Source organism: Parvularcula dongshanensis (genome assembly GCF_014199615.1).
Lineage (GTDB): Bacteria > Pseudomonadota > Alphaproteobacteria > Caulobacterales > Parvularculaceae > Parvularcula > Parvularcula dongshanensis.
Window position 1 is genome coordinate 1 of the sequence record NZ_JACHOB010000005.1, and the last position, 57,671, is coordinate 57,671.

The 57,671-nt window shown below is 65.4% G+C and carries 44 protein-coding genes (1 of these 44 running past the window's edge); 23 read left to right on the forward strand and 21 right to left on the reverse strand.

Annotated elements, in window-relative coordinates; translation table 11 throughout:
• The first annotated feature begins 385 nt into the window (after positions 1-385).
• The 10 genes from GGQ59_RS11045 to GGQ59_RS11090 all read left to right on the forward strand — a co-directional run bounded on the left by GGQ59_RS11045 (position 386) and on the right by GGQ59_RS11090 (position 16,622).
• On the forward strand, positions 386-1,378 hold the full coding sequence (locus tag GGQ59_RS11045; protein ID WP_183818554.1) for a LacI family DNA-binding transcriptional regulator: 993 nt from the start codon (positions 386-388) through the stop codon (positions 1,376-1,378).
• Positions 1,379-1,451: 73 nt separating this feature from the next.
• Entirely contained in the window at positions 1,452-3,782 is a 2,331-nt protein-coding gene (locus GGQ59_RS11050) for a glycoside hydrolase family 127 protein (RefSeq protein ID WP_183818556.1), read from the forward strand.
• Positions 3,783-3,810: 28 nt separating this feature from the next.
• Positions 3,811-5,346, forward strand: a complete 1,536-nt coding sequence (locus tag GGQ59_RS11055) for an alpha-N-arabinofuranosidase (protein WP_183818558.1) — start codon at positions 3,811-3,813, stop codon at positions 5,344-5,346.
• On the forward strand, positions 5,343-7,415 hold the full coding sequence (locus GGQ59_RS11060) for a glycoside hydrolase family 43 protein (protein ID WP_183818560.1): 2,073 nt from the start codon (positions 5,343-5,345) through the stop codon (positions 7,413-7,415). The genes GGQ59_RS11055 and GGQ59_RS11060 overlap by 4 nt, the downstream gene beginning before the upstream one ends.
• Positions 7,416-7,540: 125 nt before the next feature.
• A complete protein-coding gene (locus GGQ59_RS11065) occupies positions 7,541-8,539 on the forward strand; it encodes an alpha/beta hydrolase (RefSeq protein ID WP_183818562.1) in 999 nt (332 codons plus the stop codon).
• Between the two features lie 58 nt (positions 8,540-8,597).
• Positions 8,598-10,883 (forward strand): glycosyl hydrolase family 95 catalytic domain-containing protein, encoded by a 2,286-nt coding sequence (locus tag GGQ59_RS11070; protein WP_183818564.1) that lies wholly within the window; start codon positions 8,598-8,600, stop codon positions 10,881-10,883.
• A 147-nt stretch (positions 10,884-11,030) separates the two neighbouring features.
• On the forward strand, positions 11,031-12,725 hold the full coding sequence (locus GGQ59_RS11075) for a glycoside hydrolase family 43 protein (RefSeq protein ID WP_183818567.1): 1,695 nt from the start codon (positions 11,031-11,033) through the stop codon (positions 12,723-12,725).
• An 858-nt stretch (positions 12,726-13,583) separates the two neighbouring features.
• A complete protein-coding gene (locus GGQ59_RS11080; protein WP_221401010.1) occupies positions 13,584-14,474 on the forward strand; it encodes an alpha/beta hydrolase in 891 nt (296 codons plus the stop codon).
• A 3-nt stretch (positions 14,475-14,477) separates the two neighbouring features.
• Positions 14,478-16,430, forward strand: a complete 1,953-nt coding sequence (locus GGQ59_RS11085; protein WP_183818571.1) for an NPCBM/NEW2 domain-containing protein — start codon at positions 14,478-14,480, stop codon at positions 16,428-16,430.
• Between the two features lie 54 nt (positions 16,431-16,484).
• Positions 16,485-16,622 carry a hypothetical protein gene (locus GGQ59_RS11090; RefSeq protein ID WP_183818573.1) on the forward strand — a complete coding sequence of 46 codons (138 nt, stop codon included), beginning with the start codon at positions 16,485-16,487 and terminating at the stop codon, positions 16,620-16,622.
• 563 nt (positions 16,623-17,185) lie between these two features.
• Here GGQ59_RS11090 and GGQ59_RS11095 read toward each other — a convergent pair.
• Genes GGQ59_RS11095 through GGQ59_RS11105 form a run of 3 tightly spaced genes read right to left on the reverse strand, consistent with a single transcriptional unit; the run spans position 17,186 to position 21,727 of the window.
• On the reverse strand, positions 17,186-18,700 hold the full coding sequence (locus GGQ59_RS11095; protein ID WP_183818575.1) for a tryptophan halogenase family protein: 1,515 nt from the start codon (positions 18,698-18,700) through the stop codon (positions 17,186-17,188).
• Positions 18,684-20,171, reverse strand: coding sequence for a tryptophan 7-halogenase (locus tag GGQ59_RS11100; RefSeq protein WP_183818577.1), 1,488 nt, complete (start codon positions 20,169-20,171; stop codon positions 18,684-18,686). Before GGQ59_RS11100 ends, GGQ59_RS11095 begins: the two co-directional genes overlap by 17 nt.
• Positions 20,168-21,727 carry a tryptophan halogenase family protein gene (locus tag GGQ59_RS11105; protein ID WP_343074326.1) on the reverse strand — a complete coding sequence of 520 codons (1,560 nt, stop codon included), beginning with the start codon at positions 21,725-21,727 and terminating at the stop codon, positions 20,168-20,170. The genes GGQ59_RS11100 and GGQ59_RS11105 overlap by 4 nt, the downstream gene beginning before the upstream one ends.
• A gap of 204 nt (positions 21,728-21,931) precedes the next feature.
• Here GGQ59_RS11105 and GGQ59_RS11110 point away from each other — a divergent pair, with 204 nt between their 5' ends.
• The 3 genes from GGQ59_RS11110 (at position 21,932) to GGQ59_RS11120 (ending at position 27,819) form a co-directional block, all read left to right on the forward strand.
• A complete protein-coding gene (locus GGQ59_RS11110; RefSeq protein WP_183818581.1) occupies positions 21,932-25,249 on the forward strand; it encodes a TonB-dependent receptor in 3,318 nt (1,105 codons plus the stop codon).
• A 102-nt stretch (positions 25,250-25,351) separates the two neighbouring features.
• Positions 25,352-25,954 (forward strand): CC0125/CC1285 family lipoprotein, encoded by a 603-nt coding sequence (locus tag GGQ59_RS11115; RefSeq protein ID WP_183818583.1) that lies wholly within the window; start codon positions 25,352-25,354, stop codon positions 25,952-25,954.
• A 1,223-nt stretch (positions 25,955-27,177) separates the two neighbouring features.
• Positions 27,178-27,819: a gluconokinase gene (locus tag GGQ59_RS11120; protein ID WP_183818585.1), complete on the forward strand. Its 642-nt coding sequence runs from the start codon at positions 27,178-27,180 to the stop codon at positions 27,817-27,819.
• A gap of 3 nt (positions 27,820-27,822) precedes the next feature.
• Here the strand turns inward: GGQ59_RS11120 and GGQ59_RS11125 are convergent, their stop codons facing one another.
• The 4 genes from GGQ59_RS11125 to GGQ59_RS11140 form a co-directional block, all read right to left on the reverse strand.
• Positions 27,823-29,274 carry a pyruvate dehydrogenase complex dihydrolipoamide acetyltransferase gene (locus GGQ59_RS11125; protein WP_183818587.1) on the reverse strand — a complete coding sequence of 484 codons (1,452 nt, stop codon included), beginning with the start codon at positions 29,272-29,274 and terminating at the stop codon, positions 27,823-27,825.
• Positions 29,275-29,339: 65 nt separating this feature from the next.
• Entirely contained in the window at positions 29,340-29,807 is a 468-nt protein-coding gene (locus GGQ59_RS11130) for a DUF805 domain-containing protein (RefSeq protein ID WP_183818589.1), read from the reverse strand.
• Complete coding sequence (locus GGQ59_RS11135) at positions 29,808-30,329, reverse strand: DUF805 domain-containing protein (protein WP_183818591.1); 522 nt, start codon at positions 30,327-30,329, stop codon at positions 29,808-29,810.
• Between the two features lie 19 nt (positions 30,330-30,348).
• Entirely contained in the window at positions 30,349-31,770 is a 1,422-nt protein-coding gene (locus tag GGQ59_RS11140) for a pyruvate dehydrogenase complex E1 component subunit beta (protein ID WP_183818593.1), read from the reverse strand.
• A 477-nt stretch (positions 31,771-32,247) separates the two neighbouring features.
• Between GGQ59_RS11140 and GGQ59_RS11145 the strand changes: the two genes are divergently transcribed.
• The 3 genes from GGQ59_RS11145 (at position 32,248) to GGQ59_RS11155 (ending at position 34,848) form a co-directional block, all read left to right on the forward strand.
• The gene (locus GGQ59_RS11145; RefSeq protein ID WP_183818595.1) at positions 32,248-32,607 is read left to right on the forward strand and encodes a DUF4870 family protein; all 360 of its coding nucleotides are present in this window, start codon (positions 32,248-32,250) and stop codon (positions 32,605-32,607) included.
• A 23-nt stretch (positions 32,608-32,630) separates the two neighbouring features.
• Positions 32,631-34,526, forward strand: coding sequence for an ABC-F family ATP-binding cassette domain-containing protein (locus GGQ59_RS11150; protein WP_183818597.1), 1,896 nt, complete (start codon positions 32,631-32,633; stop codon positions 34,524-34,526).
• 97 nt (positions 34,527-34,623) lie between these two features.
• The gene (locus GGQ59_RS11155) at positions 34,624-34,848 is read left to right on the forward strand and encodes a hypothetical protein (RefSeq protein ID WP_183818599.1); all 225 of its coding nucleotides are present in this window, start codon (positions 34,624-34,626) and stop codon (positions 34,846-34,848) included.
• Positions 34,849-34,899: 51 nt separating this feature from the next.
• On the opposite strand, the gene GGQ59_RS11160 is transcribed toward GGQ59_RS11155, so the two are convergent.
• The 4 genes from GGQ59_RS11160 to GGQ59_RS11175 all read right to left on the reverse strand — a co-directional run bounded on the left by GGQ59_RS11160 (position 34,900) and on the right by GGQ59_RS11175 (position 39,800).
• Positions 34,900-35,568, reverse strand: coding sequence for an ABC transporter ATP-binding protein (locus tag GGQ59_RS11160; RefSeq protein WP_183818600.1), 669 nt, complete (start codon positions 35,566-35,568; stop codon positions 34,900-34,902).
• Entirely contained in the window at positions 35,561-36,886 is a 1,326-nt protein-coding gene (locus GGQ59_RS11165) for a lipoprotein-releasing ABC transporter permease subunit (RefSeq protein WP_183818603.1), read from the reverse strand. The genes GGQ59_RS11160 and GGQ59_RS11165 overlap by 8 nt, the downstream gene beginning before the upstream one ends.
• Before the next feature lie 24 nt (positions 36,887-36,910).
• Complete coding sequence (locus tag GGQ59_RS11170) at positions 36,911-37,903, reverse strand: metallophosphoesterase (protein WP_183818605.1); 993 nt, start codon at positions 37,901-37,903, stop codon at positions 36,911-36,913.
• Positions 37,904-38,006: 103 nt separating this feature from the next.
• The gene (locus GGQ59_RS11175) at positions 38,007-39,800 is read right to left on the reverse strand and encodes an acyl-CoA dehydrogenase (RefSeq protein WP_183818607.1); all 1,794 of its coding nucleotides are present in this window, start codon (positions 39,798-39,800) and stop codon (positions 38,007-38,009) included.
• 94 nt (positions 39,801-39,894) lie between these two features.
• Between GGQ59_RS11175 and GGQ59_RS11180 the strand changes: the two genes are divergently transcribed.
• The gene (locus GGQ59_RS11180) at positions 39,895-40,824 is read left to right on the forward strand and encodes an L-threonylcarbamoyladenylate synthase (RefSeq protein WP_183818609.1); all 930 of its coding nucleotides are present in this window, start codon (positions 39,895-39,897) and stop codon (positions 40,822-40,824) included.
• Here the strand turns inward: GGQ59_RS11180 and GGQ59_RS11185 are convergent.
• The 3 genes from GGQ59_RS11185 to glyS form a co-directional block, all read right to left on the reverse strand.
• Complete coding sequence (locus GGQ59_RS11185; protein WP_183818611.1) at positions 40,821-41,546, reverse strand: cell wall hydrolase; 726 nt, start codon at positions 41,544-41,546, stop codon at positions 40,821-40,823. The genes GGQ59_RS11180 and GGQ59_RS11185 overlap by 4 nt on opposite strands.
• A gap of 228 nt (positions 41,547-41,774) precedes the next feature.
• Positions 41,775-44,462, reverse strand: a complete 2,688-nt coding sequence (ppdK, locus tag GGQ59_RS11190; RefSeq protein ID WP_183818613.1) for a pyruvate, phosphate dikinase — start codon at positions 44,460-44,462, stop codon at positions 41,775-41,777.
• A 202-nt stretch (positions 44,463-44,664) separates the two neighbouring features.
• Positions 44,665-46,710 (reverse strand): glycine--tRNA ligase subunit beta, encoded by a 2,046-nt coding sequence (glyS, locus tag GGQ59_RS11195; RefSeq protein WP_183818615.1) that lies wholly within the window; start codon positions 46,708-46,710, stop codon positions 44,665-44,667.
• 83 nt (positions 46,711-46,793) lie between these two features.
• Between glyS and GGQ59_RS11200 the strand changes: the two genes are divergently transcribed.
• Positions 46,794-47,066, forward strand: coding sequence for a restriction endonuclease (locus GGQ59_RS11200; protein WP_183818617.1), 273 nt, complete (start codon positions 46,794-46,796; stop codon positions 47,064-47,066).
• Between the two features lie 3 nt (positions 47,067-47,069).
• Here the strand turns inward: GGQ59_RS11200 and GGQ59_RS11205 are convergent, their stop codons facing one another.
• The 3 genes from GGQ59_RS11205 to pdhA are packed head-to-tail and all read right to left on the reverse strand — an operon-like array spanning position 47,070 to position 49,394.
• Positions 47,070-47,435 (reverse strand): hypothetical protein, encoded by a 366-nt coding sequence (locus GGQ59_RS11205; protein WP_183818619.1) that lies wholly within the window; start codon positions 47,433-47,435, stop codon positions 47,070-47,072.
• Entirely contained in the window at positions 47,432-48,367 is a 936-nt protein-coding gene (locus GGQ59_RS11210; protein WP_183818621.1) for an oxygenase MpaB family protein, read from the reverse strand. Before GGQ59_RS11210 ends, GGQ59_RS11205 begins: the two co-directional genes overlap by 4 nt.
• A 19-nt stretch (positions 48,368-48,386) precedes the next feature.
• Entirely contained in the window at positions 48,387-49,394 is a 1,008-nt protein-coding gene (gene pdhA, locus GGQ59_RS11215) for a pyruvate dehydrogenase (acetyl-transferring) E1 component subunit alpha (RefSeq protein ID WP_183818623.1), read from the reverse strand.
• 125 nt (positions 49,395-49,519) lie between these two features.
• Between pdhA and GGQ59_RS11220 the strand changes: the two genes are divergently transcribed.
• Positions 49,520-50,020, forward strand: coding sequence for a cell wall hydrolase (locus GGQ59_RS11220; protein ID WP_183818625.1), 501 nt, complete (start codon positions 49,520-49,522; stop codon positions 50,018-50,020).
• A gap of 623 nt (positions 50,021-50,643) precedes the next feature.
• On the opposite strand, the gene GGQ59_RS11225 is transcribed toward GGQ59_RS11220, so the two are convergent.
• Entirely contained in the window at positions 50,644-51,192 is a 549-nt protein-coding gene (locus GGQ59_RS11225; protein WP_183818627.1) for a cupin domain-containing protein, read from the reverse strand.
• Between the two features lie 300 nt (positions 51,193-51,492).
• Here GGQ59_RS11225 and GGQ59_RS11230 point away from each other — a divergent pair, with 300 nt between their 5' ends.
• Together GGQ59_RS11230 and GGQ59_RS11235 are read left to right on the forward strand one after the other, a co-directional pair.
• Positions 51,493-52,044: an HNH endonuclease gene (locus GGQ59_RS11230; RefSeq protein WP_183819052.1), complete on the forward strand. Its 552-nt coding sequence runs from the start codon at positions 51,493-51,495 to the stop codon at positions 52,042-52,044.
• A gap of 77 nt (positions 52,045-52,121) precedes the next feature.
• Positions 52,122-52,574, forward strand: coding sequence for a hypothetical protein (locus GGQ59_RS11235; RefSeq protein ID WP_183818629.1), 453 nt, complete (start codon positions 52,122-52,124; stop codon positions 52,572-52,574).
• Here GGQ59_RS11235 and GGQ59_RS11240 read toward each other — a convergent pair.
• Positions 52,496-54,016 carry an ABC transporter permease gene (locus tag GGQ59_RS11240; protein WP_183818631.1) on the reverse strand — a complete coding sequence of 507 codons (1,521 nt, stop codon included), beginning with the start codon at positions 54,014-54,016 and terminating at the stop codon, positions 52,496-52,498. The two genes, GGQ59_RS11235 and GGQ59_RS11240, sit on opposite strands and share 79 nt — an antisense overlap.
• Positions 54,016-54,951: an ABC transporter ATP-binding protein gene (locus tag GGQ59_RS11245; protein ID WP_221401012.1), complete on the reverse strand. Its 936-nt coding sequence runs from the start codon at positions 54,949-54,951 to the stop codon at positions 54,016-54,018. The genes GGQ59_RS11240 and GGQ59_RS11245 overlap by 1 nt, the downstream gene beginning before the upstream one ends.
• A gap of 181 nt (positions 54,952-55,132) precedes the next feature.
• On the opposite strand from GGQ59_RS11245, the gene GGQ59_RS11250 reads away from it, so the two are divergent.
• Both GGQ59_RS11250 and GGQ59_RS11255 read left to right on the forward strand, forming a co-directional pair.
• The gene (locus GGQ59_RS11250; RefSeq protein WP_183818633.1) at positions 55,133-56,470 is read left to right on the forward strand and encodes an amidohydrolase; all 1,338 of its coding nucleotides are present in this window, start codon (positions 55,133-55,135) and stop codon (positions 56,468-56,470) included.
• A 93-nt stretch (positions 56,471-56,563) separates the two neighbouring features.
• Positions 56,564-57,079, forward strand: a complete 516-nt coding sequence (locus GGQ59_RS11255; RefSeq protein ID WP_183818635.1) for a calcium-binding protein — start codon at positions 56,564-56,566, stop codon at positions 57,077-57,079.
• A gap of 97 nt (positions 57,080-57,176) precedes the next feature.
• Here the strand turns inward: GGQ59_RS11255 and GGQ59_RS11260 are convergent, their stop codons facing one another.
• Positions 57,177-57,671 carry the 3' portion of a PEP-CTERM sorting domain-containing protein gene (locus GGQ59_RS11260; RefSeq protein ID WP_183818637.1) on the reverse strand. It continues 90 nt past the right edge of the window, so 495 of the gene's 585 nt are visible here — the last part of the coding sequence; its start codon lies beyond the right edge, outside the window; the stop codon is at positions 57,177-57,179.

Consider the following 57,671-nt stretch of genomic DNA (forward strand, 5'->3'; position numbering starts at 1 on the left):
TACCCGCTCTCGGTCGTAAGCAGGACCGAGCCGACCTCCTGGCCGCCCTCCAGCGTGCCGAAACCTTCTCGCGTGGCCTCGGCCGCCTGCGCAGAGCCGACCATGAAGACGACCGACAGAGCGACGCCGGAACCGAAGCGAAACATAACACCCTCCCAAAGCCGTGAGTCCGGCCCACACTGTTTATCTTGGTCGTGTCAGCACGACTCTTTGACGAGGCTTAGTCTAAGACAGCGGGCGCCGCCCAGATCACTCAGTGCATTCTGAGGTTGGCGTCCGGCTGCAAACCTTTTCACCCACCTCCCGCGTTGCAAAATCTTGCAACCACGCGTTTCATCGCACGATGGAACAGCAACGCCGACGCCGCCCTCGGGCAGAAATGACGATGTTCGACATCGCGCAGCTTGCGGGCGTGTCCGAAGCGACCGTCTCCCGCGCGTTGTCGGGTTCTCCTCTCATCGCTGAGTCGACCCGAATGCGTGTGCTGCAAGTTGCCCGCAGCGCGAACTACCAGGTGAACATCAACGCCCGCAGCCTGCGTCAGAAGCGGAGCCGGTCGATCGAGGTTCTGATCCCGCTCGCGACGCGCGGTCGCCAGCACATGTCCGACCCCTTCTACCTCGACATGCTCGGCGCCCTTGCCGACGCACTCGCAGCGCGAAGCTACGACCTCCTTCTGACGAAGAGGGCGCCTTGGCTCGATGGTGTCGAGAAGAACTCGATCCAATGCGGTCGCGCCGACGGCATCATCATCATGGGGCAGGGGCAGGACCTCGAAGAACTCGACCGGTTCGCGTCGATGTATCCGCAGATCATCGTGTGGGGCGGCCACTTGCCTGACCATAACTACGTCGTGGTCGGCACCGACAACGTTGTCGGCGGCAAGATGGCGACGGAACATCTGATGCAGGTCGGGCGGAAGAGGATTGCCTTCCTCGGCGACCCTGCAGAGCCAGAGATCGCATTGCGGCTCGAGGGCTACAAGAGAGCGCATGCCGAGAACGGCATGACCCTCGACGAAAGTCTCATCTACAAAGCACCGTTCGACGCGCGCGAAGCCCGCATCGCCGCCGAAGCGACGATCGAGGGGGGCGTCCGCTTCGATGCGCTCTTCTGCGCGAGCGACGTGATCGCGATGAGCACCGTGACCGCTCTACGCCGCGCCGAGATCCGGGTGCCGCATGACGTCGCGGTTGTCGGCTACGATGACATTCGAATGTCGGCGAACTTCGACCCGGCACTGACGACCATCAGCCAGCAGATCCAGCAGGGCGGGGAGACGATGGTCGACCTTCTACTGACGATCATAGACGGCGGGTCGGCGTCAACGACGCTGCTGCCTCCTGAGCTAATCGTGCGGGAAAGTACCGTCGCCTGACGGAAGATACCGTTTCCCCATCGAACAAGAAACGTCCGCATCGGCGGCGAAGGATCCGGAGGAGGGGCACAACATGCAAGTCGATCGCCGCGCCTTCCTGATCTCGACTAGCGCCGTTGCGCTCGCCGGATCGACCCTCGCCGCGGCGAAGGGCGTGGAGAGTCTGCAAGCGGTACCGCTTGAAGACGTCGCTCTTACCCCGTCCATTTTCTCGCGCTCGGTCGAAACGAATACGCGTGTCCTCCTCGAGCTTGAACCCGATCGTCTCTTGCACAACTTCCGCAAGTTTGCCGGCCTGGAGCCGAAGGGAGAACTCTACGGCGGGTGGGAGGCCCGCGGCATCGCCGGCCATTCGCTCGGCCACTACCTGACCGCACTCGCGATTACCGCGCAGCGCGGCCACGCCGAAGCGCGTGATCGGGTGCGCTACATCGTGGCGGAGATGGCGGCGTGCCAGATTGCGCATGGCGATGGTTACGTCGGCGGGACGACCGCCGAGCGGGACGATGAGATCGTCGACGGCAAGGTGATCTTCGAGGAGATCAGGCGAGGGGACATCCGCACCTCCGGCTTCGACATCAATGGCGGGTGGGTGCCGCTCTACACGTGGGACAAGGTGCAGACTGGTCTCATAGACGCCTATCGGCTGGCGGGGGAGGAGGCGGCGATGCCGGTCCTGATCGGCATGGCCGGCTACCTCGCCGACGTCCTGGATCAACTCGACGACGAGCAGATGCAGACGCTGCTCGCCGCGGAACACGGGGGTCTAAACGGCGCCTACGCGGAGCTATACGCGCTGACAGGCGAGAAGCGCTGGTTGGCACTGGCGGAGCGGCTCCGGCACAGAGCGGTGCTCGACCCCCTTTCTCGCGGGCAGGACATTCTTCCGGGCCTGCATGCGAACACCCAGATCCCGAAGCTACTGGGATTGGCGCGGCTCCATGAACTGACCGGCGAAGACGCCGCCGGCGATACCGCGCGCTTCTTCTACCGTACCGTGACAGATCAGCATTCCTACGTCATCGGCGGCAACTCCGAGCGGGAACACTTCCGTGCACCCGGGGTCATCGCTGAGGCGATCACCGACCGGACGTGTGAAGCGTGCAATAGCTACAACATGCTGAAGATGGCGCGCCACCTCTGGCAATGGGAGCCCGACGCGAAGCTCTTCGACGAGTACGAACGCACCTACATCAACCACATACTCGCCCACCAGCATCCCGTGTCGGGCATGTACGTCTACTTCATGCCGCTGCGATCGGGATCGCGGCGGACCTACTCCACTTTAGAGAACAGCTTCTGGTGTTGCATGGGCACCGGCATGGAGAGCCACGCGAAGCATGGCGACAGCGCGTTCTGGCAGCAGGGCGGCGAGGCGTTCTACATCAACCTGTTCGTCCCGGCAGAGGTGAGGTGGCGGGAAGGGGACATGCGGCTACGCATGGAAACGGACTTCCCGCGGGATGAGACGGTATCGCTCGTGGTCGAAGATGCGCCGCGCCGTGCACGGACCCTCGCCGTTAGGCTGCCGGGTTGGTGCGAGGCGCCGCACGTTACGTTGAACGGAGAACGGGTGCCGGTGGAGCCCGGGCCTGGTTACGCCCGGTTGGCGCGTCGCTGGAAGCCAGGTGACCGGATCGAGGCACGCTTCCCGATGCGAACCACCGTCGAAAGGACCCCGGACGACGAGAGCATGATCGCGTTTCTTCATGGACCGTTGGTTCTCGCTGCGGACCTCGGACCGGACGACCGCTCCGTCGTTCTGCCTCCGGCACTCGTTACGGCCGATGCCGAGCGCTCGCTTGAACCCATCGATAGCGAGCCTTTCAGCTACCGCCTGACCGGAGCAGTCCCCGAACCCATCGTCCTGCGGCCGTTCTTCGATCAGTACGACAACCGTACGGCTGTCTACTTCCCCCGGTTCACGGCGGAAGCGTGGAAGCAGAAGGAAGTTGCCTTCCGCGCCGAGCAGAAAGCTCAGCGCGCGCTAGAAGCACGAACCTTCGATGTCATCTATCTCGGCGAGATGCAGCCAGAGCGCGACCATGACTTCGAAGCGAGCCACGCCGACGTCATCGCCTTCGGCGGCCGTAACGGACGGACGGCTTGGTGGGGTGTCGGCAACTACATCCAGTTCGACCTCGCGGTAGGCGAAGGCCCCGTCGTGCTGCGCGCCCTCTATTGGGGCGAGGAGACCGGTAAGGACTTCGACATCTCGGTCGACGGTACCACCATCGCGCGCGAGCGGCGCGACACGCCGAGCGCCAGCGAGTTCGTCGCTGTCGACTATGAGGTGCCGGATGAGCTTACCCGCGGGAAGTCGAAGGTCACCATCCGCTTCCAGACAAGGGGAAGCGACGCACCGGTCTATGAAGTCCGTACGCTGCTCGCCGACGCCCAATGACATACGCGCAACCTAGCCTGAGGCCTCTATGAAACTCGCTGCCCAACTTCGCGCCCTCGCCGTAAGCGTAACCGCCATATCGGCGGCGCATGCGCAAACCGAACTGACCATCGATCAGAGTGCGCCGATCGGCACGATCCAACCGGAGGTTTATGGACAGTTCGTAGAGCACCTCGGCGCGGGTATCTACGACGGAATATGGGTGGGTGAAGACTCTGACATCCCCAACACGGACGGTATCCGCGATGACGTCTTCGCCGCGCTCGACCGTCTTGAAATTCCGGTGATGCGCTGGCCGGGCGGGTGCTACGCGGACCTATATCACTGGCGCGACGGCATCGGGCCTCGGAACGAGCGGGCCGGCACCGTCAATATGGCTTGGGGCGGCACGCCGGAGAGCAATCAGTTCGGGACACACGAGTTCTTCAACCTCGCCGAACGCCTGGGCGCGAAGACCTACCTCAACGTCAATCTCGGGACGGGCACGCCTGGTGAGGCCCAAGCTTGGCTCGAGTACATCACACTACCCGAAGGTTCGGACCTAGCGAACGAGCGCAAGGCGAACGGACGGGAGAAGCCCTGGAAGATCGACTACCTATCGATCGGAAACGAGACGTGGGGCTGCGGCGGAAACATGCGGCCGGCGTTCTACGCGGATCTGTACGCGCAGTGGGCCACGTTGTTGCAGACGGCGGGCGAAGCACCGAAGCGGATCCTTTCCGGCTCGCACGAAGGCAATATCGACTACTCCGACGAAGTACTCGACCACCCTGGCATGGGTAACCTCGCCGACGGGATCTCCCTCCATTACTACACGCTTCCGAACGGCGACTGGGCGGACAAAGGCGAAGCGACGGACTTCTCGAAGGCGCAGTGGGCCGAGACCATCACGCGGACCTTGCGAATGGAAGACGCGATCGAGCGTTCCCTCGCCATGATCGACTCTCACAACTTCGAAGACGACTTCGACCTTTACGTCGACGAGTGGGGCATGTGGGTGAATACGGAAGAGGGCGCCCCCGCACTCTACCAGCAGAACACGATCCGCGACGCCGTCGTCGCCGCTCTCAACTTCAACCTATTCCATCAGCATGCCGACCGCGTGCCGATGACGAACATCGCACAGATGGTCAACGTGCTGCAGGCTATGATCCTGACCGACGGCGGCAAGATGGTTCTCACGCCTACCTACCACGTCTTCGACATGTACCGGCCGTTCCAAGGCGCTACCGCTCTGCCCGTGTCGTTCGAAGCCCCGACTTATGGTTCCGGGGATGATGCGTTCCCAGCGCTAAGTGCATCGGCCGCCCGGACAGAAGACGGCACGCTGGTGCTGGCGTTCGTCAACGCCGACCCCGAGGCCGCGCACGGCGTGACGCTCCAGGCAGGGGACGCACGACGGGCGGAGGGCAGAGTTCTTAGTGCCGAGGAGATCGACGCTCACAACACCTTCGCGTCTCCGAACGAAGTGCAGCCCGAAGAGATGAGCGTCCGTGCAAAGAACGGTACATTCGAACTCGGCCTGCCGGCGAGGTCGGTCACAGTCTTGAAGCTCGTCCAATGACGTTCGCAAGGTCGTACACCGAGCGGTTGGCATTGGTGGCCCTAGCGGCGACCGTCGGGGTCGCGGTGAGCGGTCCGTCCGGGGCGGCCGTTCAGGAGGCGGGTCATCAGGTCCGCCAGACCTGGACCGCGGACAACGGCGACGGCACGTATACTAACCCGCTGTTCTACGACGAGTTCTCGGACCCAGATCTCATTCGAGTGGGATCCGACTACTACCTTACCGGCACGACCATGCACTCCATGCCGGGCCTGCCGGTCCTTCGCTCGACGGACCTCGTCAACTGGGAGTTCCTATCCTACGCCGCCGAGCGACTGGACCTGGGCCCCTCGTTCAGGCTCGAGGACGGAGAGGAGTACGGTCAGGGTCTATGGGCGCCGACCTTCCGGCACCGCGACGGCACTTTCTACATCTTCAGCAACGTCAACCGGCACAAAACCCAGAAGTTCTCCGCTACCGATCCGACCGGTCCTTGGATGCACGAGGAGATGGCCGGAAGTTTCCACGACCTGTCGGTGCTCTTCGACGATGACGGTAAGGCCTACATCGTTTGGGGGTACCAGGAGATAAGGGTTGCTGAGCTGAATGATGCACTGACGGACATCGTGCCCGGAACCGAGCGGGTGATCCTGGAGGAGGGGTCCGGCCTCGGCGAAGGTATCCATTTCTACAAGTTCGGAGATACGTACTTTCTGATCAGCGCGGAGTACCGCGACAGCATGCGCATGCCAGCCGCTCGCGCGTCGAGTCCGTATGGGCCCTGGGAGGTCACTCGCGCGATCTCGGAACACGAGGACTTCGGCTTGATGAAGGGACGTAGCATCGATGCCGACCCCTTCCTCGAAGGCGTAGAACCACCATTCGACCTGGTGCCGCCGGACCCATCCTCTCGCGACCGACTGTCGCTTCACCAGGGGGGCGTGGTGCAAACGCCGGAGGGGGAGTGGTGGGGCTTCTCGATGTATGACGCCAACTCGATCGGTAGGCTGACTGCGCTGTCGCCGGTCACATGGTCGGAAGGCTGGCCGTACTTCGGACTGCCTGGCAATCTGGGACGTACGCCGCGAACGTATGAAAAGCCGAAAACCGGGTCCGTACAGGAGCCGAGGGCTCCATACGCTCGCTCTGACGACTTCTCTGAACCGGTCCTGCAACCGGTATGGCAGTGGAATCACGTACCGGTCGCGGAGGACTGGTCGCTGACGGACCGCCGCGGCTATCTGCGGATCCACGCCGACAATGCTTCTGACCTCCTGCAATCAAGAACCACCCTTACACAACGTGCCATCGGCCCGCGCTCAAATCCGACCGTCGTGCTCGACGCTAGCGGGATGAAGCGCGGTGACCGGGCTGGACTCGCGCTGTTCGGGCGCCCCTACGCCTGGCTCGCGACCGAACGAACGGCCGATGGCCTCTTCGTCGCCCGGTATGACGAGCAAAGCGGCGCCATCGATCGGGAACCGGTGCCATCCGACCGGATCTGGCTACGCGCCGAAGCGGACTTCATGCATGAGGAGGCGCAGTTCAGCTACTCGCTCGACGGTAGGCGGTTCGAGAAGATCGGAAAGCCCGTACCCCTTGTCTACCAGCTCTACACCTTCCAGGGCGTGCGCTACGGACTCTTCGCGTTCAATCCGGACAGCGGCGAGACCGGTGTCGCAGACTTCGACGGCATCGACGTGTTCGAGCCCGACCCGTACGGTCGTGCGCCGATACCGTACGGACGAACCGTCCTGCTATCTGAAGCGGCGGTCGACGACGGTACCGACGGAGGCCCCCTAGCCGTTCCGTTCGACGTCAGGGCCCGAGGTGTCGGACAGGTCAGCTTCGAACGCGGCGGCAAGTCACTGACAGTTCGAGAAGACGGCACCGTTCGTATGGCAAGGACCGGTGGATCGGCCGCGCAACGGTTTCAGTGGAGCGAGACCCCCACCGGCGAGGTCGTGCTGATGTCGCGGCTTACCAACAGATACCTTCGCATGTCCGATGGGCGTCTAACCGCGGACAGTCCCGGTCCGGACCCGGACGGTCGAGACGGAGTGCGCTTCGAGTGGGAGATTGCTGAATGAGGGAAGTCAAAAACCGTTCCGGCGAACGGCGCGCTAGATCCCACGGGAGCCAGAGTTACCGCGCTGCGTCCAAAGCGCCTACCGGTCCTCTCCTGGCAGCCACTCTGCTCGCGAGCGTCGTGTCGATGACCGGCGTTTGCACAGCGCAGGACGACGCGGCGGGCAAGGTACGGACCGAGCGTCTCGTCGTGGACAGCCACGCCATAGCCGGAAACCTCGAAGGTAACGCGGCGGAGCGGGACGTCATCGTCTACCTTCCGCCCAGTTATGACGCCGAGCCCGAGCGTCGTTTTCCGGTCGTATACGCACTGCATGGCTACTCGATCGACAACGACATCTGGACGAACGAGATCGATACGCCGGCAGGGATCGAGGATGCCTTCGCGAACGGCACAGCGCAGATGATCGTCGTGCTGCCCGACTCCCGCACGCGCCATAACGGTTCAATGTACTCGAGTTCGGTCACCGTGGGCGATTGGGAGAGCTTCATCGCGGACGAGCTCGTCGAGAAGATCGACGCCACCTACCGTACGCTCGCAGCTCGCGAGAGTCGGGGGTTGGCCGGTCATTCTATGGGCGGATACGGGACGATCAGAATTGGGATGAAGCGCCCCGATGTATTCGGTGCACTCTACTCGATGAGCCCGTGCTGCCTGTCGGCGCGTGCCCAACCCCCTGCGGATCTTCTCGAACGGCTGGAGGGCGTGCGAACCGAGAAGGACGCTGCGGCGCTTGGCTTCTTCGAGCGGGCGACCCTGGCCTCGGCAGCGGCGTGGTCTCCGGATCCGAACGCGCCGCCCTTCTACCTCCGTTTGCCAGTGGGCGAGAACCGGACAGAAGTTCTCGCCCGTTGGGCCGCGAACGCGCCTATCGCCATGGTCGATCAGTACGTTCCCGAACTGCGCAGCTACTCGGCGATCGCTATCGATGTCGGAGACAAGGACGGGCTACGCGCGGACGCCGAGATCCTTGCCCGCGACCTGCAGCATCGGAACATCCCGGCGACGTACGAAGTTTACGAGGGCGACCATGTCAGCGGCGTTGCGGACCGCTTCGAACGCCACGTCCTCCCGTTCTTCGCACGGCACCTCGTAGCGGACGCGGAGACCGCGGCCGTTGACTGAAGGGGGAGATCCGGCACGGCCGTTCCGATCGGCCGGCATCAGCCGACGCGAGACGATCGTGACGGCCGTTGCTGCAGGGCTATTCTTCGGCGGAAAGGTTTCTGCTCGGACCAGCGAGCGGCCGGCGGGCCTGTCCCGCTACGGCCTTTGGTACACCGCCCCGGCGGGATACTGGGTAGAAGCGCTGCCTGTCGGGACGGGACGCCTCGGCGCCATGGTTTACGGCGGTACCCACCGCGAGCAGCTTCAGATCAACGAAGATACCTTCTGGGCCGGTGGGCCGTACAATCCGGCTGTACCCGGGGCTCTCGACGCCATCGCCGAGGTGCGGGACCTGATCTGGCAGGAGCGCTATCGCGAGGCGCAAGCCCTGGCGGACCGGGAACTCATCGGCGTCCCGCGAACGCAGATGCCCTACCTCACTCTTGGCTCCCTGGTATTGGAATGCGACGGTGGGAACGAGCGCGAGGACTATGTACGCTTCCTCGACCTCGCGCGGGCAGCCACCGTCACTCGCTGGACGGCTGGCGGAAGGCGCCACGAGCGCACCGTGCTGGCAAGCGTGCCGGACGAGGTGATCCTAGTACGCCACCGCGTCGACCAAGGCGATCTGGCGTTGACCGTGTCGCACGAACGGTTAGCGTTCGACCTCGACGATCAGTGTGCGCTTGCTACGGGCAAGAACGAGGGCGTAGCCGGTGTGGACGGCAGGCTGCGTTTCGCGTTGGGCATAGCTCCTTGCCCCGGCACGACGGTACAATCCGAAGGCGGGCGCCTCGTCATGCGCGGGCGCGAAGAGGTTGCCTTCGTCATCGCAGCGGGAACGAGCCACAGGAGCTGGCAGGACGTCTCAGGCCATCCAACCGAAGACGTACGGTACCGGCTCAGCGCGGCTTCCAGGAACGAGCCTGCCTCGATCGAGAGAGCGGCGACGAACGCGCATAGAGAAGCGTTCGAGACGTTCGATCTCGATCTTGGCGAAGACCTCTTCGCGAACACCCCAACAAACGAACGTATCAGGTACAGTCACGAGATGAACCGTCATGACGGCCACCTCGCCGCGCTCTACGTTCAGTACGGACGATACCTCCTTCTGTCGTCGTCCCGGCCGGGCTCGCAGCCAGCGAACCTTCAGGGCGTCTGGAACGACAGCAGCAACCCGGCGTGGGGCTCGAAGTATACTATCAACATCAATACTCAGATGAACTATTGGCCGGCGGAGGCACTGGCTCTTCCTAATTGCGTCGAACCGCTGATCGCTATGGTCGAGGACTTGGCCGAGAGCGGTCGTCGAACGGCCCAGGTGCATTACGGCGCGCGTGGGTGGGTGGCGCACCACAATACCGACATTTGGCGGGCGACGGCTCCGATCGATGGCGCCTTCTGGGGCATGTGGCCCTTGGGGGGTGCCTGGTTATGCCAGCACCTGTGGGACCACTACGACTACGGTCGAGACCTGACGGTGTTGAAGCGCATTTATCCGACGTTGCGAGACGCGGGGCTGTTCTTTCTCGATACGCTCGTCGAGCATCCCGGCGGGGAAGGGCTCGTCACCTGTCCATCGATTTCACCGGAGAATGCCCACCACCCGGGAACGACGATCTGTGCCGGTCCGGCTTGCGACCGCCAGATACTAAGAAAGCTGTTCGGAAACATCATCGAAGCGAGCGAGTTATTGGGCCTCGATTCGGACCTTCGCGCCGAGTTCTCGTCCGCCCGGAGCCGGCTTCCGGCGGACCGGATCGGCAAGGCCGGGCAGTTGCAAGAGTGGCTCCAGGACTGGGATCTCGACGCCCCTGAGATTCAGCATAGGCACGTTTCGCACCTCTACGCCGTCTATCCAGGTCACGAGATCGGTCCCGATACGCCTGCATTGTACGAGGCCGCCCGTCGCTCACTCGCTATTCGCGGAGACGATGCGACGGGTTGGGGGATCGGCTGGCGCATAAACCTCTGGGCTCGCCTCGGAGACGCGGACCGCGCCTACACCGTTCTGCGGAAGCTTCTCGGGCCGGACAGAACCTATCCGAACATGTTCGACGCTCATCCGCCGTTTCAAATAGATGGCAACTTCGGCGGCGCCGCCGGTGTCGTCGAGATGCTGGTGAGGGACAGGCCGCAGGAGATCGAATTGCTTCCGGCGTTGCCCATGGACGCATGGCCCGATGGGTGGGTGCGCGGCGTTCGCCTACGTGGCGGTCTGACCCTCGACCTGAACTGGATGAGGGGCGACGTCACCGAAGCCCGCTTCGCAGCTTCCAGTCGTGTACGGCGCAAGGTCCATGTGAACGGGCGCGCGCATACGCTCGACATGAACGAGGGCGATCGAGTTGTGGTGACATGACGATCCATCGCCGAACCATCCCTCGAACGGCGTCAACCGTTCGGGCCCTGCCAAGTCTACGCCGTCCGCGGCCTGCCGACGATAATCGAACATACCAGAGGTAAGCGAATGAAACACAGTACGCGTTGTAGCTCTTACTACGGCTTGATGGGGTCGACTGCGCTTCTCCTCGCCGCATGTGCAGGCACCGTTTCGCAAGGGGAGGCGCCTGCCCCCGCGGCGGACGGCCCACTGACGGCGCGCTTCGAGCGCTTCACCTATGAGGGGCGCGACCCGGCCTTCGAGCGAGAGGTCGGGCCCGACGAGTACCTCAACCCGATCCTCGCCGGGTTCTACCCCGACCCCGGCATCACCCAGGTCGGCGGCGACTACTACCTCGTGAACTCGACCTTCGCCTACTATCCGGGCCTGCCGGTCTTCCACTCGACCGACCTCGTCAACTGGACGCAAGTGGGCAACGTCATCGACCGGCCGGACATGCTCGACTTCGACGGGCTCGAGCTGTCGCGCGCGGTCTTCGCGCCAACGATCGAAGAGCACGAGGGCACGTTCTACGTCGCCAACACCTGCGTCGACTGCGGCGGGAACTTCATCGTCACCGCGACCGACCCCGCAGGGCCGTGGTCCGACCCGATCTTCATGCCCGAGGTCGGCGGGATCGATCCGAGCGTCTTCTTCGACGACGACGGCAAGGTCTACGTCATCAACAATGACGGGCCGGAAGGCGAGCCGCGCTACCAAGGCCACCGCGCGATCTGGATCCGCGAGGTCGACCCCGAGACCTTCGAGTCCCTCACCGAGCAGCAGGTCCTCCTTGACGGCGGCGTGAGGCCCGAAGAGAACCCGATCTGGATCGAGGGTCCGCACGTCTACAAGATCGACGGCACCTACTACCTCTCGGCGGCTGAGGGCGGCACAGCCGTCAACCACAGCCAGGTGGTCCTGCGCTCGGACAGCGTGACAGGCCCCTACGAGCCCTATGAGGGCAACCCGATCCTGACCGCCCGTCACCTCGACCCCGACCGCGAGATGCCGATCGCCTATGTCGGCCACGCGGCCTACGTGCAGGACGACGAGGGCGAGTGGTGGGCGACATTCCTCGGCGTGCGTCCGTATGAGGACGAGTTCTTCAACACGGGCCGCGAGACCTTCCTGATGCCGGTGCGGTGGGAAGACGGCTGGCCCATCATGACCGAGGGCGACGAGGAGGTGCCATACGTCGCGAAGCGACCGGCGCTGCCGGACGCTGGCACGCCCGACCTCCCCATGCACGGCAACTTCACCGTCACCGAGGAGTTCGACGAGCCTCTCGGCTTCGAGTGGATGACCGTCCGCATTCCCAAGACCGAGTGGTGGTCGGCGGGCGACGGCGCGCTGACGATCGAAGCGCGGCCCGAGGCCCTCGGCGAGACGCTTCAGCCCTCCTTGTGGGTCCGCCGCCAGCAGCACATCGCGGGCGACGCCTCGACGAGCGTGACCTTCACGCCGCAGGAGGCGGGCGACGAGGCGGGCCTCGTCGCGATGCAGTCCGACGCCTACTGGTACAAGCTCGGCCTAGCCGGGTCAGAAGACGGCCCCGTCCTCCGCCTGCGCCGCCGTGCCGGTGCCGACTCGCCCGAAGCGGGCGAGGTCGTCGCAGAAGCCGACGGCGAAGGCCTCGCGGGCCAGCCGCTCGAACTCCGCGTCACCTTCGACGGTGCAGACTACGACTTCGCCTACCGTCCCGAGGGCGGCCGATGGACGACGCTCGCCGAGGGCGTGGACGGCAAGATCCTTTCGACCAGCGTCGCAGGTGGGTTCGTCGGCGCGACGCTCGGCATGTATGCAGAGAAGGGGGAGTAACCGCTATCCTCAACCGTAGGGCGGCCGCGGCACGTGGCCACCCAACCCTTCCTCGGGCCTACCACGAAGGCCCGGAGGGCAGGGGGGGCGCTAAAGGCCGACAGGTCGCGGAGCGAGTATGTTCCAGCACTGTACGAACGGACTGCGAGCAGATCGCGGGTTCTGAAGCGGCTGCGAAGCGATCAGTCGGCTTCGGTCGCCCTGTTCGATCGAGCGTCGCCGTCAAGCCGATGGCTTGTGGAAGAAGGGTGGCGCAACCATCCGCCGCGGCACCATGGGGACACTCGTTCCACCAGTCGTACTCGCCAGTGGCGTGGCGGGGTGTGGCAGCGTCGTTGACGAGTTGGGTAGCCTTCTCCTTCAGCGTCATTCGGTCGACGAGCTCGTGCACCAGCCCCTCGCAGGGGTGATTGCTCTAACTATGGACCGGCGTTTCGACGCTAGGAAGCTATGGGTTCGTGTCGCCGACACCCGCCGTCGCGGACATGACGGAGAAGGCCAACGAAACGAAGGGTGTACGCATCATCATATCACCATACCCAACACGCTACCCGCGCAGCGCCGAAGACGTTGCGCTGATCGACCCATACCAGTGTAATCAGAGTGCCTCGTGCTGAGGTGACGCGGCCCGGTTACGCAAGCACATCGAAGAGGTCCGGCCCACCCGCCGAGTTGCAAACGTTTACAACCGTTGTCCGAACAGGCGCGCGAAGGTTCGGGTACCACGCACCTGCGAGTCCGGATTGACCGGAATGATAGCGCTAATCAAGCTCGCGGAAAATTACCGATGGAGGAGGGGTTATGCTGCGAGCAGGATCAGTTGGGTTTGCCGGTATGGCTGTGGCCGTGATTCTGACGATGGTGAACGGTTTAGCGAATGCGCAGGACGGGACGATGTACCCGATGGAGGCGCCGAACGAACCGAACGCGATCCCGCTCGGCACGGGCGGCGTCGACGATCAGCCTGCCGAAGAGTCCTGGTTCCGCCAGTGGGGCGATCCCATGGCGCGGAACATCACCGAGGCGACGCTGACCCCCTTCTTGCCCGACCCGGACAAGGCGACCGGCGCGGCGGTCATCGTAGCGCCCGGCGGCGGGTTCATGTGGCTCTCGATGGGCAACGAAGGATGGGAGGTCGCCGAGGCGCTGAACGAACGCGGGGTGGCCGCGTTCGTCCTCAAGTACCGCCTGCAGCCGACGGCCGACAAGCTCGCAGACTTCGAGGGGCAGATGAACCGGCGCTTCGAAGAGGCTGAAGACGGTAGCGGGGCGGGGGGCGACGCCGAGCCTCCGCAGCGGCCGCGCTGGGACCTTTCGAACCAGCTTGCGGACGCAGAGGCCGCCTACCGCATGATCGTGGACCGAGCCGATGAGTGGCATGTCGACACGGACAGGATCGGGATGATGGGGTTCTCGGCGGGGGCGGGCCTGACCATGGAGACGACGCTGAAGTCCGACGTCGCCGACCTTGCCTTCATCGCGCCGATCTACGGCGGCATGGGGGAGGTGGAGGTGCCGGAAGGCGCGCCGCCCATGTTCGCGGCGATCGCGTCCGATGACTTCCTGTTCGGCGGCGAGTTCGGGGTCATCAAGTCCTGGTACGATGCCGGCGTGCCCGTCGAGTTCCACCTCTACCAGAACGGCGGCCACGGCTTCGGTCTCGGCAACCCCGACCGCACCAGTAACGAGTGGTTCGAGGCGTTCATGCATTGGGTCGAGGTCAACGGCTGGCTCACCGACGCGTCGTAAGAGATGCAGAGATCTCACGCCCGCCACGTCGCATCCACGGCCGCCCTTCGCAGCCTGGTCATCAGCGTCACCGCGGCAGGGACGGTCACGTTGGCCGCGCCAGCCGCAGCCAAGGACAAGAGCGCTACCGACCCGCTCGTCGCAACCGGACGTTGGACAGCGAACGAGGCCGGGAACGCCCCCGTTCCGCCTATGGGCTGGAACAGTTGGAACGCCTTCTTCTACGACATCGACGAGGAGAAGGTCATGGCGTCTGCTCGGATCCTTCTCGATACGGGTTTGGCCGATGCGGGCTATCGCTACGTCAACCTCGACGACGGATGGTGGCATCATCGTCGCCAGCCGGACGGGCGAATGGTCGTTCACACGGAGCGGTTCCCGTCGGCGAGGACCGACGATCCCGAGCAGACCGATTTTCGCCCCTTTACTGACGGCTTGCATGCGCTCGGCCTGAAGGCGGGCATCTACTCCGACATCGGTCGCAACACCTGCGGCCAGGCGTACGGCTCGGACGATGCGAACCTTCCCCAAGGCACCTTGGAGGAACGCGAGGTCGGCCTCTTCGGCCACATCGACCAGGACATCGAACTCTACTTCGCTGAGTGGGGCTTCGACTACGTGAAGGTGGACGGCTGTGGCATCCGCGCGTTCGGTGCCGACGCGCCGAGGGTCGCGGCGGGAACCTACCGTCCGCTCGAGCCGCTCATAGACATGAACTCCGTCGCCCGTACGGACATCCCGGCGGTCAGGTCCCTGTTCACTGATGTGTCGGAGGCGCTGCACCGCCATAGCCCCGATCAGGACTACGTCTTCTCCGTATGCCTTTGGGGTTCGTCCGATGTCCGCTTCTGGGGGAAGCAGGTCGGAAACGTCTCGCGTACCAGCAACGACATCACGCCCGACTGGACGCGTATGTTGACGAACTTCGATACGACCGTCACCCGCGCGCTCTACGCACAACCAGGAAGTTGGAACGATCCTGACATGCTCTTCGTCGGGCAGGGGGATTTCGACGCTGACCACATGAAGGAGGCGCGGTCCCACTTCGCACTCTGGGCGATCACGAACGCGCCTCTCCTCATCGGCTACGATCTGCGCGAAGCGAACGCGGACCAGGTGACCCTCCTGTCGAACGAGGGTCTGATCGCCCTCAATCAGGACGAAGGCGGTCATCAGGCCGTACCGGTTTTCCTGTCCGAAGACGTGCAGATTTTGGTGAAGACGCTCTCCGACGGCGACAAGGCGGTCGCATTGTTCAACCGCGGCTTCGCGCCAGTCGACGTTGTCCTGACGGCGGATCATCTGAAGATGCGCGACGACGCGCCGATCAGGCTTACCGACCTTTGGACGGGTGAGACGAGCGAGTTCCGTGACGAGATCGAACACAAGGTCGATGCGCGGGAAACGCTCGTGTTTCGTGCCGAGGGAAGTCGCGCATTGCCGGACGGCATCTACCTCTCCGAAGTCCCAGGCGATGTGAACGTCGCCGAGGACGGCGTACCCTTCCCGACCAACGATCCCACGATCCATCACGGCATCATTCCGTGGACGGGAACGCGGGGCGCCTACGAGCTGCCGACCTATGCGGGGTGGGGGGGCGCGCAGGCCGACCGGACCCCGTTCAGTCAGCCCTTGCGGATCGGCGGAATCGTCTTCGACAGCGGCCTTGGCGTCCTGGCGAACTCACGGCTTGAGGTACGAAACGAGGGCTTCGAGCGGTTTGCAGCGAATGTCGGCATCGACGACAGCGCGGCTTCTGCGGGTCCTGTCCGTTTCGAAGTCTATGGCGACGGATCGCTCTTGGCCTCGACAGAAGCAATCGCCTTCGGTGACAGCGTCACTCCGATCGAGGCCGACGTAGACGGCGTCCGTGTAATCGAACTGGTCGTGCGGGCCGAAGGGACGCCGGGCCTCAGCCTGCCTGTCGTTTGGGGGAACGCGCGGCTCTTGCGCTGAAGCGAAGCCGCCGCTACCCGGCCGCGCCGCTCAGAACGTCGTGCGAACGACGACATGACCGAAGGAAACCATCCGGCAAACCACCCACCGCGGCGTCTCGTCCTCTTCCGCTCCGCGGCCGTCCCGTTCCTTCCTGCGGTCTCGCTCCACATCTATGGCGGGTTCGCCGAACACGTCGGCGACCTCGTCTAACAAAGCCTTCGGAGCGCTGTTCCTGCCGACCGCAACTGCTACGCCGCGGTCGGTTCCGTGCTGAAGAAAGCGATAGGTTCCGGCAGGGCCCGCTGCGGCAGCGTGCAAGTGGGGTGCGTTTCTTCGCTTTGGGAGGACAACGCCGCAAGCTTCGGCGCCGACACCCTCGACGTGCGCTCTTTGCACTTGCGGCTCCTGCCTATACCGAGCGGAAACTTCGCGTAGGCCTAGGACTGGCGGAGGGCGATTGGGATCACGACCACCACCGAACGGTCGTGGACCCGGTCTGGGGAGCGGTAGAGTTCGACTCAGTCAGCGTGGAATAGTGGCTGTACCCTTACGATTTGATCGGCGCGTAACCGTCCTGGCGCGTTACAACCGAGCTCGACGCCCCCGCCGCAGAGAGCGTCGCAGGCGAGCCTGCGCTCACGGTCGTATCTGAAGAAGGATTCAACGCAGCTGCGGACGGACTGCGCGGCGATCCGAGCAGCATCGCCATGTTCGAGTACGTCGGCGGTCAATCCCAGCGCCGACAGCTCGAATGAGGCCTCGGCGTATAGAGCCTACTGGAGACTCGGCTTCCAGCCGCAGTAACGAGACAGGAAGTCTTCGTGGCTCGGCATGGTATCCGCAGTGGTGGTGATCGCGCGCCTCATCGAAGAGAGGCTCTGCCGCACCTTCTGTTCAGGCACTTGCGACGCCACAGGGTGAAGCCGACTGGGCAATATGTTCTGCCCAAGGAAAACCGCAACCCAACTCGGCCGCGCGAACAGCTCCTCGCCATGACGAAAAGCTCGACCGCTTTCCCGAAACAAATCGATCTTACGCTGCAGACTATCCGGGACGTCCATCGTCCGGCAGTAATCCCAGAAGGGACTGTCATTGCGCTCCGTAGCCTTGTAGTGGAGCACGATGAAGTCGCGCACTTCCTCGAAGTCCGCGCGCATCGATCGGTTGTACTCCCGCCTGAGCGTCTCGGGCAAGCTAGTGTCCGGCATCAGCGCGATGAAGCGGCTGATGCCCTGCTGGATCAGATGTATCGATGTCGACTCGAGCGGCTCGATGAAGCCGGCCGACAGTCCGATCGCGACGCAGTTTTTTTCCCAGAACGATCGCCTATGGCCCGTACGGAACGCAATTCTCCGCGGCTCGGAGAGGGGAGGACCATCCACTGTTTCGAGCAAAACCTCTGCCGCCGACACATCGTCCATGAACGCGCTACAGTAGACGTGGCCGTTTCCGATCCGCCGCTGCGTCGGGATGCGCCACTGCCAACCTCCGGTCTTTGCCGTCGATGTCGTTAGTGGTTTGATCGGCCCGACGTGAGCGCTGGGGACCACTTGCGCTCTGTCGCACGGGAGCCAGTGGGACCAATCGATGAACGGCACGTCTAAGGCCCCTTCGTGGAGCAACGCCCGGAACCCGGAGCAGTCGAAGAAGAAGTCACCCGAGACGGCGCGGTCATCGCTGAGGCGGACCTCCGTGACGAACCCAGACGACGGGTCTCGCCCAACCTCGCGAACTTCCCCCTCGATACGCCGAACGCCCCGACCTTCGGCGAACCGTCGCAAGAACCGGCCGTAGAGGTTCGCATCGAAATGGTAGGCGTAGCCCATCTGCGACAGAACCGACCGTGCGTCCCGGGACGGCAGAGCGAACTTCCCGGCCTTCGCCGCGACCGCGCAAAGGCTGAACTCTTCGATGGCCGGCACGTCGCCGGTCTCATGTGCCGCCAGCCAGTAGTGATGGAAATCAATGCCGTTGAGATCGGCCCCGTGCTCGCCGAACGGGTGAACGTAGACGTCCCCCTTCCGCCCCCAGTCGACGAATTGAATGCCCAGCTTGAAGGTCGCATCGGTCGCCCGCATGAACTCGTCTTCGCGCAGGCCGAGCATAGCGTTGAACTTCAGGATATCGGGGATCGTCGCTTCGCCGACGCCGACGGTGCCTATTGCGTCCGACTCCACCAGTACGATCTCGACCGTATTGGGATCGTACACGCTCGACAGCGCCGCTGCGGTCATCCATCCCGCCGATCCCCCTCCGACGATGACAAAGCGTTTAAGTATCGTTGTCATTAGTTTCCGCGTTCCGCCGAATATAGAGCTCGAGACCGTCCATGTACTGATGGTGGAGCGGCATCGTACGCGCGAACCGGGCGATTGAATCGCGCATCTCATCCAACTGAGCCGAAAGTCTGGCGCCTCCAGCTCCCTCCGCGAAACGGTCATATCGTTCGGGTACACGCCCCATCCCGAAATGCTGGATCAACCAATCCTCCTCGTTGAACGGTTCGTGGTCGAAGGTCACGCTGACCCCACGACGGGTAAAAGCCGAAAGCTTCGCAGACAGTCGCTCGGGCAGAAGCTGATCGCGAGCCGTCGCCCAGAAGGCGCCTTTTGGAAGGTGCGGAGTTCCGTAAAGCGAAGCGTTGAAAGCGAATGCGTTCTCGAAGTCGTCCCTATGCCGTCGGTTGTAGAGCTCCTCCTCGACGGACATCTCGGGGGCGACCGGTACCAGCGAGATCACGCGTTCGATGTCCCGCTCGAGCATCATGATCGGTGCTGGCGTGATCGGTTCAAGCACCGCGGCCGAATGGCCGATACCGACGCAATTACCTCGCCAAGCCATCGTGCGCTTGCCGAGCGTCAACGTGCAGCTCTGTCGAAGATCTTCGAAGTCCGGCGTGGCGTCCGACCGCCTCTCGTCCTCTTCACTCAGTTCGAGGAAGTGGACCCCATCGCGCAGATGCGCGGCGGAGGTCCAGCCGCGCCCGCCCGCCCTTACGACGCGGACAGGGGGCCCTAGACGTTCGCACGACCTACGGAATGCTTCTCCGCGCACCTGCCGCCCGGATCGCTCTTGCGGCACGCCGACGGCGCTCAGAAGCAAGGCCTGCGGTCCGGTCGCGTCGACATAAAAGTCGCCACGAACCACCGATCCGTCGCTCAGCCGCAGTGAGGCGATGCGGCCGGATGCGACCTCGACGTCATTCAACAGCGCTTTCGTGCGGTCGTACCGAAGGCCGCCGGCCGTTTCGAACAGCCCGGCGTAGGCACTCGGCTCGATCTGGTAGCCGTATTCCGCACGGGCGAGAGGGGACGCCCCACGTTCCGGCGGATGAGCGAACGCACCCCGCGCGGCGGCTATCGCCGGTAAGAGGAATGGCTCGAGCTGCGTTCGACCGGTCTGGGTAAGGAAGTGGTGGAAGGCGACGTTGCCTATGACCGGGAGGGGTAGGTGGTGGCACTGATGCCAGGAACGATCGCCCCATCGCTCGTAGTGCGTACCGTAGGCGAAGCTCATCGCGCTTCGTAGAACGAGGTCAGGCTCGCTCACGCCCGCGGCGAGGTTGAATGCGTAGGCCGACGGACCGGTGACTTGCCCATAGAAGAAGTCTGCGTCGTGGTCCCGAGGTGTGGGAACGACCTCAATCGCGACGGAGGCCGGCAAGCGGCGGGACAGCGCAGCCGCGCACATCTGGCCGGCCAGACCGCTGCCGCAGATGACCACGAGCGATTGGGCGTTCGGATCGTTCGCGTTCATCATAGGTCGTAGGGGTTGGTCCGGACGTGCGCGGCCGAACTTTCCGAGGCTGCCCCGCAGGCACTGATAAAGGACTCGTGCGCGGGAGTTGCTCCGACAGCTTTCGAGACGTCCTCACGGACGCTCTTCATACGATATCGCAGAGCGTCGATAGGCAACCGCTCCGCACGGCAGTCATAGGAACGCGGCAGGACGTTCTGCCCCATGAAGACCGCGATCCAGCTCGGTGGGAGGAAGACGCCGAACTCATAGGCGACAACGTGACCCCGATGTCGCCAGGCCTCGATCTTCTCTTCGAGGCTATCGGGTAGTCGCATGGCCCGGAAGTATCGCCACATCTCGGTGTCGCTGCGCTCCGTCGCCACGTAGTGCAGCAGAAGGAAGTCGCGAACCCGCTCGAAGTTCAGCGCCATGCGCCGATTGTACTCGCTCTCGTCCCCGGGATGGAAGTCGCGATCGGGGAACAGTTCGATCAGCTCGGCGATGCCTTCCTGTACGAGGTGAATCGATGTCGATTCGAGCGGTTCGAGGAAACCACCCGCGAGGCCGAGCGCGACGACATTCTTGTTCCAGAACTTGCGGCGACGTCCCGTGGTGAAGCGCAGTTGGCGCGGATCCGCGAGGGCGGGGGAGTCCAAGTTCGAGAGCAACTCTTCCCGGGCGCTCTCTTCGTCGACGAACTCGCTGCAGTAGACGTAACCGTTTCCGGTCCGGTGCTGCAGCGGGATGCGCCACTGCCAGCCTGCTGACCGCGCTGTTGCCTGCGTGTATGGGGGGAGGGGACGGCGGACTTCGCTCGGCACGGCGAGGGCTCGGTCGCAAGGTAACCAGTCCTGCCAATTCTCGTAGCCGGTCTCCAACGCCCCTTCGATCAGCAACCCCCGGAAGCCGGAGCAGTCGACGTAGAGATCCGCCGCCACGGAGCGACCGTCGGCGAGCTGAATCGAGGTGACATGTCCGGTACCACCGTCGAGGGTCCAATCGACAATTCTGCCTTCGACGCGCTCGATCCCCGCGCTTACCGCGCGATCGCGCAGAAATCGCCCGTACAGCGTAGAGTCGAACTGATAGGCATAGCCGAAGCTCGATTGCAGGGTGCCGGGATCCGTTTGCGGACGAGTGAACCGGTTCTCTTCGGCCATACGCACCGCATAGCTGTAGTCGTCTAGCCGACACGGCGAGCCGTGCGAGCGCAGACGAAGCCATAGATGATGGAAGGAGAGCCCATCCTCCATTCGGCCGTAATCCCCGAACGGATGAGTGTATCGGTCGCCGAGCTTGCCCCAATCACGGAACTCGATCCCGAGTTTGAAGGTCGCCTCAGTCGCACGCATGAACGCAGCCTCGTCGATCCCAAGGCCTTCGTTGAAGCTCCGAATGTGTGGCAAGGTCGCTTCGCCGACGCCAACCGTACCGATCTCGTCCGACTCGACCAGGAAAACGCGCGTGGTGCTCCGTCCTAACCGTTGCGCCAACGCCGCAGCGGCCATCCAGCCAGCCGTACCGCCCCCAACGATGCAGATGGAGTCGAGTTCCTCGCTGCCGGACGTTTTCCCCACGTTCTACCCCCGCCATCGCATCTATTGTTAGCGCTATCTTGCAGCCGTCTTGCAAGCCGTTCTAGCACGAAGACGGACTCTTCTGGACGGTGACAAACGATTACATTGTCCGTCCCGCTTCACACCCAGCCAACGCTTGCGATACCGTTCGTGTCAACAAATTCATAAAGTGTCCCGGGAGGACACGCAAAGAGAGGGCATCGCATGCGTTATCGCCACGCCACAGGGCAACTGCGTCACAAGAACGGAATGCTACTGGGCGTTTCCGCGCTAGCTTGCATTATTGGTGTGCAGGGAGCCTTCGCGCAGGAAGACTTCAACGAACCCTCTGAACAACCTATTGAATCTGGCTTAACGGAAGCAGAAGCGGACGTCATCGTCGTCCAAGGCATCCGCCAATCGCTCGAAACTGCAGCTGAAACCAAACGAAACGCCGACACATTCGTCGACTCGATCACGGCGTCGGACATTTCCACTCTTCCGGACCTGTCCATCGCCGAAGCCCTCGGCCGTATTCCCGGCGTCACCGTTTCTCGCTTCTCGACTGGTGGTGCGAGTCCGGACTTTCCGTCTCCTGAGGGGGCAGGGAACCTAATTCGCGGCCTTGGCTTCGTCCGGTCCGAGTTCAATGGGCGCGATGCGTTCACCGCGAACGGCGGCCGGGCGCTGGACTTCGCGAGTATTCCGCCCGAACTCGTGGGTGCGGTCGACGTCTACAAGAACCAGTCCGCCGACCTTATCGAAGGGGGCATCGGCGGGACCATCAACCTCCGTACGCTCGAACCGTTCGATCGATCCGGACCGGTCCTCGCCCTCATTGGCGATTACACCTACACCGATCTTCGCGATGAGTGGTCGCCGACCATTGCCGGCATCGCCGGCAACAGGTGGGATACCGACGTCGGCGAGTTCGGTCTCCTCGTGTCTGTATCGACGTCGAAGCTGAAGTCAGACATCAACGGCTGGCAACAGGCAGCGCCGACGCCCCGGCCCCTCGACCTCCTTGGAACGGATTCCGGCGATCCAGCGGCCGCTGATCCGGACACTGGGGAGGCGCCCGGCGTGGGGGTCATCTTCGAAGGGTACGGACCCGACGAAATCGGTGCCCTCGTACCGGGCTTTCAGTTGAGGACGAACGAAGTCGATCGCGACCGTCAAAGCTATTATGCCGCCGCGCAGTGGCAGAACGACTTCCTCCGAGCGACGATCAAGTTCGTTCGGGTGGAGAACGACACCGATAGCCTCGAGCATACCACCGAGTACTTCCCGAGCTACGCGACCGCAAACCGCCTCCAGTATTCGGATGTCGTGTTCGATCCTAGCTTCTCTTCCGCGGGTATTCCGATCTGCGGGCCTGAAGCGCCGGTCGGTGACCGGGCCGGATGCGAGCAGCTGATCCCCGTATCCGCGGGCTTGATGGAAGAGGGCGTCGTGAGCGCCGCGACCGAAAGCTACTACGGTGCGTACGGCGTTCCGGTGACCAGCCTTGGCATCGGGAAGCACGACGAGGCGATGACCCAAGACATCAGCTTCAACTTCCAATGGAACGTCACGGACAACTGGTTCGCCGAGTTCGACATGCATCACACCAAGGCGGATGCGTCGTTCTCCGAACTGTGGGGCGGCTTGAACACACCGCTTCAGGTCCTGATCAGACCCGACCTCGACAACCCGGAAGTCGAGTTCAACTTCGATCCTCGCCTGGCGCTTACGAGCTTCGCCGATCCTGCCGGCAACAATCCGGAATGGATGTACCCGACTTCGACGGCGGATCCGATGGGCACCTGGTGGCAGTTCGCCGCCGATTCTTACCGGCAGGGCGACGGCGACCTCTCTGCATATCAGGCGGATGTGCAGTATGAGAGCCCCGGTGACAGCTGGTTCGACGGTGTCAAGTTCGGCGTACGGTATTCCGAGCGCGACCAAGTCAACCGTGTCGCCAATCTGAACTGGGGTGCGATCAAGCCGGCCTGGAACGGCGGGCTCGGTCTCGGTGCGTTCTTCAACGAACCTGCCTTCGAAGCGGTCGACTTCTCCGACTTCTATCGTGGCGGAGTCGTGCAAGGATCGAACACCGAGTTCCTCTACGTGCGCTCGGACCTCTTGCTCGATTACGACTCCTACATCAGCTATTTGGAAACCGAGCCCGACATCCAATTCGATGCCGACAACCCGGACGCCGACGACGAGCCGTGGGCACCGGTTCGGGGCAGTAGGGGGGCGTTCGCCTTCAACCCGGACCAGGTATCCGACATCGAAGAGAAGACTGAGAACGCATACGTTCGCTTCGACTTCGGTCAGGAGTTCGGGAACGGGATGTCGATCGACGGTAACGTCGGCGTCCGCTACGTTCAGACGAGTTTAGCGTCGAGCGGCTTCATCGACTATCAAGTCATCCCGGCAGATGCTCAACAGCCGGTTTTCGACCCGGAAACGGGTGAACGTCTCCGTACCGACGATGCCGAATCAAGGGATGACTTGGCGGACTTCCAACCGGCTGCGGTTGCCTACTTCAACCAAGGCAGCCTGGCCAACGGGTTCGACAACAAGTACGAAGAGTGGCTTCCGTCGTTCAACGCGAAGTGGAACCTGAACGACGAGATGCTGATCCGGGTGGGCGCTAGCCGTGCGCTCAGCCGGCCCAACGTTCAGGATCTCAGAGCCGGTCAGACGTACTCTGCGCGGACCACACGGACGCCGTTCCCAGCGCTCGACGAAGACGATCCGTTGTTCGGGGTCGACCGCGGCGCGCAGAACATCGAACTGTCGGCGATCGGCGCTTCCGGGGGCAATCCCGGACTGCTCCCGACCACGGCATGGAACCTGGACCTTTCGTACGAATGGTACTTCGACGGCGGGTACTTCTCCATCGCGGGCTTCAATAAAGAGCTTGAGAACATCATTGTGGGCGGTGCGGAGTCTATCGGAACCGCAACCATCGACGGCCGAACGATACCGGTCACCTACAGCGGGCAGGTCAACCAGGACTCCGCGACGGTACGAGGCATCGAGGTTGCCTACCAGCAGTTCTACGACTTTCTGCCCGGCATCCTCGGAAACCTCGGCATGCAGGCGAACTACACCTTCATCGATGCCTCGGCCGAACCGCCCCAGCCGTTCGTGGACGGTGACGGCGATGGTGAACCGGACGACTTCGCGACGATCTTCCGCTTTGGCGTGGACGACCTGTTGGGCCAGTCGAGCAACGTGGCGAACGTCGTCGGCATCTATCAAGACGAGAAGATCGAGCTTCGATTGGCGTACAACTGGCGGGACGAATACCTGACCAGCTACCGTGGCTACGTGACGGGTTCACCGGTGTTCAACAAGGCGGCGGGCTTCCTGGACGCATCGTTCAAGTACGACTTCAACGATCACTTCCAGTTCAGGACCTCGATCGCGAACATCCTCGATACCAAGAACAAGGCCGAGGTTCAGATCAATCCGGATGGCCAGATGGCGGACAGGTTCAGCTTCCTAAACGACCGGCGGATCGTGTTCGGTCTTCGGTATCAGTACTGACCTACGTGACTTGGGCGACGGGAACCGCATCGGTCCTCCCGTCGCTCGAACATCGGTTCACTGGGTCATACGGCCTGAGGGTAGTGGAAGAAGGAGGTCACCATGCGTTGGTTCACGACCGCAACGATCGTCATCGCCTTGTCTGCCTGTGCCACCGGAAACCAAAATGCCTACCGTGAGGCTGACCGAGCTGGCGGTGCTGGGTACAGCTCGACGCAGATCGGCGACCAGGACCGCTTCGAGATCGCGTATGTCGGTACGCCGAAGATGCCGCAGGACGTCGTGGCGCGCTACGCGCTGAGACGCGCCGCCGAGCTCACTATCGAACAGGGCGGGGAGTGGTTCGCGGTCTTGAACACGAACACAAGGATGTTCGAGCGAGGGAAGGGGGGTGACCTCCGGGCGCGGACAGGGCCCTTCCTGAACGATGAAGGCGCGTCCGACAGCAGGACCGCTGACTCTAGCAGCGATATCGGGGACACACCCGACGTCATGACTGGTCAGGACTTCGGTGGCTTCGGCGGCAGCGGCGTTCCCTACCAAGTTCAAGAACGTTGGAGACGACCTACCTTCTACCAAACTCGTTTGATCATACAGACCGGATCGGGGGACGAAGCTTCGTTTCCCGGTGTGACCTCGCCCCCCCAGATCTTCTCCGCCCGCACGATCATCGAGGCGGTCGAGGCGCAGAACGAAGGCGAATGACCGCCTGCCCTCAAGGTCTCGATAGCTCTAACCTGATCGCGTCGATGCAGATTGCAATCGGTACTGTCTGGCGTCTCTTCGAGTAGGCTTGTCCATCGGCCTAGAGCCTATCCATCGGGACTATGTTTCAGAGCCAGAGCTCTTCCTACGTGGAATGCGGTTCGACGATAGGCAACGTGTTCAAACCTCCGAACCGGTCGTCCGAACTACGTGATTTTCGCCACCGAAATGACCGTCCTAGGCTTTCTCGAACCGCTTCTGGCGATATCAGAGCAACGTCTGTGCACCAACAGTATTCGTAGATTCTTCAGATCGGTGTGCTACCCCTCGCTTCTGAGCCAAAAATGGTCCAGACGCTGACGGGCGTCTGGACCAGTAAAGCCGCAAATGACGGGAGGTCGATCGCGGCAAGCGGTAAGTGCGTCCTCGAATACTACGATGAACCCGAATGACTGGTCCATGTGCTGCAATCCTTTACAGCAGAAGGTTCCTGCACGCTCGAACTGTCCGACGTTCAGGAACTACAGCGCCACTGTCGCAAGAGAAGAGCGAAAGCCGCTGCACGTTGTCGTGCAGGACGTCATAGAGATCGATCTAACAACTGCTCGCGGACCCCGGACTGCTGTCGCTCGCTCGCGACGACGCAACGAAAAGCATGAACCCGTTTTCGTAGCGGAAATCAGGGAGAGTACCCCCAGGCAAGCACCGGCCGGGCAGGGGCCGTATTCGTCAGTCACCGAACCGTTGGCGTTGGCATATCGCCATTTGATCGCAGGGACAGAGAAGCTCAACGGCTGGGTAAAATGCATCTGGCGACGCAAAGATCAGAGATCAGTATCTCAGCAGTCTTCGCAGCGCCTCTCGACGTCTCGATCCGAAGATGGATCATGCTGACCTCGATCTTTGTAATGATAAGATCGAAGGTACTTGGAGGAAGCGCGCTGAACGGGACCTATGCGGTCCCGCTGCGCCGGCGATTTCGTGCCTGAACCGCCTACGGACCGCTACCGTTGCGCTCGGGTCTGGCGATCCTGGCGTAGTCACGCTCCGTATGCCTATGACTGGGCTCAAGCTTGGCTTCATGCAATCACTGCCAACCTGCGTTGAGCAGAGTGGGGTTCGCTAGCCGTGCCGATCGGCCTGCAAGCTAAGTACATACCGACCGCGCCCCGGGCGGCGGTGGTTTCGAGGAGTCTCTCACAGGCAAGGTCGCTCGGGCCAATGTGCGGCAAGCTAGTCACTCTGACTGTCATCGGCCCGCAGGCGGCCTGGAAACCGGCTTTAGGAAGCGGCAAGGTGCCGCCACGACTACCGAAGGCCTACTGCGCGATGATCGCACAATCTATGTTGTCGAAAACGATCCCGAGCGTAGCTTGGTGAAGACGCTCGTTGTCATCGGGCCGTCCGGTTGCGGCAAGACCACCATAGGCACGCGCGCGGCGGAGATCGCCGGCGTGCCGTTCTTCGAAGGCGACGCCTATCATTCCGAAGCCGCCGTCGAGAAGATGAGCGAGGGTGGCGCGCTGACGAACGAAGAGCGGCTGCCGTGGATCGCGCGCATCGGTAAAGCCATCGCGGCGGAAGCGCCCGACAAGGCCGTCCTTGCGTGCTCCGCGTTGAACCTGACGATCCGGGCCGCGCTCCGCACCGCGCTGCCCGGAGAGATCGGCTTCGTCTTGCTGGACGTTCCCCCCGAAGAGTTGCGACGGCGCCTCACGCAGCGACAGCATCACTTCGCCGGTGCGGCGATGCTGGAATCCCAGATCGCCGCGATGGACAAGATGACCGATGTGGACCGGGTGGACGGCACCAAGCCGCCCAAGGCCGTCGCGAAGCGCGTGGCGCGCCTCGTCGACGACCTTTGAGGGTCAGAGCAGCATCGATGCGGGCGCCTCGACGAAGCGCTTGAAGACCGAGATGAACTCGGCACCGATCGCACCGTCTACGACGCGGTGGTCGCAGGTCATCGTTACGGTCATCATCACCCGTGGCACTACCTGACCGCCGCGCACGACGGCGCGTTCTTCCGCCGTGCCGACCGACAGGATCGCGCCCTGCGGCTGGTTCACGATGGAGCTGAAGCTCTTGATGCCGAACATACCGAGGTTCGAGACCGAGAACGTGCCGCCTTGGTACTCCTCGGGCTTGAGCTTCTTCGAGCGCGCGCGGCCTGCGAGGTCGCGGACTTCCTCCGAGATCTGCTTCAGGCCCTTGGTCTCGGCCTTCCAGACGATCGGGGTGATCAGGCCGCCGTCGATCGCGACCGCGACGCCAATGTCGGCATGCTTGTGCCGAAGGATCGCCTCGTCCGTGTAGCTGGCGTTCGCGCCGGGCACCGCCATCAACGCCTGGGCCGCTGCCTTCACCACGAAGTCGTTCACCGAGATCTTGTAGTAGCCTGGTTCGCCCTTTGCCGGTGCCGCGGCGTTGAGCTGTTCGCGCGCAGCCATGAGCGCCGTCAGCTCGCAGTCCACTGTCAGCGGGAAGTGCGGTACCTCCTGGAAGCTTTGGGTGAGGCGGCGCGCGATCGTCTTGCGCATGCCGTCGTTCTTGATCTGATCGTAGCCCTCGGCCGGGTACAGCCGCTCGTCGACGCCGGTCGCGGGCGTGCGGATCGGCGAGGGAGACGGCGCGCCCGCGCTCGGTGCTTTCTTAGTCGGCCCTTCCTTCAGCGCCTTTTCCACATCGCGACGCACGATCCGGCCATGGGGACCGGTACCTTGAACGCCCGAGAGATCGACGCCTTCGTTCTTCGCAATGCGCTTTGCGAGCGGGGACGCCATCACGCGACCCCCCTGCCCTTGCTGCGCTGGACGCCCGCTGGCGCCGTTCGTGACGGAGGTATGAGAGGACGCCTCGTTGCCGCCGCCCGAACCGTAGGACGATCGCACGGCTTCGCTCGATCGGCCTTCCTGACTGACCGGACCGGTATCGCCCTCTGCGGTCGGCGTCCCGGCGCCGGCGGCGGCCATGGGCTCGGTCGAGCCTTTGCCTTCGCCGCTGTCGGTCGTCGCTTGCGGCTTCGGCTCCGCGGCCGTCCCGCCGAGGGCGTTCTCATCGATGTCGCTGGCGCTTTCGCCTTCTTCGAGCAGCACGGCGATCGGCGCGTTCACCTTCACGCCCTCCGTGCCCTCCTCGACCAGGATCTTCCCGATCGTCCCCTCGTCGACCGCCTCGACCTCCATCGTCGCCTTGTCGGTCTCGATCTCGGCGATCACGTCGCCTGAGGCGACCGCGTCGCCTTCCTTCTTCAGCCACTTCGACAACGTCCCCTCCTCCATGGTCGGGGACAGGGCGGGCATCAATACGGGGATCGGCAAGACTAAACTCCGGAACAACCAGGCTTCGCCGCGCTGACTACCACGATGCGACACAGCAGCAACGCCTATGAGACAGAGCGGCCCTTCTCCGCGGCTCGTCCGGAGATGGCGTAGAGCCAGACGAGATGAATCGGCAGGAAGATCAGGACCGTCGAGAAACCGCCCATTCCCGACGCCGTCAGGTCACGGTCGACGGTGTGCGGCGGGGTACCGTCGAACAGGGCGGCCCATCCGCCCTCCGACGCGGCGTACTCCCCGAGGAAGAAGGCGAAGCCGACGGCGTAGAAGACGTAGAAGACGAGGTTCCAGGCGCCCCGCCGCTCCATGTCGTGCATTCGCCGCCAGGGCAGCGCGACGAAGAGCGGCCAGGCGACCAGGAGCCAGAACGCGGTGCTGACGGCCGCGTTGTTCGCGCGATCTGCGAGTGCGGCCAGCACGACGAATGGCACGAAGCACCACAAGAAGAGGGCCTTGCGCCCGACCCGGCCGCGGGGCGAGACGTAGAACCGAAGTGCCGCCGCGAGACGCTCCACTCAGTCCGCGAAGCCGCGTCCGCCGAGCAGCGGATCGTTGCCGAAGCGGTTCTCCGCTGGCTTCCCGCGCAGCACGGCGAAGGCGAGGTACTCGAAGATCCATGTCAGCAGCATGATCAGTCCGAGCCAGCCGAGCGGCGACGCCTTCACCATGTTGGCAAGGTAGGCTCGCTGCTCGATGCGGGTCATGCCCTGCATCTCCTGCGTGAACTCCTGCGCGGTCCCGTCATAGGCCCCCATCGCTCCGGTGAAGGCGATGCCGATGCCGACGATGCCCAACAGGGGGACGAGGACTTGCCACCACCCGCTGAGGCCCAGGTCGTGAAGACGCCGCACCGGCACCGCGACGAATGAGGGCCAGAGGTAGAAGAGGCTGATCGCCGTATTCAGGAGCGCGAATAGGCCACCCCTGGGCAGCACCAACGGCAGCAACACCGTCAGTGCGAGCCAGGGCAGCAGGAAACCGAGAACGAAACCCTTCCGGCTGATCCGGCCGTTCGGATTGAACAGGAAGTCGAACACGGTCCCCGATCCTCGCAGGCTAGAGGTACATGACCTTCTTGACCGCCTCGATGACACGATTCGCGTCAGGCAAGCTCATCGCTTCGAGGTTGGCGGCGTAGGGCAGCGGCACGTCCTTCTGCGTCACCCGGGCGGGCGGCGCGTCGAGGTAGTCGAAAGCCGCGTCGACGACACGCCAAGCGACCTCGGAACCCACACCCATCGGCGCCCAGCTCTCTTCGACGGTGACCAGGCGGTTCGTCTTCTGGACACTCTTGACGATGGTCTCAGTGTCCATCGGACGGATCGTGCGAAGGTCGACGACCTCCGCGTCGATACCCTCGTTCGCCAGCTGCTCTGCGGCGGCGAGCGCGAACATCATGCCACGGGCGTAGGAGACGATCGTCACGTCCTTGCCTTCGCGCGCGACCTTGGCCTTGCCGATCGGCAAGATGAAGTCGTCGCCGAACTCGGACGGGTCCGGCACCTGGCCGGTCTCGCCGTAGAGAAGCTCGTGCTCCAGGAAGACGACCGGGTTCGGGTTGCGGATGGCGGCCTTGAGGAGGCCCTTCGCGTCGACGGCGCTGTAGGGCGCGACGACGAGGAGGCCGGGCACGTGGCCGTACCACGGCGCGTAGTCCTGGCTGTGCTGTGCGGCGACACGCGACGCCGCGGCGTTGGGCCCGCGGAAGACGATGGGGCAGCCCATCTGACCGCCTGACATGTAGCGGGTCTTCGCGGCCGAGTTGATGATGTGGTCGATCGCCTGCATCGCGAAGTTGAACGTCATGAACTCGACGATGGGCTTGAGCCCAGCGAAGGCCGCGCCGACGCCCAGGCCCGCAAAGCCGTACTCGGTGATCGGCGTGTCGACCACGCGTTCGGGCCCGAACTCCTGCAGCAGCTCGCGGGTCACCTTGTAGGCGCCCTGATACTCCGCGACCTCTTCGCCCATCACGAAGACGGCCTCGTCGCGGCGCATCTCCTCAGCCATGGCGTCGCGCAGGGCGTCGCGGACCGTGATGTCCATCATCTTGGTGCCCTCGGGCACTTCGGGGCCGACCGCGGCGGCGGGTGCGTTTTCGGGCGTCTCGGCGACCGTGCCGCCCGACTCTGGCTTGCCGCTTCCCTCGCCTTCGTTCTCCTGCGTGACCGGTTCCGGCTCGCTGCCGGTAGCCGTCCCGCCGAGGGCGTTCTCATCGATGTCGCTGGCGCTTTCGCCTTCTTCGAGCAGCACGGCGATCGGCGCGTTCACCTTCACGCCCTCCGTGCCCTCCTCGACCAGGATCTTCCCGATCGTCCCCTCGTCGACCGCCTCGACCTCCATCGTCGCCTTGTCGGTCTCGATCTCGGCGATCACGTCGCCTGAGGCGACCGCGTCGCCTTCCTTCTTCAGCCACTTCGACAACGTCCCCTCCTCCATGGTCGGGGACAGGGCGGGCATCAATACGGGGATCGGCAAGACTAAACTCCGGAACAACCAGGCTTCGCCGCGCTGACTACCACGATGCGACACAGCAGCAACGCCTATGAGACAGAGCGGCCGTCCGAGTTTAGTTCGAATGCCCCCGGCGGTCGTAACGGGAGTTTGAACTTCGCGCGATATCGTGCTAAAACGCAAGCAATCACTGAGTAGCTTTCAAACGGAGTACGATTTATGGATAGAGCATTTACCGCCGCTGCCGCCGCCCTCGTCGCCACATTCATGTTGGCATGGGTTTCAGCTAAAGAGGACGCGGTCGCCAATCCTAACGAACCTGTCCAAACCCTAGCGCAGACCGTCGCGACGAACGACATCTGAATATAGCGGTTCTTGAGTAATACTTTTTCAGTCGAATTATACGGCATGTAAGCAGCGTCAGCTATAGGCGCTGCCACCTCTTGAAGATCTAGGGTTCGGATCCCACCTCCTTATCGACTAACGATGAAAGGAGTCGCTGTGACCGATCCCACCCTTAGTGCCGACCGCGAACTCGCCGAACGGCGAGAGGACGAGCGCGGCAAGGTCACGGCGATCTGGGTGCTCTACCTGGTCGCGCTGTTCACCGGCCTCACTCTCGTCATCGGCGCCGTGCTGGCCTACGTCTTCCGTGGCAACGCGCCCGACTGGCTCCGCGACCACTACGACAAGCAGATCGCCATCTTCTGGTGGGGCGTCTTCTGGGTCGTGGTCGGCACGCTCACCATCCCGGTCTTCGGCATCGGCGTCGTCATACTCGGTCTGAGCTGGCTCTGGGTGCTGATCCGTTCGGTCCAGGGGCTCACCCGGGTCAACGAAGGCAGAGCCTTCCGGAAGTGACCGTGGGGGGCTAGCTGCCCCCCATGCTTAACATCAACGACCTGACCTATCGGATCGAAGGGCGCACGCTCTTCGATCAGGCCACCGCCCAGATCGCGGACGGCTGGAAGGTCGGCTTCACCGGGCGGAACGGCACCGGCAAGTCCACCCTGTTCCGCCTCATCCGCGACGAGATCGCCGCCGATGGCGGCAGCGTCACCTTGCGTGAAGGCCGCCGTCTCGGCTTCGTGGCGCAGGAGGCGCCCGCCTCCCAGGCCAGCCTTCTCGACACTGTCCTCGCCGCCGACACGGAGCGCACGAGCCTCCTCTCGCGGGCGGAGACCGAGACCGACGGGCACGAGATCGCCCGGATCCAGACCCGCCTGGCCGACATCGACGCCTACTCCGCCGAGGCGCGGGCGGCGAGCGTTCTGTCGGGCCTGGGCTTCGGCCACGAGGATCAGGGCCGTGCTTGCGCCGAGTTCTCGGGCGGCTGGCGAATGCGCGTCGCCCTGGCGGGCGTCCTCTTCGCCCAGCCGGACCTCCTGCTGCTCGACGAGCCGACCAACTACCTGGACCTCGAAGGCGCGGTCTGGCTCGAGAGCTACCTCAGGCGATATCCCTACACCGCCATCGTCATCAGCCACGACCGCGGCCTCCTCAACCGTTCGGTCAGCCACATCCTGGCGCTGGAGCACGGCAAACTGTCCATTCAGCCCGGCACCTACGACGAGTACGCGCAGCGCCGCGTCGAGCAGCGGCGCCTCGCCACCGCGCAGGCCGCCAGCGTCGAGGCGCAGCGGGCGCACATGCAGGCCTTCGTCGACCGCTTCCGCGCCAAGGCGTCGAAGGCGCGTCAGGCGCAAAGCCGTCTCAAGGCGCTCGAGAAGTTGCAGACGGTGGACATCCCCGTCGCGGAGCGGACGATCCCCTTCGTCTTCCCGGACCCGAAGCCTGCCATGGCCCCGCCCCTCGTTCGGCTCGCCGAAGCGACGCTCGGCTACGGCGACACGGTTGTCCTTCGGAAGCTGAACCTGCGCGTCGACGAGGACGATCGCATCGCCATCCTCGGCGCGAACGGTCAGGGCAAATCGACGCTGGTGAAGGCGATCGCGGGGCGGCTGAGCCCGCTCGACGGCCACGTCTACAAGCACAAGAAGCTGAAGGTCGCCTACTTCGCCCAGCACCAAGTCGACGAGCTGAAGCCGAAGCGGAGCGCCTACGATCACGTGCGCGAGCTTATGCCGGACGGCACGGAAGCCGAAGTCCGAGCCAGGACGGCGCAGATCGGCTTCGGCCCCGACAAGGCGGACACGGCGGTCGAGAAGCTGTCAGGCGGCGAGAAGGCGCGGCTCCTCTTCGGCCTCATCGCCTTCGACGGCCCCCACATGATGATCCTCGACGAGCCGACCAACCACCTCGACATCGACAGCCGCGACGCGCTGATCGAGGCGCTGGCCGAGTATCAGGGCGCCGTCCTCCTCATCACCCACGACGCGCACATCGCCGAGGCGACGGCGGACAGGCTATGGGAGGTAAAGGACGGCGCGGTGACGCCCTTCGACGGCGACATCACCGACTACCGGGACCGGGTCCTCGCGGCGAACAGGACGGCGGCGAGCGACCGGTCGTCCGAGGCGAAGGCAGACGACCGCACAAGTCAGAAGGACGCTCGCCGCGCCGCAGCCGAGCGCAGGAAGTCCCTCCAGCCGCTTAAGGACAAGGTTCGCGCCGCGGAGCGCCGCATGGAGGAAGCCGAAGCAAGGATCGCCAAGATCGACGAGGCGCTTGCCGAACCGGGACTGTTCGACCGCGACATCGATCGGGCGACTGAGCTCTCCAAGACCCGCGCGCGGACGTCCGAAGCGCTCGCGGAGGCAGAGGAGGACTGGCTCGCAGCGTCCGAGACCTACGAGGCCGAGATGGCCGCTGCGGAGTGACGAGTTCGTGTGTTGCTCGGCGCGACGGCGCCAGCTTGTTGCCGAGGGTACTGCGCCCGCTTAGATGAATGGCGGGTAACGAAGGGAGCAATCCACCATGAAGAAGCAAATGGCCGTCACCACCCTGGCGGCGCTGCTCGGTCTCGGCGTCCTTGCCGGCTGCGGTGAACGCGACGAGCCGATCGAAGAGAACGCTGAGGAACTTGGCGACAGCATCGAAGACGGCGTCGACGAGATCGGCGACGAGATGGACGAAGCCGGCGACGACCTCGAAGACTCGATGGACGACGCCGAAGACGAGCTGAACGATCCGGGCCACTAAGCTCAGATCGACCTCGGACTGACGCCCCGGAGCCCCCTCCGGGGCGTTTTTCTATGCAGGCACGAGTTTCCGGCCCTTGATGGTAAGGATCCGGTCCATCCGCGAGGCGAGGTTCCGGTCGTGCGTCGCGACCAGCGCCGAGAGGCCCCGCGCGGCGATCATTCCCCTCAGCGCCTCGAAGACGCGGCCCGAGGTGTCCTGATCCAGGTTGCCGGTCGGCTCGTCCGCCAGCAGCAGCGCCGGCTCGTTGGCGAGCGCGCGTGCGATCGCGACCCGCTGCTTCTCGCCGCCGGAAAGCTGGGCCGGCTGATGGCTCAAGCGCTCGCCGAGACCCATGGATTCGAGCAGCGCCTTCGCCCGCCGCCCGGCCTCGTCATGGCGCACGCCCGCCGCCATCATCGGAATCTCGACGTTTCGAAGAGCGTCGAACTCCGGCAGCAGGTGATGAAACTGATAGACGAACCCGATGCGGTCACGCCGCAATGCTGTCAGGGCACGGTCGGGCAGCGCCGAGGTCGGCTGGCCCTCGATGAGGACCTCCCCGGCCGTCGGCTTCTCGAGCAGCCCGGCGACGTGCAGCAGGCTGGACTTTCCCGACCCAGACGGTCCCAGAAGCGCCACGGTTTCACCGGCGGCGACCGTCAGGTCGGCGCCATCGAGGACCGTAAGGTCGCCATAGCGCCGGACCAGGCCCGCGATCTCCAGAACTCGCTCACTCATAACGAAGCGCCTCCACCGGATCGAGGCGCGCGGCCTTCCACGCCGGATAGAGCGAGGCGGCGGCCGACAGAACGAGGGTCCAGAGGACGACGAAGGTGATCTCGCCGCCCTGAAGCTCGGCCGGGATCTCGTCGAGGTAGTAGACCTCGGGGTTGAACAGCGCGATCCCGAAAAGCGCGGACAACGTGTTCTCGATCGTGGTGATGTTGAGCGTGATCAGGACGCCAAGGAGTACCCCGATCAGCGTCCCGCCGACTCCGATCATCATGCCCGACTGAAAGAAGATGCGAAGGACGCCGCCCCGCGTCGCGCCCATGGTGCGCAGGACCGCGATGTCCGCCGTCTTGTCCTTCACCAGCATGACGAGGTTCGAGACGATCAGGAGCGCCGCGACCAGCACGAGTAGCGACAGGATGATCCGCACCATGGACCGCTCGACCTGCAGCGCGTGGAAGTACCCCGCGTTGAAGTCTCGCCAGTCGCGGACGTAGAGCCCCGGCCCCACCGCCTGCTCAACGGCATGGCGTACCGCCGTCGGGTTCTGCGGGTCGGTAATGCGCACCTCGACCTGCTCGCCGATCCGGCCGCGGGTCAGCACCCTCGCCTGCTCGATCGGCATGTAGACGCGCAGCGCGTCGTACTGCGAGTTCCCGATCGAGAAGACGGCACCGACGCGATAGTCCTTGGTCGTGAAGGGCTGCGATCCCATCACCGTCTCCGCCCCGCCCGCGACGAGGAAGGTGACGACGTCCCCCGCCCGAAGGCCGAGCTGCGCGGCCACGCCGGAGGCGAGGGCGACCTCGTTGCCCCCCTTTCGCCCCTCCCCGAAGGTGTCGAAGCTGCCGGACAGCAGGTGATCCGGCCCCGCCACCTCGTCGATGCCGCGAAGCGCGTCCGGCGCAATGCCGACGAGGTCGATGGGGATCAGCTCGTCGCCGTTCGTACCGCCCGCCGGGACCTGGAGGATCGGGTTCGCGCGCACGACGCGCGGCAACGGCTGAATCGCGTCCGCGATGCCTTCGGCATCACCGAGCCCCGGCCCCGCCCCCGAGACGATGACGTGGCCGTTCACGCCGAGGATCTGGTCGAGGAGCGTCGTACGGAAGCCCTGCATCACGCTCATCACGACGATCAGCGTCGCGACCGACAGCGCGATGCCCGCAAAGGCGACGACGGTAATGAAGCTGATGCCTGCCCCGCGCTTCGTCGCGCCGAGGTAGCGAAGCGCCACCATGCGCTCGAAAGCCCCGAAGGGACGCGCACCGCTGGGCCGTAGGCGTTCGCTGCGCACGGGCGATTCTGTCGTCGCGATGTCCATGCCTGCCTGCCGCTTGCCTCGCGCCTATGTCTTCGTTCGGGGCGATGATGTCGAGTGCGCGCCGAGGCGCGGCGTCAGCCGCGTCCTAGGCTCCGGCGTGCGGCAGCGGTCGAGCCGTAGGTTCAGAACGTCGACCTTGGGCGGCACGCCGAACCGCACCGGCAGGCCGACCATGCCCGTACCGGACGTGACGAAGAGCTTGCCGACCGGGTTGTCCGCGTAACCATAGCGCAGCGTGTCGCAGGCGAAGGTCATGCGGCAGGTGAAGAACGGGACGTTGATCTGGCCGCCATGGGTATGACCTGAGACCATCAGGTCGAACGTGCCGAGATCGCCGGCTTTGATCGTATCGGGGTTATGTTCGAGGTAGATCGTCGGCAGCGGCGACGGCTCCGGCACCTCGAGCGGCGTGTCGGTTCCGCGAACCTGATAGAGGTCTCGCAGCCCCGCGATCCGGACGTACTTGCCCGCCTCGGAGAAGACGGCCTCGCCGGGGTTGAGCACCGTGACACCGACACTCTGCAGGGCCGCCGTTAGCGGCTCAGTCAGGTCCGGACCGGGATAGCCGACGTCGTGATTGCCCATGACGGCGTAGACCGGGACGCCGACGTCGCGCAGCGCCTCGACGTTGCCGGCGATCGCCTCAGGCTTCGGATAGTAGGTGAAGTCGCCGGGCATCAGGACGAAGTCCAGGTCGAGCCGCCGCAACCGATCGACGATCCGCCTCATCGAGACGGCGTTCGCGAAGATGCCGTTGTGGGTATCGGAGACGACCCCTGCGCGCAGCGTTCCGGGCAGCCCCTGGCCGCACAAGGTGACCTCGTGCTCCGAGACGAGAAGCACGCGCGGCTCCACGAACCGAGCGTAGACGAAGACCAGCACCGGCAGCAGCGCAATGAGGTTGCTCGTTCGGTGCCACCCCCGCGCGAGGTTCCAGAAGAGGAGGGCAGCGACTGGGAGAGCGAGCCAGGAGGCGTAGAAGAGGACGATCTTCAGGACGACCGGCACGTGCGGCACGATCGCCCTCCCCGCTTATCCTGCGCCATGCCTGCCCCTTTGCCGTGTTCGCTGAGCGGGTTGCTAGCGGCGACCGTCGCCGCGCGCCAGGGCGGCGAACCCGTCACGCGATGAGAAGCTCGGGATCGATCGGCGCGACGCTTCCTGCCCCGGCCGTCACGACCGCCGCCAGCCCCTCGGCACGCGGCAGGATGTGATCGGCGTAGAAGGCGGCGATCGCGATGCGGCCCTCCAGGTAGGCATCGACCGCCCCGCCCTTCTCGCCTAGCGCTGCGAGGGCGGCGCGAAGAAGGTAGTGGCCGGCGGCGACGTAGCCGAACTGGTCCTGATAGGGCACGGCGCCGGTAAGGCCCGCCTCCGTCTCGGTCCGCATGGCGGTGAGCATCCAGGCGGTCGTCTCGCGAAGGCGCTTCGCCTCCGCCGCCATCCTCTCGCCCGCCGCCGCGAGACCTTCATGACCGGACGCTCGGAGCGCCTCTGCGCCCGCTTCGACTTCGTCCAGGAAGTCGTAGGCGAGCCCGCCCTCCTCCATGCCGAGCTTCCGCCCGACGAGGTCGATCGCCTGGATGCCGTTCGTGCCCTCGTAGATCGCCGCAACGCGGCAGTCGCGATAGAATTGCGCCGCGCCCGTCTCCTCGACGAAGCCCATGCCGCCATGGACCTGAATCCCGAGGTTCGTCGTCTCGATCGCGCGGTCCGAAGAGAACGCCTTGGAGAGCGGGGTCAAAAGCTCCTCGCGCCGCTTCGCCTGAGCCATCGCTTCGGCGTCCGAGGACCGGTGCGCAACGTCGTAGGCTGCCATGTTGGCGTAGCAGAGAGCGCGCGACGCCTCCGTCAGCGCCTTCATCGTGAAGAGCATCCGGCGCACGTCCGGGTGATCGTAGATCGGGTTCTGCTGGCCCGTCTTCACGCCGTAGGGGCGCCCTTGGACACGGCCCTGCGCGTAGGCGAGCGCGTGCTGGAACGAGGCTTCGCCGACCGATGCGGCCTGCATGCCGACGTCGATGCGGGCGGCATTCATCATGACGAACATGCTCTTGAGGCCCGCGTTCTCCTCACCGACCAGCGTACCCAGGCACTCGCCGGCATCGCCGTAGGACATGACGCAGGTCGGGCTGCCGTGCTGGCCGAGCTTCTCTTCGATGCCCGCGACTCGGACATCGTTGAAGTCCCCGAGGCTGCCGTCCTCGTTCACCCGGTACTTCGGCACTAGGAACATTGAGATGCCGCGCGTCCCTTCGGGGGCGTCCGGCGTGCGGGCGAGCACGAGGTGGCAGATGTTCTGCGTCATGTCGTGGTCGCCGTAGGAGATCCAGATCTTGGTCCCTGTGATCTTGTAGGTTCCGTCGCCGACTGGCTCCGCCCGGCATTTGAGGTTCGACAGGTCCGAGCCCGCCTGCGGCTCGGACAGGTTCATGGTCGCCGTCCACTCACCCGTCGTCAGCTTCGGCAGGTACAGCGTCCGCTGCTCGTCCGACCCGTGCGCGAGAAGCGCCTTCACCGCCGCTTGGGTCAGGCTCATGCCCATCGTGAAGGACAAGCAAGCCCCGCAAAGCGCGTCGAAGACCGCGAGCGCTAGCGTCGCGGGCAGGTTCTGCCCGCCCCACGCCTCGGGAAAGGCGAGCCCGTTCCACCCCGCCTCGACGTACTGCGCATAGGCCTCCTTGAAGCCCGGCGTGGTTACGACCTGCCCGTTCTCCAGCCGGGCGCCCTGACGGTCCGAGACGGGGTTCAGCGGTGCGACCACCTCGTCGGCGAAGCGGCCCGCCTCCTCGAGGATGCTGGCGACAAGGTCGTCTGACAGGTCGTCGAACGCGCCGGTCGCCCGCACGGCGTCGAGCCCGGCGGCATGCTCGAGAAGGAAGTGCATGTCCCGGACGGGGGTGCGGTAGGCCATGGCGTTCTCCCGGAGTCGTTTGTTTTCGCCACTATGCCCGCTCAAGCGGTGGATGGGGAGTGAACGGAACTGCAAGCCAGGCTAACGCGCGCGAATGTCACGAATCTGGCAGGCGAATGACGAGGGGATCGAACGTGCGGCGCGCCGCCTCGCGACGGGCGGCCTCGTCGGCGTGCCGACGGAGACGGTCTACGGCCTCGCGGCGGATGCGAGCGATGGCGAGGCGGTGGCGAGCGTCTTCACGGCGAAGGGACGCCCGCGCTTCAACCCGTTGATCGTACACGTCGCCGATCCGGCCGCAGCGGAAGCGCTGGTCGACACCTCCCCCGAGGCGCGGCGTGTGATGAGCGCCTTCTGGCCGGGGCCCCTGACGCTCGTCCTTCCGACGAAAGCCGCAGCGCCGATCGCCTCCCTGGCGAGCGCGGGCCTGCCGAGCCTCGCCATCCGTTGTCCTGCCCACGAAGTCGCAAGAGCTCTGCTCGCACGGTTCGGCAGGCCCTTCGTCGCGCCGAGCGCCAATCCTTCCGGCGGCGTCAGTCCGACGACGGCGCGGCACGTTGCCGAAGGCTTGCCGGACGTGCCCGTCCTCGACGGCGGACCATGCGAAGTCGGCGTCGAGAGCACCATCGTCGGTCTCGCCGGTAAACGCCCGACCCTTCTGCGGCCGGGCAGCGTGCTCGCTGCCGACGTCGAGGCCGTTCTCGGCATGCCGCTCGCCCAGCCGTCCGGCGGCGTCGAAGCGCCCGGCATGATGCGGAGCCATTACGCGCCTGCCTCCGCCGTCAGGCTGAACGCGCGGTCGCTGGGCCGAGGCGAAGTGCTGCTCGGATTCGGGGGAACCGCAGGGGCTGCGTTCGACTTGTCCCCGACCGGCGACCTGCGGGAGGCCGCCGCGAACCTTTTCGCTGCCCTACGCCGCCTCGATGGCCTCGCGCCGGTAATCGCGGTCGCCCCGATACCCCATACGGGCCTGGGCGTCGCGATAAACGACCGCCTTGCCCGTGCGGCCGCCCCGCGGGACTAGTTCGAAGCGAGCCGAACCTGCCGCTTGGCGACGCGGTAGAAGAGGTGATCGTCCAGCACGGCCGTCTGCTCCATCGCCCCGACCCAGAAGGGCTGCACGTAGTCGGCGTGGTAGTGCGTAGCGCCGCCCGACAGCGGCAGGCGGAAACCGCCGAGGACCGCAGTCGCCGCCGCCTGCGCCTTGATCATCGCGCGCCGCTCGACCGCCTTCTCCATCGAGCCGTCGCAGGCGAAGCTGAACTGGCACCCCCAGCCTTTGGCCGCGCCCTGGAAGACGACGCCGCAGACCGTGTTCGGATAGCGACGGCTCTCGACGCGGTTCAGGACCACGTCGGCGACCGCCATACGGCCGGCGAGGGTCTGGCTGCGGGCTTCGTAGTAGATCGCCTCGGTAAGGCACCGGCGGTCGTCATCGTCGATCGCGGTCAGGTCGATGGCGCGCAGGTCGAAGGCCGCGAGGCGCCCGGGCAGCGGTCCCGCCGCCGCGCGCAGCCCTTCGCCGTCGAGGCCGGCCTCGTCGAGTTGCGTGAAGGGATCGGCCTCCACGACAACCTGGGCGATCTCGGCGCCCGGCGCAGGGGCCTCCCCGAACGCTTCGGGAAGAGCGAGCGGTATCGCCTCGGGCGGCGACGCCACCTCCGCTTCCGCCGGGACGACGCCCGTCGCGAACGCTGCGACCATGCTAGCGCTAAGCGCGAGGAGCACCTCGATCGGTCGTCTCATCCTACCGCCCTCTTCCGGCCCAAATCCGTGCGGTGTCTCTGGCAAGCTCCGGGCCGTGGCCCGCGGCGGAGAGAGCTAGAAGGGCACGCGGGGACTCACAACGCCGTGAGAGCAGGGGATGCAGCCGTCAGAGTGAAGAAAGAAGCCTCATCAAAGGGTTAAAAAGTTATGAACAATCCGTGACCTCTTCAGGGCTATTTCCTGATGGGGTTTCCTCACTGCAAACCATCACGCGGCTGTCGCGATGGCCGCCTGGGCGGCGGCGAGCCGGGCGATCGGCACGCGGTAGGGCGAACAGGAAACGTAGGTCAGCCCCACCCCCTCGCAGAAGGCGATCGAGGCCGGGTCTCCACCATGTTCGCCGCAGATGCCGAGCTTGAGGTCGGGTTTCACCGCCCGCCCCTTCTCGGCCGCGATCCGGACGAGCGCGCCCACCCCCTCCTTGTCGAGGCTGACGAAGGGGTCCTGCGGCAGGAGGCCGTTCTTTACGTAGGCCGGCAGGAAGCTGCCCGCGTCGTCTCGGCTGAGCCCGAAGGTCGTCTGCGTCAGATCGTTGGTCCCGAAGGAGAAGAACTCGGCGTCGCCTGCGATCTCGTCTGCCGTGAGGGCAGCCCGCGGCAGCTCGATCATCGTCCCGACGAGGTAGTCGAGCCTGCGGCCCTTCTCCTCGAAGACTGCGTCCGCGACCGCCTCGATTCGGGTGCGCAGACGGCTGAGCTCGGCGCGGGTCGCGACGAGCGGCACCATGACCTCGGGGACGACCGCCTCGCCGGTCTCCGCGACGACGTCGCAAGCGGCCTCCATGAGCGCCCGGACCTGCATCTCGTAGATCTCGGGGTAGGAGATGCCGAGGCGGCAGCCCCGGTGCCCCAGCATCGGGTTCTGCTCCTCCAGCTGGCGCGCGCGGCGGGAGAAGGCCTCCGGGTCCGCCCCAGCCGCCCGGGCCACCTCCGCGATCTCCTCGTCGCTCTGCGGCAGGAACTCGTGCAGCGGCGGATCGAGGAGGCGGACCGTGACTGGCAGGCCGCGCATGACCGTGAAGAGCTCGGTGAAGTCGCTCCTTTGATGCGGCAGGAGCTTGGCGAGCGCCGCCTGCCGGGACGACTCGCTCTCCGACAAGATCATCTCGCGGACCGCCAGGATGCGCTCGGCGTCGAAGAACATGTGCTCCGTGCGGCAAAGGCCGATCCCCTCCGCCCCGAAGCCGCGCGCGGTCTTCGCGTCGAGCGGCGTCTCGGCGTTGGCACGCACGCCCATCCGGCGGAAGCCGTCGGCCCAGCCCATCAGCGTCGCGAAGTCACCGGACAGCTCCGGCTCGACCGTCGGAACGGCGCCGAAGAAGACCTCCCCCGTCGCCCCGTCGATGGTGATGGCCTCGCCACGCCCGATGCGCCGCCCGCCCGCGATCACCGCTTCACCGTCCTTCTCCATGCGCAGATCGCCCGCGCCGCAGACGCAAGGCCGCCCCATGCCGCGCGCGACGACGGCGGCGTGGCTCGTCATCCCGCCCCGGGCGGTCAGGATCCCCGCCGCCGCGTGCATGCCGTGAATGTCCTCTGGGCTCGTCTCGACCCGCACGAGGATCACGCGCCGCCCCGCGTTCGCCGCCGCCTCGGCCTCGTCGGCGGAGAAGACGACCTCGCCCGACGCCGCGCCCGGGCTCGCGGGCAGGCCGCGGGTCAGAAGGTCGCGAGGCGCGTCGGGGTCGAGCGTCGGGTGCAAGAGCTGATCGAGCGCCGAAGGGTCCACGCGCATCACCGCTTCGCGCGCGTCGATCTTGCCCTCCTCGCAGAGGTCGACCGCGATCTTCAACGCCGCCTTGGCCGTCCGCTTTCCAGTCCGCGTCTGCAACATCCAGAGGGTGCCCTCTTGGATGGTGAACTCGATGTCCTGCATGTCGCGGTAGTGGCTTTCGAGCGTCTCGAAGACCGACAGAAGCTCGGCATAGGTCTCGGGCATCGCCTCTTCGAGCGAAGGGCCGTCCGTCCCCTGACGCTCCCGCCCGTCCCGCGTAAGGGACTGCGGCGTCCTGATGCCCGCAACGACGTCCTCTCCTTGCGCGTTGATGAGGTACTCGCCGTAGATCGCATTCTCGCCGGTGGACGGATCGCGCGTGAAGGCGACGCCCGTGGCCGAGGTCTGGCCCATATTGCCGAAGACCATGGCCTGCACGTTGACGGCCGTTCCCCACGCCTCGGGAATGTTGTTGAGACGGCGGTACGTCTTCGACCGCTCGTTCATCCAAGAGCCGAAGACCGCGTCGATCGCGCCCCAAAGCTGCGCCTGCGGGTCCTGCGGGAAGGGCTCGCCCAAGCGGTGCTCGACCGCCCGCTTGTACTCCGCGATCACTCCGCGCCAGTCGCTCGCCGACAGCTCCGTATCGAGAACGTAGTCACGGTCCATCTTGTAGTCGTCGAGGATCTCCTCGAAGTCGTGGTGCGCCATGCCGAGCACCACGTCCGCATACATCTGAATGAAGCGGCGGTAGCTGTCATAGGCGAAGCGCTCGTCCCCCGAGCGCTCGGCGAGGCCCTTCGCCGTCTCGTCGTTGAGGCCGAGGTTCAGGACCGTGTCCATCATCCCCGGCATCGACGCCCGCGCGCCCGAGCGGACGGAGACGAGGAGCGGGTTCGACGCGTCGCCGAAGCGCGCGCCGACGACCTCTTCCACCTTCGCTAGCGCCGAAGCGACCTCTTCACGCAGCCCATCCGGGTACTGCCGGCCGTTGGCGTAGAACGCGGTGCAGACCTCGGTCGTGATCGTGAAGCCTGGCGGCACCGGCAGGCCGAGCGAGGCCATCTCGGCGAGGTTCGCGCCCTTGCCGCCCAGAAGGTCCTTCATGCCCGTGCGGCCCTCGGCGTCCCCGCCGCCGAAGGCGTAGACGAGCTTTCCAGGGGTGGTGCTGCCTTCGGCCATTCCGTCTCCTCGGGCCGCCCCGATGCGCCGGACGGTCCATGCTGCGTTGCAATAGACGCGTCATAACGCGTCTGGAGCGAGCGTCTTGCAAGGAGTGCAGTACGGTAGCGCTACCAGCGGGAATTTTCGCGAAAGCCGCCGAAGAGAGCGCTCACACGCCCCCCGCCCCGTCACCCCGGGCCCGGCCCGGGGCGCCGGAAGCTCAGCCTTCGAGCTTCGAGAAGTCCGCGATCCGCTCGCAGACGCCCTTGATCGAGTTCAGGAGCGCCAGGCGGTTCCGCGTCAGCGTCTCGTCCTCGGTGACGACCGTCACCTCGTCGAAGAACGCATCGACCGGCCCGCGCAGCTTCGACAGCAGCGACATGGCGTCAGTGAACCGCTCCTCTTCGAGGGCAGGCAGAACCTGCACCCGGACCTCTTCGAGGGTGTCGTAGAGCGCCTTCTCCTCACCTTGCGCGAAGGCGTCCGGCGAGATGGCCTCGGACGGCTCGGTTCCCTTCTTCGCTTCGGCCCGCAGGATGTTCGCCGCGCGCTTGTAGGCGGTGATGAGGTTCGCCCCGTCCTCGGTCCCAAGGAACGCTTCGAGCGCTTCGAGCTTGCGCACGACGAGCACGAGGTCGTCGGCGTCCGGCGTCAGGACGGCAGCGATGTGATCGTGCCGGTGGCCTTGGTCGCGGAGGTAGACGGTGAGGCGGTCGTGGAAGAACCCGAGTAGATCCTTCGCCGCGTCTGCGTTCGAGCCGCCGAACGTTTCGAGGAGTGGTAGTTTGAGGCTACCGCTCAGTAGAATCTGTACGGCGCCGAGTGCCATGCGGCGAAGCGCAAACGGGTCCTTGGAGCCGGTCGGCTTCGCGTCGATGCTCCAGAACATGACCAGCGTCGCGAGCTTGTCCGCCAGCGCCACTGCCACGCTGACCGGCGCGGTCGGCACCTCGTCGCCCTGCCCCTGCGGCTTGTAGTGGTCGCGGATAGCGTCAGCGACGTCCTGCTCCACGCCCGCTTCGAGCGCGTAGTACCGCCCCATCACGCCTTGGAGCTCAGGGAACTCGCCGACCATCTCGGTCGGCAGGTCCGCCTTGGCGAGGCGCGCGGCCTTCTCCGCATGGCCCGGGTCGGCGCCGACCTTCGGTGCGATCTCTCGGGCAAGGGCGGCGACGCGGTCCACCTTGTCCGCGATCGTGCCGAGCCCTTCGAAGAAGGTGATGCCCGACAGGCGCTCGGCGTGCTCTTCGAGCGGCGTCTTCAAGTCTTGGCGGTAGAGGAACAGCGCGTCGGACAGGCGCGCGGTCAGGACGCGCTCGTAACCCGTCATCATCGCGGCGCCCCCGTCCTCGGGTTCGACGTTCGCCACCGTGACGAAGCGCGGCGCGAGGCGGCCCGTGGAAGGATCGCGGACGGAGAAGTACTTCTGATGCCCGCGCATGGCGGCGGTCAGAACCTCGTCGGGGACCTGAAGGAAGGCCGGATCGAACTTGCCGATCCGCGGCACGGGCCACTCGGCGAGGCCTGCGACTTCCGCCAGCAGACCCTGGTCCTCGACTAGCGCCAGCCCCTGCGCCTGGCAGAGCGCCCTCGCCTCGCCCAGCACGCGCTCCTCGCGCTCGTCCGGGTCGAGGACGACCCTGGCTGCACGAAGCCGCTCTTCGTAGGTCTCCCAGCTACGCGTCTGGACCTCGCCCGGCGCCATGAAGCGGTGCCCCTCGGTCAGGTCGCCCGATCTGATCGGCTGGCCGCCGTTCTCGACCTCGAAGGGCACGACCTCGCCGCCGAAGGTGCAGAGGACGCGGTGCAGCGGGCGGACCCAGCGAAGCTCGCCCGCCCCCCAGCGCATCGACTTCGGCCAGGGGAAGTCGCGCACGATGGCGGGCACGGCCTCGGCGATGACCTCGGCGGTCGGACGGCCCGGCTCGTTGATGATGGCGACGTAGAACGCGCCCTTCTTGTCCTCGCGGGTCTCGGCCTGGTCGATGCTGTCGAGACCAGCGCCCCGCAGGAACCCTTCGACCGCCTTCTCCGGCGCGCCGACGCGGGGACCTTTGCGTTCCTCCGTGCGATCCTTCGTCTTCTCCGGCAGGCCGGTCGCGAGGAAGGTCAGGCGGCGCGGTCCGCCGAAGGCGCGCGCATCGTTCGCGGGAAAGCCCGCCTCGCGAAGGCGCGCCCCCATCAGCCGCTCTAGGTCGGCGGCGGCGCGGCGCTGCATGCGGGCGGGGATCTCTTCGGAGAACAGCTCTAGCAGGAGGTCGGGCATGGGCGCGGGCTGTAAGGCTCACCGCACCCCCGTGCAACAGAGTGGACGCGCGAGGTGTTCGTGCCCCGACAGGAGGAAGCAGCATGCAAAGCCCCGAAGAGCACTTCGTCGAGAAGTGGATCGCCCAGCACGTGACCGCCGAGGGCTATGAAGGCCGCTCGGAGCACTCGCGCGACTACCGCGCCGACCTCCTCGCGGATGCAGAGAAGGAAGGCTTCAGCAAGGCCGCCATCGAAGCCCACATCGGCAAGCTCGACGAGCGCCTGCACGACGCGGTCACGACCGAGACCGAACAGGTGATGATGGAAGAGGACGAACGCTCCGGTGCCCGCTCCGTCGAACTGCCGAAGAAGTAGAAGTCAGCCTTCGAGGAGGTCGTTGAGGTCGTCCTCGCCGACCTTCCCGAAGAAGGCGGACGTATCGAACATCACGACGTGGTCCTGCCCGTCCTGCGTGAACGCGACCCGGTCGACCGGTACGCCGTCGCAGCGAAGGGTGGTCTGGTTGGTGATGACGAAACCCGGATAGCGTTCGCCGAGCCAGCTCAGCTCCGCGGCCTTGCCCGCCGCAGTGTCCTGCGCCTCGATCGGGACGAGCGCCTCGCAACCCGACGCGACGTCCGCCGGCTCCGGCAACGGCTCTTGCGGACCTTCGGATGGGGGCGGCGTCGTCTCGCACGCCGCGAGCAAAGCAAACCCGAGAAGCGCGGCGCGCCACTTCGTCATTTCCGGTCGCCTCCCAAGCGCGCCGCGACAGTGGGGGGTGTTCCTCCGGTTGTCGAGCGCACGATGCCGAGACGGCGCCGCGCCAGGGCGGGCGGGCTCTCCGGCAGGGCGAGCTGCGCCGCCGTCCGGGCGGCGAACCTTGCGAGGGACCAATCGGTTGCCCGGACCTTCAGCTTCCTGGGAAGGCCGATCCGACCCGCCACCGGCGCCGGAACCAGGCTCGCCGCGACGCGGACGAGCGGCGCTTGGAGCGGCTTCGCGGCGCGGGGAAGCACGGTGCGATTCGCCATCAGACCCAGGAAGGTATCTAAAACGTCCGAGCCTTCGAGGTCGGGCGCAGTCCGTGTCAGGAGGTCTTCCCACCCCGCGAAGCTCGCCGGCGCGGACAGCGCGCCGTAGGCGGTCGCGACGGGCTTCGCTTCTGTGAAGAGCGCGTCCCATTCGGACGGCGAAAGGGGCATGGTAAGGGCGTCATAGGCGCGGGCGAAGCCAAACGCCGCCGTCGCGTGGACCCAAGTCAGGAGGCGGTCGTCGTCGGCGCGATAGGGCTCGCCCCGGTCCGTGACGCCCTTAATTCCCGCGTGGATGCGGTTCACACGCCCGATCATGGGCAGCGCGACCGACCGCCCGGCGTAGATCGTCACCATCGCGGCGAGCCCGGTCCGCCGCAGGCGTTCCCGCGGATCCTGCGCGAAGGTGGAGTGATCCCAGACCCCGTGCCGGACGCTCGGCAGTGATAGCTCCAAGATCACGGCGAGGACCCCGCCGACGAAGAGGGTCACAGGGTTCGCGAACACGCGCCAGGAGACACCGTCCGCAGGCGTCAGCGCCGGCTCGCCCAGGGGCGCGTCGAAGCGCGGGCGCGGGCCGTCGTCGGGGTAGAGATAGGCGTCGTAGAGGCGGCCGAGACCCGGGACGGAGAAGGTCACCATCCCGGGGCGGACGCGCCGGTCAGCTCGCCTCGGCCAGGACGTCGGTGTAAAGCTCCGAGGGATCGGGCTCGGGCGATTCGAGCGCGAAGTCGGCGGCCGCCTTCACCCGCTCCTTCACGTCCGAATCGATCGCCTTCAGCGCGTCCTCGTCGGCGTGCTTGCCGTCGAGGATGCGGGCCTTGCACCGCTCGATCGGGTCGGACTTCTTGCGGTACTCGTCGACCTCGTCCCGCGTGCGGTACTTAGCCGGGTCCGACATGGAGTGGCCGCGATAGCGGTAGGTCTTCATCTCGAGGACGTAAGGCCCCTCGCCCGCCCGCGCGCGCTCGACAGCCTCGCGGCTCTCTTCGCGCACGGCGACGACGTCCATACCGTCCACTTCCTTGCCGGGGATGCCGAAGCTCGCGCCGCGCTTGTAGAGGTGCGTCTCGGCGGAGGCGCGCTTCACGCTCGTGCCCATGGCGTACTGGTTGTTCTCGATCACGAAGATCACGGGCAGGTTCCAGAGCTTCGCCATGTTCATGGCCTCGAAGACCTGACCCTGGTTCGACGCGCCGTCGCCCAGATAGGTGAAGCTGACGTTGTTGTTGCCCCGGTACTTGTTGGCGAAGGCGAGACCCGCGCCGATCGGCACCTGCGCGCCGACGATGCCGTGCCCGCCGTAGAACTTCTTCTCCGACGAGAACATGTGCATCGAGCCGCCCTTGCCGCGCGAGTAGCCGCCTTCGCGGCCCGTCAGCTCGGCCATGACGCCGTTGGGGTCCATGCCGCACGCCAGCATGTGGCCGTGGTCGCGGTAGCCCGTGATGACCTGATCGCCTTCCTGGCGCAGCGCCTCGAGGCCCGTCACCACGGCCTCCTGGCCGATGTAGAGGTGGCAGAAGCCGCCGATGTGACCCATGCCGTAGAGCTGCCCGGCCCGCTCCTCGAACCGGCGGATCAGGAGCATCATCCGGTAGTATTCGAGCAGCTCGTCGGCGGTGGCGGACAGGTTGCTCTTGGCCGGGGCGGAAGCGTCTGCAGGCATGAAGGTCTCCGTGTTCTGTCCGGTAGCTAGCCTGACAAGCCGGGCAAACAAAGGCCCGAAGACCGCCGAACGACGTTGCGGGGAGTTTAAGAGCGCGTGAAGCATGCCTGAGCGAGGATAGCACGATGCGCCGCGCCGCGATCCTTTCTCTTTTCCTGCTCCTGGCGTGCTCGCCGGACCCAGAGCCTGCGCCCGCGCCTTCCCCCGTCCCGCAAACCGAACGCGCCGATGCGGCGCTGCCGACCGAGGAGCTCGTTTGCCTCGCCACGGCCGCCTACTTCGAGGCACGCGGCGAAGGCGAGGAAGGCATGGCCGCGGTCGCTCATGTCGTCATGAACAGGGCAGAGAGCGAAGCCTATCCGGACACCCCCTGCGCGGTCGTCACGCAGCGGCGGGGCCGTTCCTGCCAGTTCAGCTGGTACTGCGACGGCAAGCCCGACCAGCCGAAGAACCTCGCCCGCTATGCAGAAGCCCTAACCGTCGCGCGTGCGGTGATGAACGGCGAGGCGCCCGATCCGACGGACGGAGCGACCATGTTCCACGCATCGCGCAGCACGCCTTACTGGGCACAGCACGCTTCGATGACCGCCGAGATCGGCAGCCACCGATTCTACCGGTTGGACTGACGCTGCGAACGCCGCGCAGCCGTCCTTGGCCGCCGGGGCGGTGAGACGATGGGCCAGGTGTCCGGACGTCCCCGCGCTGAGCGGGGAGGGAAAGTGATACTGTAACCCAGAACGGAGACGTCCGGCGGTGATCTTGCCAAGGGGCCCTCGCAGGGGGCGACCTTTCGGCACCTTGGTCCGCGATAGCGCTTCAATCCCTCGTCCCTCGGGAATGAACGGCAGGCCCCGATCAGCCACCTGCCGCACGGACCGCTACGTCCGCTCCCCTTAGGATCACCGTCCCCCGAACCGATGAGTAGCGTGCACACCGCCCGGCCTGTCCGAGAGAACGGGAGCAGCATGACATGGGGAAACGGGGCGGGGATAAGTTCGGCGTTGGAGCGCCTCTCCGCGTCCCGCCGAAGGCAGGCCGTCCCCTATTGGGCCTCGGAGCGCCACGGCCTGAGCGAGAGGGGGTGCGAGGGGCGGCGTCGTGCCCCGCTAGCAGTGCTGCGCAGGACGAGAGGTCGGGCGCTGGACCCCGGGACGGGCCCGGGGTGACGGTGAGTGGGGAATGGTTTGCGCTTCGCCGCGCCGTTGCTGTCCCTCACTCCAAATCGACGATCTCGGCCTCCCTCGTCCTGTTAGAGGCGAGCCGCTTTGGATGGCTGCGGAACAAGACGGCTGCGGGAGAGGCGGCACGTTTCAGCGCGCGCCTTCGTCTCAATCGGTCTGGCTGCCGTCCCGCTTCGTGAGCGCCAGCCCTCGCCCGGGCTCTTCGAGACCCGCATGTCGATCGCCGGGTCGGTATAGGTCACCGCGTCCGCCGCCGCCCGCGTTCCGACCTCCAAGAGCAGCGCCTTCCGGTCCGAGCGGTTTACCAGCCTATGACCGTTCGGAACGCCAGCCTTGAACCCCGCCGCGTCGCCGGCGCGCAACACGGTCTCGCCGTCGTCTTCTTCGAGCACCACCTCGCCTTCGAGAACGAAGACGAACTCGTCCTCGCTCTCGTGCCAATGGCGATGGGCGGAAGCGGCGCCGGAAGCGAGCGTCGTCAGGTTCACGCCGAACTGCGTCAGGCCGGCGAGGTCGCCGACCCGGCGCTTGGAGCGGCCACGGACCGCTTCGTCATAGGGCTTCGGATAGCCCGTCCCGGTGACGGCCGGCGCCGCATCCAAGTCCAGCTTCGGCAAGGTGGTCCCTCCTCGAGCGTTCGCGCAGGCCCAGCCAAGTCCTATCATTGTAGAACCTGCGTCGCCTTGCCGTCATGCTCGCGTCATGTAGAATCGGCTAAGCTACGGCAGAAGGCGCGAGTCTTTCTCTCGCGCCGACCTCACGGGAGTACGCGTCTTCGCTTCGCTCGCGGCACAGACCAGACAAGGCGTCAGCAGCCGAATAGGCCGCACGCCCCCCGCGTCTCCCCCGGAAAGGAGGCGCTAGGCGTGCAACACTCTTCCGCTGCGGCCGTAAGGCGGCTGCCCGCGTTCCAGGCGATGCCGCCCGATGGCTGTCCCGCCCTCGTCCTCAACGCCGATTTCCGGCCCCTCTCCTACTTCCCGCTCTCCTTGTGGTCCTGGCAGGACACGTTGAAGGCGGTCTTCCTCGACCGGGTCGACGTGGTCGCGGAGTACGAAACCCAAGTTCACAGCCCCACCCGCGCCATGCGCCTGCCGTCAGTGGTCTCCCTCAAGACCTATGTGAACCACGCGCGACAGCCCGCCTTCACCCGGTTCAACGTCTTCCTAAGGGATGGCTTCGCCTGCCAGTATTGCGGCACCGCCGAGCGCGAGAACCTGACCTTCGATCACGTCATCCCGCGCAACAAGGGCGGCAAGACGACCTGGGAGAACATCGTCGCCGCCTGCAGCCCCTGCAATCTGAAGAAGGGCGGCAAGATGCCGAGGGATGCGAAGATGTTTCCGCATCACGCGCCGCGCCGCCCGAACATGTTCGAACTGAACGAACGCGGTCGCGCATTCCCGCCCAACTACCTGCATGAGAGCTGGCAGGACTACCTCTACTGGGACGTGGAGCTGGAGCCGTAATTCGCCTACTGACGGAGAACGAGCTGGCGCTGGCCGCCACCGTCTTCGGCGACCGCCTCGACGCCCGTAGGGTCGAGTTGAGCGATCGCCGCCTGCCCTTCCAGCCGTTCGGCCTTATCGTCGCGCCTGCCCAGACGATCTTCTTCGGTCCGCATCTGCGACCCGACTACGCCGACGCGCCGCGGAGCGTTCAGGCGGTGTTTCTCCACGAGATGACCCACTGCGCGCAGGCGCAAGCCGGAATGGACCTCATTCCCCGCGGGATCGGCGCCCACGCCAGCGCGCGCTTTCTCGGAAGAAGCGCCTACGCCTACGACCCATCGCCGGCGCCGCTCGTCGGGCGGCCCTTCGAGCATCAGGCCGCCATGGTCGAAGACGCCTGGCGGATGCTCGGCGGCCTGTTGCCGCGCCATGCCGATGCGCGCCTACCTGACCTCTTAGCGGCGCTGGGTCACGCCGACGTACTCGCCAGCCGCACGGCGTCTTTGAGCTTCGGCGCGCCGCCACTGCTGAGGACGCCGTTGCGATAGATCCGACCCATGAAGAACAGGATCACGCCGGTGAAGGCGACGAGCAGCAAGGTCGCGCCGAGCAGCTCCCATAGCGGCAGGCCCTGATTGATGCGCATCATGACGGCGTAGGGCGTGTAGATCGGGATCCAGGTCAGGATCCGCGCCACGAGGCCGTTCGGATCCTGTACCACCTGCTGAAGGAAGGGCAGCGGCAGGATCAGGACGATCGTCATCGGCCCGACGAAGCTCTGCGCGTCCTGGATCGAGGACGACATCGCCCCTACCGCGAGGTAGAGCGAGGCGAACATCACGTAGCCGACCACGAAGTAGAAGAAGAACAGCGGCACGAGCGGGGAGCCGAAGAGCACGTCTCTGATCGCTACGACCGCCTCGTCCGCACCGCCGAAGAGCGTAAGACCGGCGAAGCCCGCTAGGAGGAACAGGACGGGCGCGGTCACTCCGACCAGCGCGAGGCCGATCAGCTTCCCTGCCATGAGCTCTCCTGCCGATACCGAGGAGAGAAGAACCTCTACGATCTTGTTCGACTTTTCCTCGACGGTGGAGGTGAGCAACATGCCGCCGACGGACATGATCATGACCAGGAGGAGGTAGGCGAGCGCCAGCGGAATGTAGAGCGCGGCGAACTCTGCGAAGCCGGCCTCCTCGTCGCCTTCCGAATCGGACTTGTAGGTCGCGAGCGGCGCGTCGATCATTTCGATCTCGGCGACCGCGTCCGCAGGCAACCCCTGCTCGGCGTAGGCGGACCGCTTGAGCGCGGATGTCAGCGCCTCGCGAAGGGCTTCGCGCAGATCGACATCGGCAAGGTTGGTGGTCCAGAACTGGGCGTCCTCGCCGTCCGCATCGAAGTCAGCCGGAATCAGCAGGGCCGCGAAGAGTTGGGACGCGTCCTCCGCCTCGTTCGCCGGAAGCTGCCGCTCGCCGTTGAGATAAGGGCGCAAGGCGGCGGCCGCCGCGGCGAGGTCGCCGGATAGAGGAACGTCCGCGGGCGGCTCGATCCGCCGCAAGGTGTGACGCGGCGCCTCGGCGGGCGGGGTGCCCGGCGGCAGCTGTTCCGCGATCGCCGCGTTCGCCGCCTCGATCCCGCCAGCCTCGGCGAAGGCCGCGCGGCGGTCGAGCGTCAGGTCGTCTTCCGTCGGACGGAAGGCCTCCGGCAGGTCGAACTCCCGATCACGCACCGCTTCGAGGCCGGTGACATAGGCGTCCCAGGTCTCGATCTCGCGGCGGACCCGCCGGTTCTCAATCACCTGATCGATCTCGGCGCCGTAGCGCCCGGTCTGATCGATGACGGTGAAGGCGCGCACGGGTTGCGACACCGCGTTGAGGTAGCCGGCGGCCACACCGAACAGGGCGGAAACCGGGATGATCAGCAAGAAGAGCAGGAAGCCGCGCGTCAGCACGTACTTGCGGTACTCCTGCGCGATCAGTTGCCACAGGGCCATCACGCGGCCTCCCTCTGGACGTCGGGCGCGGGAGAGGCGCCGGCGAAGCGGAAGAACAGCTCGTGCAGGGACGTCGCGTCCGCACCGAAGCCGTTGACGGTGACGCCGTGCTGAAGGCAGGCCGCGAGGATCGCTTGGCTGTCCGCCCCTTCGTTCAGAAGCAGGGCGAAGCGTTCGCCGCCCAAGGGTGCGATCGAGGCGATGCCGGGCACGCCGCGCAAGGGGGCGGGATCGTCGGGCGTCACGAGGACGAGGCGTTCGCCGTCGAGTGCCCGAGCCTCGGCCAGGGTTCCTTCGAACACCTTCTTTCCGTGTGCGATCATCAAGAAGCGGTCGCACAGCCGCTCGGCGTGCTCCATCACGTGGGTGGAGAACACGATGGTCCGCCCGCCCGCGCGAAGCTCGCCGATCATGTCCTCGAGGAGCTGTTGGTTGACGGGGTCGAGGCCCGAGAAGGGCTCGTCCAGGATGAGAAGCTCTGGCTCGTGGGCGATGACGGAGAGGAGCTGGACCTTCTGCGCCATGCCCTTGGACAGCGCCTCGATCTTGGTCTTGCGGAACTCGCCGAGGCCGAAGCGTTCGAGCAAGGCGTCGGCGCGCGACCTCGCCTCCGCACGCGGCACGCCCTTGAGACGCGCGAAGTAGGCGATCGAGTCCGCCGCCTTCATCTTGCGGTAGAGGCCGCGCTCTTCGGGCAGATAGCCGACCCGGCGCCGGACGTTGCGGGGACTCGTGCTGCCGAGGACGCGGACCGTGCCGCTGGTCGGCGGAACGATGTCCATGATCATGCGCAGCGTCGTCGTCTTGCCGGCGCCGTTCTGGCCGAGGAAACCGTAGATCTCGCCAGGGCGAACCGCGAAGGACAGGTCGTCGACAGCAGTGAAGCCGCCATAGCGGCGCGTCGCATGTTCGAGGCTCAGGACAGGTTCGGTCATGCGGTGCCCCCTAAGGGGCGCATCCTACCAAAGCGTTCGCCCCTCGAATGAAGGCTGGCGGCGTGTGGTGGGGCTGTCAAGGCTGCTTGACCCGTACCGTAGCATGCGGCCTGCGGAAGAACCTATCGACGGCCAACCCCGCGCGTTACGCTGCGTTGCGACACACGAAGCGAGAGTAGTCATGATCCGTCCCCTCCTCGGCGCCAGCGCGCTGGTCCTCGCCCTCGCCACGCCTGCCTTCGCGCAGGACGGCGTGACGGCCGCCGTCGAAGGCGACTACGACTACCTCGAAGCGCTCTACAAGGACCTGCACCGCAACCCCGAGCTGTCCTTCCAAGAGAAGGAGACGTCCAAGCGCTTGGCACGGGAGCTCAAGAAGGCCGGCTACGACGTGACGACCGGGGTCGGCGGGACGGGCGTCGTCGCGGTGATGAAGAACGGCGAGGGTCCGACGGTCCTCGTCCGTGCCGATATGGACGGCTTGCCCGTCAAGGAAGAGACCGGTCTTCCCTATGCGAGCGAAGCGACCGGGCCGAACCGCGAAGGCGAGGTCTTTCCCACCATGCACGCCTGCGGTCACGACGTGCACATGACGAGCCTGGTCGGGGCGGCGAGGCGCCTCGCCGAGATGCGGGACAGCTGGTCGGGAACGCTGGTTCTGATCGGGCAACCTGCCGAGGAGATCGGGCTCGGCGCTGTCGCGATGATCGAGGACGGGCTCTACGAGCGCTTCCCAAAGCCGGACGTCGGAATCGCGCTGCACGATTCGGCCAGCCTGCCTGCCGGGCAGATCTCCTACACGCCGGGCTACGCCCTCGCCAACGTCGACAGCGTGGACATCCACGTGAAGGGCGTGGGCGGGCACGGCGCCTATCCGCACACGACGGTCGACCCCGTGGTGATCGGCGCGCGCATCGTCGACACGTTGCAGACTCTGGTCTCTCGGGAGATCTCGCCGCTCGATCGCGCCGTCATCACCGTCGGCGCCTTCAATGCGGGCACCAAGCACAACATCATACCGCCCGAAGCGCACCTTCAGATCACCGTACGCAGCTTCGACGACGCGACCCGCGAGAAGCTGCTGTCGGGCATCAAACGCATCGCCGAGGCGCAGGCGCGCTCGGCGGGCCTCGAAGGTGACATGCTGCCGACCGTCACGGTCGAAGAGCCCTACACCCCCAGCACCTACAACGATCCCGATCTGACCGGCCGGGTCGCCGGCGCCCTTCGCCGGACTTTCGGCGAGGACCGCGTGCGCGAAGTGCCGCCGGTCATGGGGGGCGAGGACTTCAGCCAGTTCACGCGGATGGGCGACGACCTGCCGACGGTCATCTTCTGGATCGGGGCGGTGCCGCAAGACCGCTTCGCGGCCGCACAGGAAAGCGGTGAGGCCCTGCCCTCGCTGCATTCGCCCTTCTTCGCCCCGGATCCCCGTCCGACGCTGTTGACGGGAGCGAGCGCGTTGACGGCCGCCGCCCTGGACCTGCTGAGCACCGAAGAGGTGCAGGTCGGCAACTAATCCGGACCGAAGCGCGGCACCTCTGCAGTCCTGCCTTTACGTTTTCCGACCCCCGTGCCGAAATGGGACGGGGAACGCCACGGGCATGACGAAATGGCACTTCTAAGCGGTACGAACGGCAACGATACCATCGAGGGCACGTCGGGCAGCGACCGGCTATCCGGCCTCGACGGCCATGACTTGCTCTATGGGCGCGTCGGAAACGACGTACTCGACGGCGGCAAGGGAAACGATACGCTGTTCGGGGGGCGGGGAAACGACACGCTGATCGCGTCGCACGGCTCAGATGACCTGTACGGGGGCGCTGGCAACGACAAGTTCATCATCGCCGGTGGGACGGCCACGATTAGCGGCGGTTCCGGTGCCGACTTGATCGAGGTCCTGGCGGGCAATCAATCCGTCGCCGCCGTCACGGACTTCACCTACGGAGAGGATACGCTCGTGTTCGGGGGGCGGACCGTCTCGACGGAAGCCGAGTTTGCTGCCCTCCACGGCGATCCACAGTTCGACGTCTACTATCAGACCCCGAGTTGGATACCAGGCGAACCGTACGGGTACATCTACGCGAGCGGTGGAGACGAGGTGTTCATCATCGACGGCACGAGCTGATCGACTGCGACCGGTCCGGGGTCACCTACCGCGCGAAGACAAAAAAACGCCCCGGCCTTTCGGCCGGGGCGCTTCGTTTCGACCGGCTCGTAAGAGCTTAGGCCGTTTTACGCTTACGACGCGCGATCGCGCCACCGACCAGAGCCGTACCGAAGAGCACGCCCGCCGCCGGAACCGGAACCGCTTCACCAAGGATGGTGATCTTGTACGCGGCGTCAGCGCCGTTGCTCTCGAAGACCGAGCCCATGATCGTGAAGGTCACGGTCTCACCGGGATCGAGCATCAGCATCGCGCTTTCGAGGATCAGGTTGCCAGCGGCGTCCGTGATCTCGAAGGTTTGCGACATGCTGGACGTCTCGAAGGTCGCCATCATGTTCAGGATGCCAGCCGGCACGCCGCCCGCGAAGTCGACATCGAAGAAGATGCCGCCAGGCATGACGCCCGGATCGACTTCGAACGAGCCGGTGTCGGTGAAGCTTTCACCGTTGAAGAAGTCGTCCTGACCCTTCGACAGGTCACCGTTCAGGATGTTGATCGCGCCGTCCACCGTGAGAAGCGGATCGACCTCAACGGCGCCGGAGTAGCCAGCTTC

Bases quoted from the DNA above. Each gene is read 5' to 3' on its own strand.
- GGQ59_RS11230 (WP_183819052.1), top strand. From the start codon at position 51,493: ATGCCGCCCGATGGCTGTCCCGCCCTCGTCCTCAACGCCGATTTCCGG.
- GGQ59_RS11085 (WP_183818571.1), top strand. From the start codon at position 14,478: ATGCAGAGATCTCACGCCCGCCACGTCGCATCCACGGCCGCCCTTCGC.
- GGQ59_RS11160 (WP_183818600.1), bottom strand. From the start codon at position 35,568: ATGAGTGAGCGAGTTCTGGAGATCGCGGGCCTGGTCCGGCGCTATGGC.
- GGQ59_RS11050 (WP_183818556.1), top strand. From the start codon at position 1,452: ATGCAAGTCGATCGCCGCGCCTTCCTGATCTCGACTAGCGCCGTTGCG.
- GGQ59_RS11250 (WP_183818633.1), top strand. From the start codon at position 55,133: ATGATCCGTCCCCTCCTCGGCGCCAGCGCGCTGGTCCTCGCCCTCGCC.
- GGQ59_RS11110 (WP_183818581.1), top strand. From the start codon at position 21,932: ATGCGTTATCGCCACGCCACAGGGCAACTGCGTCACAAGAACGGAATG.
- GGQ59_RS11155 (WP_183818599.1), top strand. From the start codon at position 34,624: ATGAAGAAGCAAATGGCCGTCACCACCCTGGCGGCGCTGCTCGGTCTC.
- GGQ59_RS11100 (WP_183818577.1), bottom strand. From the start codon at position 20,171: ATGATGAACGCGAACGATCCGAACGCCCAATCGCTCGTGGTCATCTGC.
- GGQ59_RS11075 (WP_183818567.1), top strand. From the start codon at position 11,031: ATGGGGTCGACTGCGCTTCTCCTCGCCGCATGTGCAGGCACCGTTTCG.
- GGQ59_RS11095 (WP_183818575.1), bottom strand. From the start codon at position 18,700: ATGACAACGATACTTAAACGCTTTGTCATCGTCGGAGGGGGATCGGCG.
- GGQ59_RS11210 (WP_183818621.1), bottom strand. From the start codon at position 48,367: ATGGTGACCTTCTCCGTCCCGGGTCTCGGCCGCCTCTACGACGCCTAT.
- GGQ59_RS11240 (WP_183818631.1), bottom strand. From the start codon at position 54,016: ATGGCCCTGTGGCAACTGATCGCGCAGGAGTACCGCAAGTACGTGCTG.
- GGQ59_RS11165 (WP_183818603.1), bottom strand. From the start codon at position 36,886: ATGGACATCGCGACGACAGAATCGCCCGTGCGCAGCGAACGCCTACGG.
- GGQ59_RS11115 (WP_183818583.1), top strand. From the start codon at position 25,352: ATGCGTTGGTTCACGACCGCAACGATCGTCATCGCCTTGTCTGCCTGT.
- GGQ59_RS11080 (WP_221401010.1), top strand. From the start codon at position 13,584: ATGGTGAACGGTTTAGCGAATGCGCAGGACGGGACGATGTACCCGATG.
- glyS (WP_183818615.1), bottom strand. From the start codon at position 46,710: ATGCCCGACCTCCTGCTAGAGCTGTTCTCCGAAGAGATCCCCGCCCGC.
- GGQ59_RS11065 (WP_183818562.1), top strand. From the start codon at position 7,541: ATGACCGGCGTTTGCACAGCGCAGGACGACGCGGCGGGCAAGGTACGG.
- GGQ59_RS11205 (WP_183818619.1), bottom strand. From the start codon at position 47,435: ATGACGAAGTGGCGCGCCGCGCTTCTCGGGTTTGCTTTGCTCGCGGCG.
- GGQ59_RS11150 (WP_183818597.1), top strand. From the start codon at position 32,631: ATGCTTAACATCAACGACCTGACCTATCGGATCGAAGGGCGCACGCTC.
- GGQ59_RS11055 (WP_183818558.1), top strand. From the start codon at position 3,811: ATGAAACTCGCTGCCCAACTTCGCGCCCTCGCCGTAAGCGTAACCGCC.
- GGQ59_RS11200 (WP_183818617.1), top strand. From the start codon at position 46,794: ATGCAAAGCCCCGAAGAGCACTTCGTCGAGAAGTGGATCGCCCAGCAC.
- GGQ59_RS11220 (WP_183818625.1), top strand. From the start codon at position 49,520: ATGCGCCGCGCCGCGATCCTTTCTCTTTTCCTGCTCCTGGCGTGCTCG.
- GGQ59_RS11185 (WP_183818611.1), bottom strand. From the start codon at position 41,546: ATGAGACGACCGATCGAGGTGCTCCTCGCGCTTAGCGCTAGCATGGTC.
- GGQ59_RS11245 (WP_221401012.1), bottom strand. From the start codon at position 54,951: ATGACCGAACCTGTCCTGAGCCTCGAACATGCGACGCGCCGCTATGGC.
- GGQ59_RS11090 (WP_183818573.1), top strand. From the start codon at position 16,485: ATGACCGAAGGAAACCATCCGGCAAACCACCCACCGCGGCGTCTCGTC.
- GGQ59_RS11060 (WP_183818560.1), top strand. From the start codon at position 5,343: ATGACGTTCGCAAGGTCGTACACCGAGCGGTTGGCATTGGTGGCCCTA.
- GGQ59_RS11175 (WP_183818607.1), bottom strand. From the start codon at position 39,800: ATGGCCTACCGCACCCCCGTCCGGGACATGCACTTCCTTCTCGAGCAT.
- GGQ59_RS11045 (WP_183818554.1), top strand. From the start codon at position 386: ATGTTCGACATCGCGCAGCTTGCGGGCGTGTCCGAAGCGACCGTCTCC.
- pdhA (WP_183818623.1), bottom strand. From the start codon at position 49,394: ATGCCTGCAGACGCTTCCGCCCCGGCCAAGAGCAACCTGTCCGCCACC.
- ppdK (WP_183818613.1), bottom strand. From the start codon at position 44,462: ATGGCCGAAGGCAGCACCACCCCTGGAAAGCTCGTCTACGCCTTCGGC.
- GGQ59_RS11180 (WP_183818609.1), top strand. From the start codon at position 39,895: ATGTCACGAATCTGGCAGGCGAATGACGAGGGGATCGAACGTGCGGCG.
- GGQ59_RS11255 (WP_183818635.1), top strand. From the start codon at position 56,564: ATGGCACTTCTAAGCGGTACGAACGGCAACGATACCATCGAGGGCACG.